We start from the raw sequence: 56,638 nt of genomic DNA on the forward strand, positions 1-56,638 counted from the left end.
GACGGCGACCGCGTCGGCGTGGTGACCAACGAAGGCACCATCATCTATCCCGACCGCCTGCTGATGCTGTTCGCCAAGGACGTGGTCTCGCGCAACCCGGGCGCCGACATCATCTTCGACGTGAAATGCACCCGTCGCCTGATCTCGCTGATCAGCGGCTACGGCGGTCGTCCAGTGATGTGGAAGACCGGCCACTCGCTGATCAAGAAGAAAATGAAGGAAACCGGCGCCCTGCTGGCCGGCGAAATGAGCGGCCACATCTTCTTCAAGGAGCGCTGGTTCGGCTTCGACGACGGCATCTACAGCGCCGCTCGTCTGCTGGAGATCATCAGCCAGGACAAACGTGACAGCGAGCATGTGTTCTCTGCCTTCCCGCTGGACGTCTCAACTCCGGAAATCAACATCACCGTCACCGACGAGAGCAAGTTCACCCTGATCGATGCGCTGCAGCGCAACGGCCAATGGGGCGAAGCCAACCTCACGACCCTCGACGGCGTGCGTGTCGATTACCCGAAAGGCTGGGGCCTGGTCCGCGCCTCCAACACCACCCCGGTGCTGGTACTGCGCTTCGAGGCGGACTCCGAAGCCGAACTGGAACGCATCAAGGACGTGTTCCGCAGCCAACTCAAGGCGGTCGATCCCGCCCTGACCATTCCCTTCTGATTCTTCTCGGAGCCTTGCACCATGTCCCAAAGCCGCGATGACGCCGCCCAGGTCGCCCGCGTCCTTGCCGAAGCCCTGCCGTACATCCGCCGCTTCGTCGGCAAGACGCTGGTCATCAAGTACGGCGGCAACGCCATGGAAACCGACGAGCTGAAGAACAGCTTCGCCCGCGACGTGGTGCTGATGAAGGCGGTCGGCATCAACCCGGTGGTGGTGCATGGTGGCGGCCCGCAGATCGGCGACCTGCTCAATCGCCTGTCGATCGAGAGCCACTTCATCGATGGCATGCGCGTCACCGACGCGCAGACCATGGACGTGGTGGAGATGGTCCTCGGCGGCCAGGTGAACAAGGACATCGTCAACCTGATCAACCGCCATGGCGGCAGCGCCATCGGCCTGACCGGCAAGGACGCCGAGCTGATTCGCGCGAAGAAGCTCACCGTGACCCGCCAGACGCCGGAGATGACCAAGCCGGAAATCATCGACATCGGCCACGTGGGCGAAGTCACCGGGGTCAATACCGACCTGCTGAACATGCTGGTCAAAGGCGACTTCATTCCGGTGATCGCGCCCATCGGCGTCGGTGCCAATGGCGAGTCCTACAACATCAACGCCGACCTGGTGGCCGGCAAGGTGGCCGAGGCGCTGAAAGCCGAGAAGCTGATGCTGCTGACCAACATCGCCGGCCTGATGGACAAACAGGGCCAGGTTCTCACGGGCCTGACCACCGAACAGGTCGACAGCCTGATCGCCGACGGCACCATCTACGGCGGCATGCTGCCGAAGATCCGCTGCGCCCTGGAAGCGGTGCAGGGTGGCGTGACCAGCGCACACATCATCGACGGCCGCGTACCCAATGCGGTGCTGCTGGAGATCTTCACCGACATCGGCGTCGGCACTCTGATCACCAACCGCAAGCACAGTTGACCCTTTGCCGCCATGGCCCCGGCCATGGCGGCTTCCTCCCCGCCCCGGAGGCCATCATGCCTTCAGTCTTCCCCTCTCGCGGTGACTTCAGTTTCTTCCATGGCCTGCGCGTGCGCTGGGCGGAAGTCGACCCGCAAGGCATCGTCTTCAACGGCAACTACCTGATCTACACCGACGTCGCCACCACCGAGTACTACCGCAACCTGGACGTGAGCTACCCAGCGGATCTGCTGCGTGGCGGCGGCGACCTGTTCGCGGTGAAGAACACGCTCGAGTACTTCGCACCGGCGCGTTACGACGACTGGCTGGAGATGGGTGTACGCGTGCTGCGCCTGGGCCGTAGCAGCCTGACTTTCCAGGTCGCCATCTGGCGCGAGGAGCAGCCGCTTACCCTGGGTGAACTGATCTACGTCTATGCCGACGAGGAACGGCAGAGCCAGCCGGTTCCGGACTGGCTACGCGAACGGATCAGGGCCTTTGAGCGTACGCCGCCAGCGGAGTGACGGCAGCTCGTCAGCGCGAGGCGCCGAGCAATTGCGCGAGGCGTGCGCGGTCGGCTTCGAAGGAGGCTTTGGCCTGGGCACGCAGCTGCTGGTAGCGGGCGATTTCACCTTCCAGACGCTGCTCTTCGTCCTTCAGGTTGTTCAATTGATCGACCAGAGGTGCAGCAACCTGGCGGCCGGCGCGCTCCTGATCGGCCGCCTGGGACTGCAGGTTCGCCTGCTGAGTCTTGAGTGACATCAAGTTGGCCTTGGTCACGCTACTCAAGCCATCGAGTTCGGCCAGCTTGCGATCGCGGGCGCTATCGACATCCTGCACGCTGGTGTACATCCGCAGCAGCTGGGCGTCGGAACTTGCCTGGGCCGCTTCGGCCTTGCGTGCCTTGAGCTCTTCCGGCGTCGGTGCCGGCGGCACCTCGCGGATTACCCGGCCTTGCTCATTGAGCACCTGGTAGCCCTTGCCGATGTACTGCGGCGGAACGCCCAACCGATCGATCACGGTAACGCCCTTGTCGTCGACGTAGCGGTACATCTCAATGCCACCGCTGGAAGACGGCTTACCTGTGGAGTTTGCCGCCTGCACCCCACCGGCCAGCCCAATGACCAGCAGTCCCAACAACACTCCTCTAAGGAAAGTTCTCTGCTTGGCCATGTGCGATTTTCCCGATCAGATTCCGTACTGTGCGCGATAAGCTTCGACGGCAGGCAGGTGACGCTTCAGTTCGGCGTCGCCGGCGAGGAACTCCAGTACCTGCTCCAACGACACGATGCTGACCACCGGAATACCGAAGTCGCGCTCCACTTCCTGGATCGCCGACAGTTCACCCTTGCCGCGCTCCTGGCGGTTCAGCGCGATCAGTACGCCTGCAGCCTTGGCGCCCTGGGCGTCGATGATCTGCATGACCTCCCGGATCGCGGTGCCAGCAGTGATCACGTCATCGATGATCAGCGCGCGACCCTGCAGCGGGGCGCCCACCAGGGTGCCGCCTTCGCCGTGATCCTTGGCTTCCTTGCGGTTGAAGCACCAGGGCAGGTCGCGGCCATGCTGCTCGGCCAGCGCTACCGCTGTAGCGGCGGCGAGCGGAATTCCTTTATAGGCGGGGCCGAACAGCACGTCGAAGTCGATACCGCCATCGACGATGGCCGAGGCATAGAAGCGCCCCAGCTTGGCCAGTGCCACTCCCGTATTGAACAGACCGGCATTGAAGAAATACGGACTGGTGCGCCCGGACTTGAGGGTGAACTCGCCGAAGCGCAGTACACCGCGCTCGATGGCGAATTGAATGAAATCGCGTTGATATGCCTGCATGGGAATAGAACCGGCGGGTATGAATTTAGCTAAACCGTTTGAGCTCGGGTATCATACACACACGTGATTTTGGGGGCCATTTATGCGGATCATCAGTGTGAACGTGAATGGTATTCAGGCTGCCGCCGAGCGAGGACTCCTCAGCTGGCTGCAAGCCCAGAATGCCGACGTGATCTGCTTGCAGGATACCCGCGCCTCCGCTTTCGATCTGGATGACCCGTCCTACCAACTGGATGGCTACTTCCTGTACGCCTGCGATGCCGAAGTGCCCAACCAGGGCGGCGTCGCACTCTATAGCCGTCTGCAACCCAAGGCCGTCATAAGCGGGCTGGGTTTCGAGACGGCCGATCGTTACGGGCGCTACCTGCAAGCCGATTTCGATAAGGTGAGTATCGCCAGCCTCTTACTGCCGAGCGGGCAAGAAGGGGATGAGAACCTGAACCAGAAGTTCAAGTTCATGGACGATTTCGCCCAGTACCTGAACAAGCAGCGTCGCAAGCGCCGCGAATACATCTATTGCGGGTCGCTGTACCTCGCCCACAACAAGCTGGACGTGAAGAACTGGCGCGAATGCCAGCAGATGCCCGGCTTCCTCGCGCCCGAGCGCGGCTGGATGGACGAGGTCTTCGGCAACATGGGCTACGTCGACGCCCTGCGCGAGGTCAACCGCGAAGGCGACCAGTACAGCTGGTGGCCCGACAGCGAGCAGGCCGAGATGCTCAACCTCGGCTGGCGCTTCGACTACCAGATCCTCACGCCGGGCCTGCGTCGATTCGTGCGCAGCGCCAAGCTGCCCCGGCAGCCGCGCTTCTCGCACCATGCGCCGTTGATCATCGACTACGACTGGTCGCTCAGCATCTGAGCCCCAGGCGCGAAAAAGCCGGCTGATAGCCGGCTTTTTTCATTGCGCTGCGTACTACTTGAGCGGCCGCCAGGTGAAGGGATAGCGGTAGTCACGCCCCTCGTTGGCTTTGATCCCGGCGATGACCGTCAGTACCAGCGCACCGACACTGACCAGCGCCAGCAGCAGAAAGCCGATCACTACCAGGCAAAGGAAAAAACTCACCAGCAGCGCCAGGCTGACGGTGATCTGGAAGTTCAGCGCTTCCTTGCCCTGACGGTCGACGAAAGGATCGGACTCGCGCTTGATCTGCCAGACGATCAGCGGCCCGAGCAGATTGCCGAAGGGAAACACCAGGCCGAGGAAGGCGGCGAAATGGCAGAACATCGCCCATTGCCGGGCGTCCTGGCTCGGCCGAGCCTGCAGTTCGTCTTCCATTGCGCTTCCTCCTTGGCTACTCGTGCCTTCAATCGGCCAGCGCAGCGCGCTGCAGTTCGAAGATTTCCTGCATGCCCTGCTGCGCCAGCTCCAGCATTGCACTCAGTTCGGCCGGCTGGAACGGCTCACCTTCGGCGGTGCCCTGGACCTCGATGAAGCCACCGGCATCGGTCATCACTACGTTGAGGTCGGTCTCGGCAGCGGAGTCTTCCAGGTAGTCCAGGTCCAGCACCGGAACGCCCTGATAGATACCCACGGAAACCGCGGCGACCATCTGCTTCAACGGGTTGCCCTTGAGCGCGCCACGCTTCTTGAGCACGGCGAGCGCATCGATCAGCGCAACGGTGGCGCCAGTGATGGAAGCGGTGCGGGTACCGCCGTCCGCCTGGATCACGTCGCAGTCGATGTACAGGGTGTTCTCGCCGAGCTTGGTGAGGTCCAGCGCAGCACGCAGCGAACGGCCGATCAGGCGCTGGATCTCCAGGGTACGGCCACCCTGCTTGCCACGGCTCGCCTCACGCGCGTCCCGCTCGCCGGTAGAGCGCGGCAGCATGCCGTACTCGGCGGTCAGCCAGCCCTGGCCCTGTCCCTTGAGGAAGCGCGGTACGCCAGTTTCGGCGCTGACGGTGCAGATCACCTTGGTATCGCCGAACTCCACCAGCACCGAACCCTCGGCGTGCTTGGTGTAGTGGCGGGTGATGCGGATCGGGCGCAACTGGCTGGCTGCGCGGCCACTGGGACGGTTCATGGAGACTTCCTGTAAGCAGTGTGAATCGGGGATTGGCGGCCATTATAGAGGCCCGGCGGGCCCTGCAACCACCATCGGCGTGCGGCTGCCGACGCCGCTGGGGTACAATTGCCGGTTCAGGATGACAATTCGTCGTCTGCGCTGGAATCACAGAGAGGTAGCCCCATGGTGCACAGCATGACCGCCTTCGCCCGCATCGAACGGGCCGGGACCAATGGCACCCTGAGCTGGGAGCTGCGCTCGGTGAACCACCGCTACCTGGAGCCCAACCTGCGCCTGCCGGAAAGCTTCCGCGATCTCGAAGGCGCGGTACGCGAAGCCCTGCGCCAGGGCCTGTCGCGCGGCAAGGTGGAGTGCACCCTGCGCTATGTCGAGGACACCGCCGGCAAGCCGCTGCAGGTCGATCTCGAACGTGCCGCGCAGTTGGTCACCGCCGCCGAAGGCGTCGCCGCGCTGATCCGCCAGCCGGCGCCGATCGACCCGCTGGCCGTACTGGCCTGGCCCGGCGTACTGGTGGGCGACGCCGCCGATCCTCAAGCGCTCAACGCCGACGCCCTCGCCGCGTTCAACCAGGCCCTGGACGAGCTCAAGGCCGGCCGCGCCCGCGAAGGCGCCGAACTGGCGCGGATCATCGACGAACGCCTGGGCAGCATGCAGGAAGAAGTCGCCAATCTGCGCGAGCTGGTCCCGCAGATGCTGGGCCTGCAACGGCAGAAGATCCTCGACCGCTTCGCCGAGCTGAAGCTGGAAGCCGACCCGCAGCGCCTGGAGCAGGAAATGGTCCTGCTGGCGCAGAAGAGCGACGTCGCCGAAGAGCTCGACCGCCTCAGCACGCACATCGCCGAAGTGCGCCGCGTGCTCAAGGCCGGTGGCGCCGCCGGCCGACGCCTGGACTTCCTCATGCAGGAGCTCAACCGCGAAGCCAACACCCTCGGTTCCAAGGCGTTCGACCCGCGCTCGACGCAGGCTGCCGTGAACCTCAAAGTCCTGATCGAGCAGATGCGCGAACAGGTCCAGAACATCGAATAACCCCCGAATACCCAGGAATTGCGCCATGTCCGGCACCCTCTACATCGTTTCCGCTCCCTCCGGCGCCGGCAAGACCAGCCTGGTGAAGTCCCTGCTCGAAGCCATGCCCAGCGTGCGCGTCTCGGTCTCCCACACCACCCGCGGCATGCGTCCGGGCGAGGTGGACGGGGTGAACTACCACTTCGTCGGCCGCGACACCTTCGCCGCCATGCTCGAGCGCGACGAGTTCCTCGAGCACGCCGAAGTGTTCGGCAATCTCTACGGCACCTCCCAGCGCTGGATCGAGAAGACCCTCGCCGAAGGCCTGGACCTGATCCTCGAGATCGACTGGCAAGGCGCCCAGCAGGTCCGCCGGTTGATGCCGCACGCGCAGTCGATCTTCATACTGCCGCCCAGCCAGCAGGCCCTGCGCCAGCGCCTGACCAACCGAGGCCAGGACAGCGACGAGGTGATCGAGCGACGAATGCGCGAAGCTGTCAGCGAAATGAGCCATTACGTCGAATACGATCACCTGGTGATCAACGACGACTTCGCCCATGCTCTGGAAGACCTCAAGGCGATCTTCCGCGCCCGCCAGCTGCGCCAGGACGCCCAGCAGAAGCGCCACGCGGAGCTGCTGAGCGAATTGCTGGCGCCGTCGGCATAACAAACGGCTCTTCCATAAAGATTGGCGATTTTTTAGACTATCCAGTCCGCCCGGGCATCCGGGTTCAATTTTCCGCAACGAGGAACACCATGGCCCGCGTCACCGTCGAAGACTGCCTGGACAACGTCGATAACCGTTTCGAGCTGGTCATGCTCGCCACCAAGCGCGCTCGCCAACTGGCCACCGGCGGCAAAGAGCCGAAGGTAGCCTGGGAAAACGACAAGCCCACCGTGGTCGCCCTGCGCGAGATCGCTTCGGGCCTGGTCGATGCTGAAATCGTTCAGCAGGAGGACGTGGTTGAAGAAGAGCCGCTGTTCGCTGCCTTCGAAGACGAGGCCAACAACGAGGCCCTGTAAGTCGATGTCCGGCCGACGACCGCAGCCGTCCACTCGGCAGGGGGTGCTCCCTTGCCGAGCATAGATGCCTTCGCCGACCGGCTTTCGAGCTACCTCGGCCCGGAGGACCAGGTCAACCTGGTCCGCCGCGCCTACTACTACGCCGAGCAGGCCCACGACGGCCAGCGCCGCCGCAGCGGCGAGCCGTACGTCACCCATCCGCTCGCCGTAGCCAACATCCTCGCCGATATGCACATGGACCATCAGAGCCTGATGGCCGCGATGCTGCATGACGTGATCGAGGACACCGGCATCGCCAAGGAAGCGCTCACCGCGCAGTTCGGCGAAACCGTCTCCGAGCTGGTGGACGGGGTCAGCAAGCTGACCCAGATGAACTTCGAGTCCAAGGCCGAGGCGCAAGCCGAGAACTTCCAGAAGATGGCCATGGCCATGGCGCGCGACATCCGCGTGATCCTGGTCAAGCTGGCCGACCGCCTGCACAACATGCGCACCCTGGAAGTGCTGTCCGGCGAGAAGCGCCGGCGCATCGCCAAGGAAACCCTGGAAATCTACGCGCCCATCGCCAACCGGCTGGGCATGCACAGCATGCGCGTTGAGTTCGAGGACCTGGGATTCAAGGCCATGCACCCGATGCGCTCCGAGCGCATCCGCCAGGCGGTGAAGAAGGCTCGCGGCAACCGTCGCGAGATCGTCGGCAAGATCCAGGAGTCGCTGGTCAACTGCCTCGCCCGCGAGGGCATGGAAGGCCAGGTCCTGGGCCGCGAGAAGCACCTGTTCAGCATCTACAAGAAGATGCGCGGCAAGCGCCGGGCGTTCAACGAAATCATGGACGTCTATGCCTTCCGCATCATCGTCGACAAGGTAGACACCTGCTACCGCGTGCTCGGCGCCGTACACAACCTGTACAAGCCGTTCCCCGGGCGCTTCAAGGACTACATCGCGATTCCCAAGGCCAACGGCTACCAGTCGCTGCACACCACGCTGTTCGGCATGCACGGCGTGCCCATCGAGATCCAGATCCGCACCCGCGAGATGGAAGAGATGGCCAACCACGGCATCGCCGCGCACTGGCTGTACAAGTCCAGCGAGGAAGAGGCGCAGAAAGGCACCCACGCCCGCGCCCGCCAGTGGGTCAAAGGCATCCTCGAGTTGCAGCAACGCGCGGGCAACTCCCTCGAATTCATCGAGAACGTGAAGATCGACCTGTTCCCGGACGAGGTCTACGTCTTCACGCCCAAGGGCCGCATCATGGAGCTGCCCAAGGGCTCCACGGCCGTCGACTTCGCCTACGCGGTGCATACCGACGTCGGCAACAGCTGCATCGCCTGCCGCATCAACCGCCGCCTGGCGCCACTGTCCGAACCGCTGCAGAGCGGCCAGACGGTGGAGATCGTCACTGCGCCGGGCACCCGGCCGAACCCGGTCTGGCTCAGCTTCGTGGTCACCGGCAAGGCACGTACGCACATCCGCCATGCGCTCAAGCTGCAACGCCGCTCGGAGTCCATCAGCCTGGGCGAACGCCTGCTGAACAAGACCCTGGCCGGCTTCGACAGCCACCTGGATAAGATTCCGCAGGAGCGCATCCAGGCGGTACTCGCCGAGTACCGCATGGAAGTCTTCGAGGACCTGCTCGAAGAGATCGGCCTGGGCAACCGCATGGCGTACGTGGTCGCGCGCCGCCTGCTCTCCAGCGAGGGCGAAGGCGTCAGCAGCGCGCCGAGCGCCGAAGGGCCGCTGGCGATCCGCGGTACCGAGGGCCTGGTGCTGAGCTACGCCAAGTGCTGCACGCCGATCCCGGGAGATCCCATCGTCGGCCACCTGTCCGCCGGCAAGGGCATGGTGGTGCACCTGGAAAGCTGCAAGAACATCCTCGATATCCGCCACAACCCGGAAAAATGCATCCAGCTCAGCTGGGCCAAGGATGTCACCGGCGAATTCAACGTCGAGTTGCGCGTCGAGCTGGAACACCAGCGCGGCCTGATCGCCCTGCTGGCGACCAGCGTCACCGCCGCCGACGGCAATATCGAGAAGATCAGCATGGACGAGCGCGACGGTCGCATCAGCGTTGTCCAGTTGGTCGTCAGCGTGCATGACCGTGTGCACCTGGCCCGCGTCATCAAGAAGCTGCGCGCCCTCAAGGGTGTCGTACGCATCACCCGCGTGCGCAGCTGATCCCACCCCTCGAAGGAGTCGACATGACCAAGACCGTAATCCACACCGACAAGGCCCCGGCGGCCATCGGCACCTACTCCCAGGCGATCAAGGCTGGCAACACCGTCTACGTCTCCGGCCAGATCCCGCTGAACCCGCAGACCATGGAACTGGTCGAGGGCTTCGAGGAGCAGGTCGTCCAGGTGTTCGAGAACCTCAAGGCTGTGATCGAGGCTTCCGGCGGCTACCTGCACGACGTCGCCAAGCTGAACATCTTCCTCACCGACCTGTCGCACTTCGCCAAGGTCAACGAGATCATGGGCAAGTACTTCACCCAGCCCTACCCGGCGCGCGCCGCCATCGGCGTGGCCGCCCTGCCCAAGGGCGCCCAGGTCGAGATGGACGCCATCGTCGTCCTCGAATAATCCTGACCTGTCGAACGGGGCCCTCTCGCGGCCCCGTTCGCTTTTCCCGTGTTAGTCCGCAAGGAGCACTCCCGCATGCGTCGCGCCCTCGTCCTGAGCGCCCTGCTAGGCCTGCTGACCGGCTGCGCCGGCACCCCATCCGACCCGTCCGGCACCTGGATCAACCAGACCGCCATCGACGCCGCCAGCAAGAGCGGCAAGCTGCGCGAAGCGCTGCTGGCGTACGGACCGAATCTGGAATGGCAGCTCGACAGCAAGAACCACCAGGCCAGCTACAGCAACGGTTTCGAGAAGGGCGACGGCCAACTGAGCCAGGACCCGTCCGACAAGAAGCGCTGGCAGGTAGCCTTCTACGGCAGCAAACAGGAAGCCCTGCAGCTGGACGGCAAGCAGCTGATCCAGGTCGGCGGCGACAACTGGCCGGAGCAGCGCTTCGTCCGCCCCGAGCAACAGCCCACGGCACAGACACCCCTCGGAGCGACCTTCGAACGCGCGCTCTACGGCAGCTTCCTCAAGGGTACCTGGGTGATCGCCGAAGGCCAGGGCCAGGGCAGCAAGGTCAGCTTCCAGCCCGACGGCCGCATCGAAGGCATGCCCAACGCCGATCGCTACGCGCTGTGCCTGGCCGGCGACTGCGCGGCCATGACCGGCAACAACGACAGCATCTGGCTGCAACAAGGCCGCCAGGGCCGCGAATACCTGTTCCAGCGCGAAGACGACCAGATCGAACTCTTCGAGGCGGTGAACCGCGCCCAGGCCGACGAGATGCCCGAGTACCAGCCCGGCCAGCGCGTCTGGCTGCTCAAGCGCGACTGATCGAGCAGGCGCCGCCCACGTCCGGCGGCGCCTTCAGCGCAAGCCCAGCAGCAACAACCAGCCCCCCAGCCCCAGCAACAGCCCGCCACACAGGCGATCCAGCGCCCTCACCCGCCGCTGCAGCCAGCCGCGCCAGCGTTGTTGGTCGAGGAGGCGCACCAGCGCCAGGTCCCAGAACAGCACCACCGCGCCCATCCACAGCACGCACAGCGCCAGCGCCCAGCCCGGCAGATGGAATGGCCCGAGCAAGCCGAACAGCCCGCTGTAGAAGATCGGCAGCTTGGGATTGAGGCTGCTGGCCAGAAAGCCTTCACGCAGCCCCAGGAAGAATCCGCCGCGCATCGGCGCACCCGACTCAACGGGAATCTCCAGCTCGCGTCGCGCCAGCACGGCCTGAACACCCAACCAGACGAAGTAAGCCCCGCCCAGCAGTTGCACCAGGCGCAAGCTTTGCTGCGCCACATCCGGCAGCAAGCCAAGGATGAACAGCACCAGCCCCATGCTCGCCAGATTGGCCACGGCGATGCCGCTGGCACAACCGTCGGCGTGGCGCCGGCCGCGAACCAGCGCGGCACGGATCAGCAGGAAGAAATCCGGCCCCGGCGACAGCAGGGCGGCGAAGTGAGTGCTGGCAACCAGCGCGAAGGCGGCGAACATGGCGATCTTCCCGGAACAAGGGAGGCCAGTCTGGAAGGCAGGGTGCGCAGCGGTCTTGGAAGAAACTCAGGTGCGCGTGGCGCTGCGGAAGCGGCCGGGCGTGACGCCGGTAAAGCGGCGGAAGGTCGTCGAGAAGTGCGCCTGGTCGTAGAAACCCAATTCCAAGGCAACGTCGATGGGCATAGCACCTTCCACCAGGCGCCGCTTCGCCTCGCGCACCCGACGCTGCAGCAGATAGGTATGCGGTGGCACGCCGTAGGCGCGACGGAAGGTCTCGATCAGGTGGCGTGGATGACGGTCCACCAGCGCGGCCAACTGCTCCAGGCTCACCGCTTCACTGAAGTGCGTTTCCAGGTAGTCGCGCAGCAATGCCGTGGCACCACCGTCGCGGCTCGCCGCAGCCGCTTCGCGCATTCCGCCATGACGGACGAAGACCAGCTCCAGCAGCGCCAGCAACTCACTCTCCAGCGCCAGCGCGTCGTTGCGCTCGAACTCACCGGCCACCCGCGCCAATGCCTGGGCGACCTGGCCGTCATCGGCTGGATTGAGTGCCTGGAAACCACGCGGCAGCTGCTTGCGGCCAAGCAGCGGCAGCAGCCGCGACTCCTCGATGTACAGCATCCGATAGACCAGCCGCTCGCTCTCGGCATTGCCGGTGTGCGGCTCCTCGGGATTCATCAACGACAGCGTGCCGGCAGGCAGCACATGGCGCGCGCCCCTGCACTGGTAGCCGCCGGCTCCGTGGAGAATCGCGCCGATGGCGAAAGCATCGTGACTGTGACGGCCGAACGGCTGCCCGGAGAAGTCCGCGTGGAACAGCTCCACGCCCGGCAGCCAGGAACGCGCCAGCAGCCGGTTGGCGTCCATCAGTCGTCGCGCCCGGCGAGAATGGCCGCATAGCCCTCGCGATAGCTCGGGTAGCGCGGGATCCAGCCCAACGCGCGGGCGCGGGCGTTGCTGCAGCGCTTGCTGCCGGCGCGGCGCACGCTCTGTTCCGCCGCCCAGTGTTCGACGCCCATGAGCCCGCGCAGGTAGTCCACCACTTCGGCGAGCGGCGCCGGAGCGTCATCGACGCCGAGGTAGCAGTTATCCAGCACCTTGCCGTCCGCATCGGCGCGCAACAGGCAGGCCAGCAGCCCGGCGGCGTCCTCGGCGTGGATGCGGTTTGCATAAAGCGGCGGCTCGACGGCCACGCGATAACCCTCGCGCACCTGGCGCAAAAGGTACTCGCGGCCCGGGCCGTAGATGCCGGTAAGGCGTACCACGCTCGCCGGAATACCGCTCGCGAGGGCGACCTGCTCAGCCTCGCGGATGACGCGCCCGGAATAGGATTCGGCTTCGGCGGGCGAATCCTCGTCCACCCACTCGCCGTCCTTCTGCGCATAGACGCCGCTGCTGGAGACGAACAGCAGGCGTTTCGGCCGCTGCCCACGCTGTTCGAGCCAGCCCAGGCAATGCCGCAGGCCCTCGATATAGGTGGCGCGATAGCCGGCTTCGTCGTGCTGGCTGGCGGCGGCGCTGAACACCACATAGTCCAGCTCACCCTGCGGCCACGCCGGCGGGCAGGCGCTCGCGCCCAGGTCGCCGGGCACCGGCAGGATGCCGGCGGGCAACGCTGAGGTATTGCGGCGCAGGCCATGCACCTCCCAGCCACCGGCGACCAGTTGGCGGCCCAGACGGCTGCCGACATCGCCGCAGCCCACGATCATCACCTTCCTCGACATGCCGACCTCCACTGCACAAGGGCTGCGAGTGTAGCGCGGTTGGTTCGCAACGGCGCAGCCGCTATGCTTGGCCCCAACTCAACGGATTAGCCGATATGACCCTCACCGAACTGCGCTACATCGTCACGCTTGCCCAGGAGCAGCACTTCGGCCGCGCTGCCGAGCGCTGCCACGTCAGCCAGCCGACCCTGTCGGTCGGCGTGAAGAAGCTCGAGGACGAGCTTGGCGTGCTGATCTTCGAGCGCAGCAAGAGCGCGGTGCGCCTGACCCCGGTCGGCGAGGGCATAGTCGCGCAGGCGCAGAAGGTGCTGGAGCAGGCCCAGGGCATCCGTGAACTGGCCCAGGCCGGCAAGAACCAGCTGACCTCGCCGCTGAAAGTCGGCGCCATCTACACCATCGGCCCGTACCTGTTCCCGCACCTGATCCCGCAGCTGCACCGGGTCGCGCCGCAGATGCCGCTGTACATCGAGGAGAACTTCACCCACATCCTCCGCGACAAGCTGCGCACCGGCGAGCTGGACGCCATCATCATCGCCCTGCCGTTCCAGGAGGCCGACGTCCTCACCCTGCCGCTGTTCGACGAGCCCTTCTACGTGCTGATGCCGGCCAAGCACCCGTGGACCGAGCGCAAGACCATCGACGCCGAGATGCTCAACGACAAGAGCCTGCTGCTGCTCGGCGAGGGTCACTGCTTCCGCGACCAGGTGCTGGAAGCCTGCCCAACCACCCGCAAGGGCGACGAGAACCGCCACACCACGGTCGAATCCAGCTCGCTGGAGACCATCCGCCACATGGTCGCCTCGGGGCTGGGCGTTTCGGTGCTGCCGTTCTCCGCGGTGGACAGCCACCACTACGCGCCGGGCGTGATCGAGATTCGTCCGTTCACCGCCCCCGTGCCCTTCCGCACCGTGGCCATCGCCTGGCGCGCCAGCTTCCCGCGGCCCCGCGCCATCGAGGTGCTGGCCGACTCGATTCGCCTCTGCTCGGTCGCCCAGCCGGTCGCCAAGGGCGAAGCCCAGCCGGCATGACCGAGCTGGCGAACGTCCCGGTTACGGCGCTCAAGGGCGTCGGCGCCGCGCTGGAAGAAAAACTGGCGAAGGTTGGCCTGGAGAACCTGCAGGACATCCTCTTCCACCTGCCGCTGCGCTACCAGGACCGCACCCGCGTCACGCCGATTGGCGCGCTGCGCCCGGGGCAGGACGCAGTGGTCGAGGGCGTGGTGTCCGGCGCCGACGTGGTCATGGGCAAGCGCCGCAGCCTGCTGGTGCGCCTGCAGGACGGCACCGGCACCCTCAGCCTGCGCTTCTACCACTTCAGCCAGGCGCAGAAGGAAGGCCTCAAGCGTGGCACGCACCTGCGCTGCTACGGCGAGGCCCGTCCCGGCGCCTCGGGCCTGGAGATCTACCACCCGGAATACCGCGCGCTGAATGGCGACGAACCTATTCCGGTGGAACAGACGCTGACGCCGATCTACCCGACTACCGAAGGCCTCACCCAGCAGCGCCTGCGCCAGCTCAGCGAGCAGACCCTGGCGCGCCTGGGGCCGAACAGCCTGCCTGACTGGCTGCCGGCCGAGCTGGCCCGCGACTATCGCCTGGGTCCGCTCGACGAGGCGATCCGCTACCTGCACCGACCGCCGCCGGACGCCGATCTCGAAGAACTCGCCGAAGGCCGCCACTGGGCGCAGCACCGCCTCGCATTCGAGGAACTGCTGACCCACCAACTGTCGCTGCAGCGCCTGCGCGAGCAGGTTCGTTCGCAGGCTGCCCCCGCGCTGCCGCCAGCCACCCGGCTGCCGCGGCAGTACCTGAAGAACCTGGGCTTCGCCCCCACCGGCGCGCAACAGCGTGTGGGCGCGGAGATCGCCTACGACCTGGCGCAGTCCGAGCCCATGCTGCGCCTGGTGCAGGGTGACGTCGGCGCCGGCAAGACGGTAGTCGCAGCCCTCGCCGCGCTGCAGGCCATCGAGGCTGGCTACCAGGTGGCGCTGATGGCGCCCACGGAAATCCTCGCCGAGCAGCACTTCCTCAACTTCAGCAAGTGGCTGCAGCCATTGGGCATCGAGGTCGCCTGGCTGGCCGGCAAGCTCAAGGGCAAGGCGCGCGCCGCCGCCCTGGAGCGCATCGCCGCCGGCGCGCCCATGGTGGTCGGCACCCACGCGCTGTTCCAGGACGAGGTGAAGTTCGCCCGCCTGGCCCTGGCGATCATCGACGAACAGCACCGCTTCGGCGTGCAGCAGCGCCTGGCGCTGCGCCAGAAGGGGGTCGACGGCCGCCTCTGCCCGCACCAGCTGATCATGACCGCCACGCCCATTCCGCGGACGCTGGCGATGAGCGCCTATGCCGACCTGGACACCTCGATCCTCGACGAGCTGCCGCCCGGCCGCACGCCGGTGAACACCGTGCTGGTGGCCGACAGCCGCCGCTTCGAGGTGATCGAACGGGTCCGCGCCGCTTGCCGCGAAGGCCGCCAGGCCTATTGGGTCTGCACCCTGATCGAGGAATCCGAAGAGCTCACCTGCCAGGCGGCGGAGACCACCTACGAGGAACTAGCCTCCGCCCTGGGCGAATTGCGTGTCGGGCTGATCCACGGCCGCATGAAGCCGGCGGACAAGGCCACGATCATGGAGGCCTTCAAGGAGGGCATGCTGCAACTGCTGGTGGCGACCACCGTGATCGAGGTCGGCGTCGACGTGCCCAACGCCAGCCTGATGATCATCGAGAACCCCGAGCGCCTGGGCCTGGCCCAGCTGCACCAGCTACGCGGCCGGGTCGGCCGTGGCAGCGCCGCGAGCCATTGCGTGCTGCTCTACCATCCGCCGCTGTCGCAGATCGGTCGCGAACGCCTGGCGATCATGCGCGAGACCTGCGACGGCTTCGTCATCGCCGAGCGCGATCTGGAGTTGCGCGGCCCCGGCGAGATGCTCGGGACACGGCAAACCGGCCTGCTACAGTTCAAGGTCGCCGACCTGATGCGCGACGCCGACCTGCTGCCGGCAGTGCGCGACGCCGCCCAGGCACTGCTGGAACACTGGCCGGAGCACGTCAGCCCGCTATTGTCGCGCTGGTTACGACATGGGCAGCAATACGGCCAAGTGTGAAGTATTTCGCCTTCATCGGTCGGGTATCTGCTCTGTTACGAATAACCGCTGGGTATACTCCAGCCAGCAGTTGATAACCGGATCACAACGAAAATGAGCGAAGCCGCACTCGCCGAAGCACTCCCCGCACCCTCGGTCATCCTCCAGTTGCTCTCGCGCCTGGGCGTGCCCTGCCGGGAGCGTCCCGACACGGCCAACCTGACGGCCTCGCGGAGAGTCCAGGCGAGCCTGCTGGAAGACGCCGTGGGCTCGCTGCTCGTGCTCTTCCCGCAGAGCCAGCTGCTGGACCTCAACCGCCTCACCGAACTGACCGGCCGCAAGCTGCTGGCGATCAAGCCGGAGCGCCTGGAGCGCATGCTCGGCAAGCACCAGCTCAGCCGCCTGCCGGCGCTGCCGCCGCTGACCAGCTCGCCCTGCCTGTATGACGAGCGCCTGCTGCAGGAGCCGCACCTGCTGATCGAGTCGGGCAACCCCGGCACCCTGCTGGAAATCGCTACCGGAGACTTCCGCCAGCTGCTGGAAAAGGCCAGCGCCGCGCGCTTCGGCGTACCACTGGAACAGATCCGGCCGAACCTCGACCGTCCCGACGACGACCGCGCGGAAATCACCCAGGCGGTGCAAGCCTTCACCGCCCGACGCATCCAGCAGCGCCTGGAAGAGACCATCGAGATCCCGCCGCTGCCGGAAACCGCGCAGAAGATCATCAAGCTGCGCGTCGACCCCAACGCCACCGTCGACGACATCACCGGCGTGGTCGAGACCGACCCGGCGCTGGCCGCCCAGGTGGTCAGCTGGGCCGCTTCGCCCTACTACGCCGCGCCGGGCAAGATTCGCTCGGTGGAAGACGCCATCGTCCGCGTGCTGGGCTTCGACCTGGTGATCAACCTCGCCCTGGGCCTCGCCCTGGGCAAGACCCTTAGCCTGCCGAAGGACCATCCGCAGCACGCCACGCCCTATTGGCAACAGGCGATCTACACCGCCGCGGTGATCGAGGGCCTGACCCGCGCCATTCCTCGCGCCGAGCGCCCGGAAGCCGGCCTGACCTACCTCGGCGGCCTGCTGCATAGCATGGGCTACCTGGTCCTGGCGCATATCTTCCCGCCGCACTTCTCGCTGCTCTGCCGGCACCTGGAGGTCAACCCGCACGTGCAGCACGACCTCATCGAGCAGCACCTGCTGGGCATCACCCGCGAGCAGATCGGCGCCTGGCTGATGCGCACCTGGGACATGCCGGAAGAGATCTACACCGCGCTGCGCTTCCAGCACGACCCCGAATACGCCGGGCCCAATGCGTCCTACGCCAACCTGATCTGCCTGGCCACCCGCCTGCTGCGCCAGAACGGCATCGGCGCCGGCCCCCAGGGGCCGATCCCGCAGAGCCTGCTGGACCGCCTGGACATTCCCCGCGAGAAAGCCGTGGACGCCGTGCGCAAGGTGCTCGACGCCGAGGCCGTGCTGCGTGAGCTGGCCTCGCAGATGAACCCCCAGCACTGATCGCGCCGACAAACAAAAACGCCGTGCCCCGAATCGAGGCACGGCGTTTTTGTTTCTAGCGCGAAAGCGTCAGGCCGCTTCCTTCTCCGGCTTCTTCGCCTTCTTCGGCTTCAGGTACTTCACCAGGCCCTGGAACCAGATCACCAGCGCCGGGTTGCCCTGGATCTGGATCGACTTGTCCTGGATGCCCTGCATGAAGGCCAGCTGCGGATTCTTCGAGGTGAGGGTGGCGTAGCCGTAGGCGCTGTCGCGGAAGCCAATGGCGAATGCCGGCGCCGGGTGGGTGCCACGGCGGGCGCTGACACGCTGGTCACGGACCAGGAAGTGACGTGCGACCTTGCCGTCCAGGCTATGCAGCTGGAACACCAGGTCCTTGCCTTCGAGTTGCTTCTGGAATGCCGGATTATCGCGCCCGGCCTTCGCCATGAGACGCCCGAGCAGCCAGAGAAGAAGACGGAATTTCATGCACAGACCTCGGAGTTCGAGACATAAGGCTGCACATTGTAGCGACTTCGAAGAAGGACTACATCCGCACTTTTGACGGGAAAATGTAACTGCGGAGGGTGGTCCGGAGCCGGTGCGGCTCCGGACCGGGAACATCAGTTGACTGCGTCCTTCAGGGCCTTGCCCGGCTTGAAGGCGACGGTGTTGCTGGCCTTGATCTTGACCGGCTGGCCAGTCTGCGGGTTCTTGCCAGTGCGGGCGCCACGATGGCGCTGGATGAAGGTACCGAAACCAACGAGGGTGACGCTGTCCTTGCGGTTGAGCGCACCGGTGATCTCATCCAGCAATGCGTTCAGCACCTTGTTGGCTTGTTCTTTGGTGAGGTCGGCCTTTTCGGCGATCGCCGCGGCGAGTTCTGGTTTACGCATAAATGCCTCTTTGACGGTTTATTGTTTTTTTGTCCGTGCTGTCTTCCCAACAGCGCCAAAGGCACCGCGACCCAGGCCCTACAGGCTCTAGGCTGCGGCAGACCGGGGGGAGGATGGCACGCCGCAAGCTGGTACGCCAGTATCGTCCGACAATTTTCGGGCTCTTTCCCACGAGGAAATCGCCATAGCTGAAGACTTTTACGCCATCAGCGCCGGCAACTCCTTGTTCAGCGAGAGCTTTTCGTTGACCGCCGCGCCCGTCAGGGCATAACCGAGCAAGCGACCGGCGGCATCCCGGCAAAGTACCTTGAGGTCCGCGCCAGAGCCTTCCACCTGCCATTCGCCGTCGCTGCCGCGCGGCGGCGGCGAGACCACCAGCGGGCATACCGGGGTCTTCACGGTGACCGGCATGGGGCCGTAGGAAACTGCTGTCGGCTTGCCCGCCAGGGTCTGCGCCAGTGCGCGAGCGCAAGCCATCAGCGGCATCACGTAAAGCAGGTTGAGGCCATCCACTTCGGCGCAGTCGCCGAGCGCGTAGATGTTGGCGTGCGAAGTACGCAGCTCGCGGTTCACCACCACGCCGCGATTGACCTCCAGCCCGGCGCCGGCGGCCAGGTCGATGCGCGGGCGCAGGCCCACGGCGGAGACCACCAGGTCGCAAGGAATTTCGCTGCCATCGGACAGGTGCGCCAGCAACGCATCGCCGGCCTGCTCCAGGCGGTTCAGCACCGGGCCGAGGTGGAACTTCACGCCCAGGCCTTCCAGGCCGGCCTGCACAGCAGCAGCGGCGGCCGGATGCAGCAAGCCCGGCATCACCTGCTCGCAAGGCGCCACCACGTCGATCTGGTAGCCGCCGCTGGACAGGTCGTTGGCGAACTCGCAGCCGATCAGCCCGGCGCCCAGCAGCAGCACGCGGCTCTTGCCGGCGGCGGCGGCACGGAAGCGCGCGTAATCCTCCAGGTCGTTGATCGGGAAGATGCGCTCCAGGGCATCGCCCTGCACCGGCACGCGGATGGTCTCGGCGCCCCAGGCCAGCACCAGGTCGCGGTACTCGACCTGCTCTTCGCCGATCCAGATGCGCTTGTGCCCCGGATCGATGCCGGTCACGCGGGTGTGAGTGAGGATGCGCGCCTTGAGTTGCTCGGCCATGGCGCCTGGCTCGGCCATCGCCAGGCCGTCGGCGTCCTTGTCCTTGGAGAAGCCGGTGGAGAGCATCGGCTTGGAGTAGGAGCGGCCGTCGTCCGCGGTGATCAGCAGCAGCGGCGTTTCGCCGTCCAGCTTGCGCCACTCGCGCGCCAGGTTGTAGCCGGCCAGGCCGGTGCCGATGATCACCAGCGGTGCGTTCTCGCTCATTGGGTTCTCCAGATCGAACGGGGACCGCTCCGGCGACCCTGCGCCGGTGCGGAAGAATTCAGGGATGGGCGCGACTCAGGCGATTTCGATCATCTCGAAGTCGATCTTGCTCGCACCGCAATCGGGGCAGATCCAGTCGGCGGGAATGTCTTCCCAGCGCGTACCGGGGGCGATGCCCTCCTCGGGCAGGCCGAGGGCCTCGTCGTAGATGAAGCCACAGATCACGCATTGCCACTTGCGCATCGCCACTCCTCCTGCGGATCGGCCCGGGCGAACCTAACGTAGATTGGCGCAGCCCGCCAAGGGCAGGGATGCCGCCGGGCAGCGGCAATGCAGCCAACTCGCCCAGCATAGCCAGCGCCGGGCCCGCGCGCAGAAACAACAACGGCGGCCACGGCCGCCGTCGTCACCGAACATCGACTGAGGGATCAGCCGATCTCGATCATAACATCGACTGAGGGATCAGCCGATCTCGATCATCTCGAAGTCCATCTTGCCGACGCCGCAGTCGGGGCACAGCCAGTCTTCCGGCACGTCTTCCCAACGGGTGCCCGCGGCGATGCCTTCTTCCGGCCAGCCTTTGGTTTCGTCATAGATGAGTCCGCAGACTACGCATTGCCACTTTTTCATTGTCGACCCCTCGGGCGGGTTACCACGGTTTGCGGTCCGCACGCTAACGCAATTCCCGATGCGCGCCAAGACGCCACCGGGCAGTTGGCCACCCGTTGGGGGCCAACCAAAGATGGGTGTGGATAACCCTCCCCCAACCGCGCGCGCCCACTCCGAGAGATCGAGGGATCAGCCTCCACCGGCGAGCGCCTGGTCGACCAGCTCGATCCAGTGCCGGACAGGCGTGCGGCCCGCACTGTCGAGGTGGATCTGGCAGCCGATGTTGGCGGTGGCGATCAGGTCGGGGCGGCCGCTTTCCAGCGCATCCAGCCGGTTGGCGCGCAGGCGCTTCGACAGCTCCGGCTGCGTCAGCGAATAGGTACCGGCCGAGCCGCAGCAGAGATGACCATCGGGCACCGCGGTGAGGTTGAAGCCCAGGCGCTTGAGCACCGCCTCGACAGCGCCGCCGAGCTTTTGCGCGTGCTGCAGCGTGCAGGGGCAGTGGAAGGCGAGCGTCTGGTCGCAGCGCAGGCCGAGGCTTTCCAGCGGCTCGGCGCGGACGATTTCGATCAGGTCCTTCGCCAACTCACTCACGCGAACCGCCTTGGCGGCGTACTGCGGATCGTCGCGCAGCAGGTAACCGTATTCCTTGACGAAGGCGCCGCAGCCGCTGGCGGTCTGCACGATGGCCTCGGCGCCCTCTTCGATGGCCGACCACCAGGCGTCGATATTGCGTCGTGCGCGCTGCAGCCCGGACGCCTGGGCATTCAGGTGGTATTCCGCGGCACCGCAACAGGCGGCCTGAGGCGCAGGCGTCACGCTGATGCCAAGGCGGTCGAGCACACGCGCGGCGGCCGCGTTGGTGTTCGGCGACAGCGCCTGCTGCACGCAGCCTTCGAGCATCAGCACACGACGCGCATGCCGCTCCGGCGGCCGCTCGCCGGGCGCTGCGATGGCGCGCGGCAAGTGCTGGCTCAGGGACGCCGGGAGAATCGGCCGTAGCGCCTGGCCGGCCCCAAACAGCGCCTTGAACAGCGCCGGTCGCGGCACCACAGCGAGCAGCCCGGTGCGCAGCAGGCGCTCGCCCAACGGACGCGGCACGCGCGCCTCGATGGCCGCGCGGCCGATGTCCAGCAGCTTGTGGTACTCCACCCCGGACGGACAGGTGGTTTCGCAATTGCGGCAGGTCAGGCAGCGGTCCAGGTGCATCTGGGTCTTCGCGCTCACCTCGTCCTGTTCGAGGAACTGCTTGATCAGGTAGATGCGCCCGCGCGGGCCATCCAACTCGTCGCCAAGTTCCTGATAGGTCGGGCAGGTGGCGTTGCAAAAGCCGCAGTGCACGCAGCTACGCAGGACACGCTCGGCTTCGTCGGCATGCTCCAGGCGCTTGGCTACTTCGCTCAGGTTGGTCTGCATAGAACCGTCCAAGTCAGAGGTCGGCGTACATGCGCCCGGGGTTGAAGATGCCCTGCGGATCGAGCTGGCGCTTCAGCGACCGATGCAACTTGAGCAGGGACTCGGGCAGCGGATGCAGCGGATCGTCGACGTGGCTCGGGGTGAAGCAGGTCGCGTGGCCGCCGACTGCACTCACGGCCTGGCGAATCCGCTCGGCGGAAGCGTCGGACTTGAGCCAACGCTGTGCGCCACCCCAGTCCAGCAGCTGTGCGCCAGGCAGCGCCAGCGGTGCGGTCGTGGCCGGCAGCGACAAGCGCCAGAGCGGGCGCGAATCGCGGAAGAAGGCCAGGCGCTGTTCGCGCAGCTCCTCCCACCAGCCGTCACCCAGGGGATCGCCACCGATGCGGTCGCAGGCTGCGCGCACCGAGCCCTCGTTACCCTCGAAACGCAGGTATAGCTGCTCGCCATCGAGCGCGGCTGCGCTCAGCGGCAGCGGTTGCTGGCCCCACTCGGCGAGGCGCTGGAGCGCGCGCTCGAGCGGAATGCTCTGGCGCAGGCTGATGTGGCAGCGCGGCTTGGGCAGCACCTTGAACGAGGCCTCGGTGATCACTCCCAGGCAACCGAAGCTGCCGGCCAGCAGACGCGACAGGTCGTAGCCGGCAACGTTCTTCATCACTTGGCCGCCGAAGCGCAGGTGGGTGCCCAGGCCGCTGATCATCCGCGTGCCAAGAACGAAGTCGCGCACTGCGCCCGCCCAGGGCCGGCGCGGGCCGGACAGCCCGGCGGCGAGCATTCCGCCAACCGTGGCCTTGTCGCTGAAGCTTGGCGGCTCGCAAGCAAGCATCTGCCCGGCGCCATCCAGCACGGCATTCAGCTCGCGCAACGGAGTGCCGGCTCGGGCGGTGATGACCAACTCGGTCGGGTCGTAGGAAACGATGCCCGTGTGGCCGGCAACATCCAGCGGACGGGCGTCCACCCAGCGACCGAGAAAGGTCTTGCTGGAGCCGCCGCGAATCGACAGGGCGGTCCGTTCCGCCAGGGCCTGGCGCACCTGTTCGAGCAGCTCCGCACTGCGGTCGGCGCCAGCCTGGGAATCGAAATTCGGGGGCATCAGAAGCGCTCCAGGTCCGGAAACGGCAACTGCCCACGGTGGATGTGCATGGCGCCGAACTCGGCGCAGCGGTGCAGCGTGGGAATGTTCTTGCCAGGGTTGAGCAAACCCTGCGGATCGAAGGCAGCCTTTACCGCATGGAACAGGGTCAGCTCATCAGCGTTGAACTGCGCGCACATCTGGTTGATCTTCTCGCGCCCCACGCCATGTTCGCCGGTGATGCTGCCGCCCACCGCCACGCAGAGTTCGAGGATCCTCCCACCCAGCGCCTCGGCGCGCTCCAGCTCGCCAGGCAGGTTGGCGTCGAAGAGAATCAGCGGGTGCATGTTGCCATCGCCGGCGTGGAACACATTGGCCACGCGCAGGCCGTATTCGGCGGACAGCTCGGCAATGCCGCGCAGCACGCGAGGCAGTTCGCGGCGCGGGATGGTGCCATCCATGCAGTAGTAGTCCGGCGAGATGCGCCCTACCGCCGGGAAGGCGTTCTTGCGACCAGCCCAGAACCTCGCCCGCTCTTCTTCGTCCCGCGCCAGCCGCACGTCTGTAGCGCCGGCCTTGCGCAGCACGCCTTCGACGCAGAGGCAATCCTCGTGGACGTCGGACTCCACGCCATCCAGCTCGCACAGAAGGATGGCCGCGGCGTCCACCGGGTAACCGGCGTGGATGAAGTCCTCGGCGGCGCGGATCGACAGGTTGTCCATCATCTCCAGGCCGCCGGGGATGATGCCGGCGGCGATGATGTCGGCCACCGCGCGGCCAGCCTTCTCGACGTCATCGAAGCTTGCCATCAACACCTTGGCCATCTGCGGCTTGGGCAGCAGCTTCACGGTTACCTCGACCACCACGCCGAGCAGGCCTTCGGAACCGGTGAACAGCGCCAGCAAATCGAAGCCAGGGCTGTCGAGAGCGTCGGAGCCGAGCGTCAGGCGCTCGCCGTCCATGGTGACGATCTCGACCTTGAGCAGGTTGTGCACCGTCAGCCCGTACTTCAGGCAATGCACGCCGCCGGCGTTCTCGGCGACATTGCCGCCAATCGAACAGGCGATCTGCGAGGACGGATCGGGCGCGTAGTACAGGCCGTAAGGCGCGGCAGCCTGGGAAATGGCCAGGTTGCGCACGCCGGGCTGCACGCGGGCGTAGCGCCCGGCCGGGTTCACTTCGAGGATGCGCTTGAAGCGCGCCATCACCAGCAGCACGCCCTGCTCCAGCGGCAGCGCACCACCGGACAGGCCGGTACCGGCGCCGCGCGCGATCACAGGCACGCGCATCCGGTGGCACAGGCGCAGCAGGGTCTGCACCTGCTCGACGTGTTCGGGCAGCACCACCAGCAACGGCGTGCAGCGGTAGGCGGAGAGGCCATCGCATTCGTAGGGGCGCAGGTCCTCCGGCTCGTGGAGGATTTCCAGATCCGGCAGCGCGGCGCGCAGCTCGACGAGTAGCGCGGGCTTGTCCACCTTGGGCAGTGCGCCATCGAGGCGCTCATCGTAAAGGATGTTCATCGGGCCTCACCGGGCGGGTTCTTCTTGTGGCTTCGTCGACCAGTCTAGAAGCCGTGGCAACCTGTCACAGTTCCCCGCTCGGCGATCCGACACCTAGAAGGCTGGACCCGATGAAGACGACGCCATTGGTCACGGTCTGGCCAATGCGCTTCGTGCTACCCTGCCGCCGTCCTACACAAACGTCTCGCTCCCGTGTCCGATTTTTCCTCCCCCCTGCCCCGCTGGCTCGCTGAAGACCAACTGCCCGCCAACGTCGACCCCGCCGTACACGACTGGCTGTTCGACCAGGGCTCGCTGACTCGCCGCCTCACCGCCCTCGCCGAAGGCGCCTTCAGCGTCGAGCCGCTGTGCGAGGAGTGGCAAGTGCTGCGCGACGACGAGTGCGCCGCGCTGGGCGTGCCCAACGGCAGCCAGGGCTGGGTGCGCGAGGTCTACCTGCACGGCCACGGCCAGCCCTGGGTGTTTGCCCGCAGCGTCGCCGCGCGCGCCGCACTGGAAGCATCGGGCTTCGACCTGGCGCTGCTTGGCACACGCTCGCTGGGCGAGCTGCTGTTCAGCGACAGCGCGTTCCGCCGCGATGTGATCGAAATCTGCCTGTACCCCGCGCCCTTCCTCCCGCTGGAAGTGCGCCGCACGCTGCTTTGGGGCCGCCGTTCGTGCTTCCGCCGCGGCGCGCTGGGCGTGCTGGTCGCCGAAGTGTTCCTGCCGCGCCTGTGGCGCGCCGCCGGGGTCGACGCCTTATAATCCTCCGTTCCTGTCCGGAGGTAGCCATGTTCGTCGCCCTGATCAAACCTCTCGCCCGCCTGCACCCTCGCGCCTGGGACTTCATCCAGTTGACGCGCATGGACAAGCCGATCGGCATCTACCTGCTGCTGTGGCCGACGCTGTGGGCGCTGTGGATGGCCAGCGGCGGCGTTCCCAGCCTGAAGAACCTGGTTATCTTCATCCTCGGCACGGTGGCGATGCGCGCTGCAGGTTGCGTGATCAACGACTTCGCCGACCGCAACTTCGACGGCCACGTTGCGCGCACCAAGGCGCGTCCGCTGGCCACCGGCAAGATCACCGTGAGCGAGGCCTGGATCACCTTCTTCGCGTTGCTGGCGACCAGCTTCGTGCTGGTGTTGTGCACCAACGAGAAGACCATCTTCCTGTCGTTCGGCGGCGCCGCCATCGCCGCGCTCTACCCCTTCATGAAGCGCTACACCTACTACCCGCAGGTGGTGCTGGGCGCGGCCTTCTCCTGGGGCATTCCGATGGCATTCACCGCGGCCAGCGGCAAGCTGCCGGCAGCGGCCTGGCTACTGTTCTTCGCCAACGTGCTGTGGACCGTGGCTTACGACACCTACTACGCGATGACCGACCGCGAGGACGACCTAAAGATCGGCGTGAAATCCACCGCCATCCTCTTCGGCGACGCCGACCGGGTGATCATCCTGACCCTGCAGGGCCTGACGCTCCTGCTGACGGTGCTGGCCGCCAACCAGCTGCACCTGGGCTGGAGCTTCTATGCCGGCCTGGTAGTAGCTGCAGGCTGCTTCGCCTGGGAATTCCACTCGACCCGCGACCGCGACCCGCAGGCCTGCTTCAAGGCCTTCCTGCACAACCATTGGGCGGGGCTGGCGATCTTCCTCGGCACCGTCGCCGACTACGCGCTGCGCTGAGCGACGCCGACGACGGTTGGCCACTGGGCGAACGGTTTACTGCGGCTTGGCCACGTGCCAGGCGCCGTCCATCTTGCCCTCGCCGGTGGCGTCGCCGGGCTTCTGGTCCTTCACGAAGCGGTACAACGGCTTGCCGTAGTAGGCCCACTGCTGACCGCCGTCACGGTTGATCAGGGTCCAGTCTTCGCCAGCCTTGGCGCCGCTTTCGGCCATCAGCGGCGGCCAGAACTGCTCGCACTGGCCCGTGCACATCGACTTGCCGCCACTGTCCTTGTCGAAGGTGTAGAGCGTCATGCCCTTGGCATCGACCAGCATGCCGTTCTTGACCGTGGCCGGGTCGGCCGCGTGCGCGGCCAAGGCCGGCAGCGCCAGGCCGAGGGCCAGCACCAGGTGTTTGCAATTCATCGTCGATCTCCTCAGAAGCGGTGGGAACCGCAAGGGAGCGCAGCGGGACGGCGGCAGGTCAGGCAGGCCGCCAAGACGGTCCCGGCGATACGCGTCGAACCACCCTCAAGGGCGGTCTGATCAGCATAGTAGAGCGCCCGCCAACCGCCGGGCCTGGCGCTCGGCTAACATGCTGGTGTCACATCCTTGAAATAATTCCGTTATCTAATGCGGCGCAGTAGAGAACTCCAGAGACGAGACCATGGTTGGCAAGACAATCCTCATCGTTGACGACGAAGCACCGATCCGCGAGATGATCGCAGTGGCCCTGGAAATGGCCGGATACGAGTGCCAGGAAGCGGAAAGCACCCAGCAGGCCCACGCTGCCATCGTCGACCGCAAGCCGGACCTGATCCTGCTCGACTGGATGCTGCCGGGCACCTCCGGCATCGAACTGGCGCGCCGCCTGAAGCGTGACGAGATGACCGAGGACATCCCGATCATCATGCTCACCGCCAAGGGCGAAGAGGACAACAAGATCCAGGGCCTGGAAGTCGGCGCCGACGACTACATCACCAAGCCGTTCTCGCCGCGCGAACTGGTCGCCCGCCTGAAGGCCGTGCTGCGCCGCACCGGCGCCGGCGACAGCGAGGCGCCGATCGAGGTCGGCGGCCTGATGCTCGATCCGGTCAGCCACCGCGTGACCATCGACGGCAAGCCCGCCGAAATGGGTCCGACGGAATACCGCCTGCTGCAGTTCTTCATGACCCACCAGGAACGCGCCTACACTCGCGGCCAACTGCTCGACCAGGTCTGGGGCGGCAACGTCTATGTGGAAGAGCGCACCGTCGACGTGCACATCCGCCGTCTGCGCAAGGCCCTGGGCGAGGTCTACGAGAATCTGGTACAGACCGTGCGCGGGACCGGGTATCGTTTCTCCACCAAGACCTGACGCGCACCGCGCCTCGGGAACGGCTCGCACTGTCGCGGGCCGTTCCTGCATTGCTCACAAGGACTGGACCTGGTGAACCAAGACTGGCGTGGCGCCCTCATTCGCCATCTGCTGTTACTGATTCTCGCCGCCGCGCTGCTCGGCGCGGTGACCGGCCAATACGGCTGGGCCCTGGCCGCGTGCCTGGGCTTCTACCTGGGCTGGACCCTCTGGCAGGTGCTGCGCCTGCACAAGTGGCTGAAGAACCATCGCGACGACGAACCGCCACCGGACGGCTATGGCCTCTGGGGCGAAGTGTTCGACAGCATCTATCACCTGCAACGCCGTAACGAACGCGCCCGCGGCCGCCTGCAGGCAGTGATCGACCGTATGCAGGAATCCACCGCCGCACTGCGCGACGCCGTGGTCATGCTCGACGCCGACGGCAACCTGGAGTGGTGGAACATCGCCGCCGAACGCCTGCTCGGCCTGCGCAGCCCGCAGGACGGCGGCCAACCGGTGACCAACCTGATCCGCCATCCGCGCTTCAAGGAATACTTCGCCCACGGCAACTACCAAGAGCCGCTGGACCTGCCCTCGCCAGTGAACGACAAGCAGCTGCTGCAGTTCCAGATCACCCTCTACGGCAACGGCGAGCACCTGATGCTGGCGCGCGACGTGACCCGCGTGCACCTGCTGGAGCAGATGCGCAAGGACTTCGTCGCCAACGTTTCCCACGAGCTGCGCACGCCGTTGACGGTGATCGCCGGCTACCTGGAGACGCTGCTGGACAACGTGGAGAACATCAACCCGCGCTGGAACCGCGCCCTGCAGCAGATGCAGCAACAGGCTTCGCGCATGAAGACGCTGCTCAACGACCTGCTGCTCTTGGCCAAGCTGGAAGCGACCGACTACCCGGCGGACAACAAGCCAGTGGCGGTGGACCTGATGCTGCTGGCGATCCGCAACGACGCCCAGGCGCTGTCCGGCACCAACGAGCACCGCATCAGCCTGGAGGCCGACCCCAAGGTGCGCCTCAAGGGCAGCGAAGCAGAGCTGCGCAGCGCCTTCTCCAACCTGGTGTTCAACGCGGTCAAGTACACCCCCGCGGGCGGCGAGATCCGCATCCGCTGGTGGGGGGACGAGCAGGGCGCGCATCTGTCCGTGCAGGACAGCGGCATCGGCATCGATCCCAAGCACCTGCCACGCCTGACTGAGCGTTTCTATCGCGTCGACTCCAGCCGCAATGCCAGCACCGGCGGCACCGGCCTGGGCCTGGCGATCGTCAAGCACGTGCTGATCCGCCACCGCGGCACCCTGGACATCAGCAGCGTGCTGGGCAAGGGCAGCAGCTTCGTCTGCCACTTCCCGCCGCAGCAAATGGCTTGAAACAGCGCCGTCTTGCCATGGCGGCGGCATGCCGCCATCCTTACCCGTTCATTCCTCAGCCAACAGAACCATGGACCCTTCCCCTAGTAGCACCCTGCTGACCTATTTCGCCGATTTCGGCCTCGTTCTCTTCGCCCTCTTCCTCGTCGTGCTCAACGGTTTCTTCGTGGCCGCCGAGTTCGCCATGGTCAAGCTGCGCTCCACGCGCGTGGAGACCATCGCCAAGCAGCACGGCTGGCGCGGCAACATCCTGCGCAAGGTGCACCACCAGCTCGACGCCTACCTCTCCGCCTGCCAGCTCGGCATCACCCTCGCCTCCCTCGGCCTGGGCTGGGTCGGCGAGCCGGCCTTCGCGGAACTGCTGGAGCCCCTGCTGGGCGCGGTGGGCGTACACAACGAAGAGATCATCCGCGGGGTGTCGTTCTTCAGCGCCTTCTTCATCATTTCCTACCTGCACATCGTGGTCGGCGAACTGGCGCCCAAGAGCTGGGCAATCCGCAAGCCGGAGCTGCTGTCGCTGTGGACCGCGGTGCCGCTGTACCTGTTCTACTGGCTGATGTATCCCGCCATCTATCTGCTCAACGCCAGCGCCAACACCATCCTCAAGATTGCCGGCCAGGGCGAGCCGGGGCCGCATCACGAGCACCACTACAGCCGTGAAGAGCTCAAGCTGATCCTCCACTCCAGCCGCGGCCAGGACCCGAGCGATCAGGGCATGCGCGTACTGGCCTCGGCAGTGGAGCTGGGCGAGCTGGAAGTGGTGGACTGGGCCAATTCCCGCGAAGACCTGGTCTATCTCGAGCGCAACGCGCCGCTGGCCGACGTGCTGGCGACCATTCGCCGCCACAAGTACAGCCGCTATCCGGTCTACGACGCCGAGAAGGGCGAGTTCACCGGCGTGCTGCATATCAAGGACCTGCTGCTTGAGCTGTCCGCCCGCGAAAACCAGCCTGAGCGCATCGATCTCGACGAACTGACCCACCCGCTGGAGCTGGTCACCAAGCACATGCCGCTGTCGCGCCTGCTCGAGCAGTTCCGCCAGGGTGGCGCGCACTTCGCCCTGGTCGAGGAGGCCGACCACAAGGTGGTCGGCTACCTGACCATGGAAGACGTGCTGGAAGTGCTGGTCGGCGATATCCAGGACGAACACCGCAAGGCCGAGCGCGGCATCCTCGCCTACCAGCCGGGCAAGCTGCTGGTACGCGGCGACACCCCGCTGTTCAAGCTGGAGCGCCTGCTCGGCGTCGACCTCGACCACGTCGAAGCGGAGACCCTGGCCGGCCTGGTCTACGACAGTCTCAAGCGCGTGCCGGAAGAGGAAGAAGTGCTGGAAACCGAAGGCCTGCGGATCATCGTGAAGAAGATGAAAGGACCGAAGATCGTCCTTGCCAAGGTGATCAAGCTGGACTGATCTGCCCGCGCACTGCGAAAAAGGCCGCTCGATGTGTCCCGTCCTGAATAAGGTTTACACCTTCGCCCTTATTTCAGGAGAGCCCCGATGGCAGAAGGTGTTCGTCGCAGCCAGCGTGATTACACGCTGGCTTTTAAACTGGCGGTGGTCGACCAGGTCGAAAAAGGGGAAATGAGCTACAAGGAGGCTCAGGCCCGCTATGGCATCCAGGGCCGCTCGACGGTGCTGGTGTGGTTACGCAAGCATGGCCGGCAGGACTGGAACCAGGGCGCCTCCCTTCGAAAGGCTCGGAGCCCGGATATGAATACCCCGATATTGCCGTTGACCCCGGAACAACGCATCAAGGAACTCGAGCAGCAGCTTGAGGTGATGAGCCAGAAGGCGCAGTTCTTCGAGGCCGTGGTGAATGTGCTGGAGAATGACTACGGCGTTTCGATCGTAAAAAAGCGTCCCGGCAAGTCCTCACGCAAAGGCAAGTCCAAGCGCTGAGTGTTAGCAGGGCTTGCCAGTTCATGGGCATCAGCCGCCAGGCGTACTACCAGCGCAACCGGGCGGCGGATCAGCGCAGCCAGCAGGATCGACAGATCGCCCAGTTCGTGCGGCAGGTGCGGATGCGTCAGCCGCGCCTGGGAGCACGCAAGCTGCATTATCTGTTGCAGCAGCAAGCGGAAGCCGCGTTGCGAGTTGGGCGCGATCGCCTGTTCCGGGTGCTGGCCGAGCACCGCCTGCTGGTTCGACCCAAGCGGGCGTACCACAAGACCACCCACAGTTTTCACCGGTTCCATCGCCATCCCAATCTGCTCAAGCCAGGGCCGCAACAGGTCTTGCCCGATGCGCCGGAGCGCGTCTGGGTTGCCGACATCACCTATCTGCCCAGCCAGAGCGGCCCGCTGTACCTGAGCCTGGTCACCGACGCCTATTCGCGCAAGATCGTCGGCCATCACGTCCACGACAGCCTGCACGCCGAGTCGGTGGCCCATGCCTACAGCCAGGCCCTGCGGCGCCGCACGACGCAGGAACCCCTGGTGCATCACTCCGACCGAGGAATTCAGTACTGCTCGGGGCTTTACCAACGCCTGCACGCGCAGCACGGAGCAATCTGCTCGATGACCGACGGCTACGACTGTTACCAGAATGCGCTGGCTGAGCGCGTCAACGGCATCCTGAAGAACGAGTTGCTGGAGCATCCTCCCGCCGACCTCGCGCAGGCGCGCCGCATGGTGCGTGAAGCCGTCGACATCTATAACCGCGAGCGCCCTCACCTGGCCCTGAAATACAAAACGCCCGATGCGGTGCATCGGGCGTTTTGAGGTCTGGAGCATGGCCTGAGAGGTGTAAACCTATTTCAGGACTAGACATGCATGTCCGCAGCGGATCATTCCTTGACCACCGCGAAGTTCGGCAGCGTGCCCACTGGCTGGGCGAAGTCGTAGGGAATGGATTCCAGCGCCAGCCCGACGTTGCGCTGCACCACGAAGTGAAGGTGCGGCCCGCTGCTATTACCGGTGTTGCCCGAACGCCCGAGCGGCGTCCCCTCGCCTACGCGCTGGCCCTCGCTGACCAGCACCGAGCCGCGCATCAGGTGCAGATACACGCCCATGGTGCCGTCGTCATGCAGGATGCGCACGAAGTTGCCGGACGGGTTGTTGCCGCGCCCGCTCTGCCCGTTCTCCACCTTGACCACCATGCCACCGCGCGCCGCGACTATGGGCGTGCCTTCGGGCATGGCGATGTCCAGCGCGTAGCGGCTCTTGGGCGTGAAGTGGCTGTACTTGCCGTTGGCCCCCTGGCTCAGGCGGAACGGGCCGCCACGCCAAGGCAACGGGTAGCGGAACGGCACCGGTTGCAGCCGCGGATCGCCAAGCGCGTAGCGCAGCTTGGGCTTGTACTGCATGGGCCGCCCAGGGTCGCGCGGGCTCAGGGTAGCGAGACGCATGGAGGTGCGCGGCGCCAGCACCCAGTGGATCGGCTGCTCGGGCACGCCCACGGTGTTCTGCGCGGCGTTGACGCTCAGCTCGATCTCCACTGGCGCGTAGAGGTCATTGCGCACCTGCAGGGTGTCGAAGCCTTCGCCCTTGAGGGTCTGCAGCTTCACCTGCTCTTCGAGGTGCTCGACCATGCGGTCGCGGAAGACGAACACCGATGCGCCCGACACGGCCTTGTCCGTATAGGTGACCACGCCATTGGCGTCGGTGTACTTGTAGATGGTCACGGCCGCAGCCGGCCCCGTGGCGGCCAATAGACCGCAGAGGAAAATCAAGCGCCCCAGCATGTCGACTCTGGTTATAGGTATGCGACGCCAGCAAGACTAGCAGCGCGCTCGGGCAGCGACGAGCAGCCGAGCGTCAGGCTGTGAAGCAATACGGATTGCAGCCGACCGACGGTTCAGGCGCCCGGCACGTAATGCCGCTGCGTGCTGCCTCGAGCGATCAGGCGCGAGAGGTAATCGAGCTTCTGCGGGTCCTGGTCGACGAAGCGCAGCAGCAGCAGGAGCCACTCGCTGTCCGGCTTGGGCTCAAGCGCCGCTACCGAATGCAGGTAGCCGTTCAAGCGCGCCACTTCGTTCTCTTCGTCCAGGTCCAGCACGGCGCTTTCCAGCACCTGCGGCAGCGCCTGACCGCGCTTCACCACCAGTTGTGCTTCCTTCAGGCTAAGCGCCCGAATCACGCAAGGCAGGCTCACGTTGGGCAAGCGCAGCTGCCCCTGACCTTTGCCCTGGGTCGGCGCGGCGGAACGTGGTGCAGGAGCGGCGGCAGGAGCTGCTGCCGGGCGAGCCGGCGCGGCAGGCGCAGCCGGGCGCACCACTTCAGCCTTGCCACCGGTGAGTGCAGCGAGGGAATCGTTCGGTGGGCCGCTGGCGAGGCTACGCTGCGGCGCGGAAGCCAGCAGGGCTTCCAGCTTGCCGCTGCGGCTCAGGGCCTTGCGTACCTTGGTGACGAGCTGGTCGTTGGAGAAGGGCTTGCCGATGAAGTCGGAGACGCCGGCCTGGATGGCCTGGACCACGTTCTCCTTGTCGCCGCGGCTGGTGACCATGATGAAGGGCACTTCCTTCAGCGGTTCCTGCGCACGGCACCAGCCGAGCAGCTCGATACCGGACATCTCCGGCATCTCCCAATCGCACAGGATCAGGTCGACCGCTTGCCGCGCGAGGTGCTGCTGGGCCTTGCGCCCATTCACCGCTTCCTCGATGCGCAGACCGGGAAAATGGTCGCGCAGGCCCTTCTTCACCAGGTCGCGGATGAAAGGCGCATCATCCACGACCAGAACACTCACCTTGCTCATTGTCGACTCCCTGAAACGTCAAGGCGAAGGATAGCCTTGGCCGCTGGCAGGATGCCATGCCGACGTGACTGCCCAGCCACAATTCCGGCCGGGCGCAAGGGAATTATTCCGAAGGACCCTGTACCTCTTCCTTCATCCGGGCCAGGCCCAGGTGACGGACGTCGGTGCCACGCACCAGGTAGATCACCAGTTCGGCGATGTTGCGCGCGTGGTCGCCGATGCGCTCCAGAGAACGCAGCGCCCAGATGACGTTGAGCACGCGGGAGATCGCCCGCGGGTCTTCCATCATGTAGGTGACCAGTTCGCGCAGCGCGGTCTTGTACTCGCGGTCGACGGTCTTGTCGTACTGCGCAACCGACAGGGCCAGATCGGCGTCGAAGCGGGCAAAGGCATCCAGCGCCTCCTGCACCATCTTGCGTACCTGGCCGCCGATGTGGCGCACCTCGACATAACCGCGCGGCGCTTCGCCTTCCTCGCACAGCTGGATGGCGCGGCGGGCGATCTTCGAGGCTTCGTCGCCGATACGCTCGAGGTCGATCACCGACTTGGAAATGCTGATGATCAGGCGCAGGTCGGAGGCAGCCGGCTGGCGGCGGGCGAGGATGCGCATGCATTCCTCGTCGATGTTGCGCTCCATCTGGTTGATCTGGTCGTCGATGTCGCGGACCTGCTGGGCGAGGCCGGAGTCGGCGTCGATCAGCGCGTTCACCGCGTCGTTGACCTGCTTCTCCACCAGCCCGCCCATGGCCAGCAGATGGCTGCGCACGTCTTCCAGCTCGGTGTTGAACTGCTGGGAGATGTGATGACTGAGACTTTCTTTGTTGATCATGGGATTCGCTCCGCGAAAGCTACAGGCTATGAAACAAAGGTTGCAGTTTTATGATGCGACCGCCGCCGACGCTCGGCGGCATGGCGGCGCTAGCCGTAGCGACCGGTGATGTAGTCCTCGGTCTGACGCTTCAAAGGGTTGGTGAACAGCGTGTCGGTGTCGCCGAACTCCACCAGGCTGCCCAGGTGCATGAACGCCGTGTAGTCGGAAACCCGCGCGGCCTGCTGCATGTTGTGGGTGACTATGACGATGGTGAACTTGGATTTCAGTTCGTAGATCAGCTCTTCGATCTTCAGCGTGGAGATCGGATCGAGCGCCGAGCAGGGTTCGTCGAGCAGCAGCACTTCAGGCTCCACCGCAATGGTGCGGGCGATCACCAGACGCTGCTGCTGGCCGCCGGAAAGCCCCAGCGCCGATTCGTGCAGGCGGTCCTTCACCTCTTCCCACAGCGCGGCGCCCTTGAGCGCCCACTCCACCGCCTCATCGAGCGTGCGCTTCTTGTTCACGCCCTGCAGGCGCAGGCCATAGACCACGTTCTCGTAGATGGTCTTGGGGAAGGGGTTGGGCTTCTGGAACACCATGCCGACACGGCGGCGCAGCTCGGCGACGTCCACGCCCTTGGTGAAAATGTTGTGGCCGTCGAGGCGGATCTCGCCTTCCACGCGGCAATCCTCGACCAGGTCGTTCATCCGGTTGAAGCAGCGCAGCAGGGTCGACTTGCCGCAGCCGGAAGGGCCGATGAAGGCGGTCACGCGCTGCCGCGGAACCTGCATCTGGATGTCGAACAGCGCCTGCTTCTTGCCGTAGAAGAGATTCAGGCCGGGGACTTCCAGGGCCACGGACTCGTCCTCCAGACGTGTTGTCTGGCGCTTCGACCGGCCGAGGGCAGCGAGGTCGATACCGTGACGGTGGGAATCGTGTTGCATTTCAGGTCTCCCGTTGGAGGCTCCAGGCCGCCGGCAAGCACTGCCGGCGGCGGCTATCAGTTTTCCAGCGCCTTGTACTTCTCGCGCAGGCGGTTGCGGATGGCGATGGCCGAGACGTTGAGCAGGGCGATCACCAGCACCAGCAGCAGCGCGGTGGCATACACCAGCGGCCGCGCGGCCTCGACGTTGGGGCTCTGGAAGCCGACGTCGTAGATGTGGAAGCCCAGGTGCATGATCTTCTGGTCGAGGTGCACGTAGGGGTAGTTGCCGTCCACCGGCAGCGACGGGGCCAGCTTCACCACGCCCACCAGCATCAGCGGCGCCACTTCACCCGCGGCACGCGCCACGGCGAGGATCAGGCCGGTCATCATCGCCGGGCTGGCCATCGGCAGGACGATCTTCCACAGCGTCTCGGCCTTGGTCGCGCCCAGGGCCAGCGAGCCCTCGCGGATCGAACGCGGAATCCGCGACAGACCTTCCTCGGTGGCCACGATCACCACCGGCACGGCGAGGATCGCCAGGGTCAGCGAGGCCCAGAACAGCCCGGGCGTGCCGAATGTCGGCGCCGGGAGCGCCTCGGCGAAGAACAGCCGGTCGATGGAGCCGCCCAGCACGTAGACGAAGAAGCCCAGGCCGAACACGCCGTAGACGATTGCCGGAACGCCGGCGAGGTTGTTCACGGCGATGCGGATGGTCCGGGTCAGCGGTCCCTGGCGCGCGTACTCGCGCAGGTATACGGCGGCAATGACACCGAAAGGCGTGACGATCAGGGCCATCACCAGGGTCATCATCACGGTGCCGAAAATCGCCGGGAAGATGCCGCCCTCGGTGTTGGCCTCACGCGGGTCTTCGCTGAGGAACTCCCAGAGCTTCTGGAAATAGAACTTCAGCTTGGCGCCCACGCCCATGGCGTTGGGCTGGTAGGCGTGGACCAGCTTGCCGACGCTGATCTCGGTCTCGCGGCCGCTGGAATCGCGCATCACCACGCTGTCACGGTTGAACTGCTGGCGCAGCTCGCCGAGCTTCGCTTCGTACTCTTGATAGCGCGCCTGCAGCTCCGCACGCGCGGTAGCCAGGTCAGCCTGAGCGGTAGCGTCGAGCTGCCCGTCGAGCTGCAGCTTGCGCTCCTTCAGGCGCAGACGTTCAAGCTCGTGGTTGATGCCACCGATGTCGGATTTCTCCAGGCCGCTGAGTTCGTCGTAGAGCGCATTCACCCGCTGCAGGCGTTGCTGCAGCTCAGGCATGGCGGCCGAACCTTCGGCAACCACCTTGCCGGCTTCCTTCACGCTCAGCAGGTAGCCATAGAAGTTGCCCCACTCGCGGCGCTCGAGAGTCATCAGCTCCTTCGGCCAATGGCGCTCGCCGAGCCACTCGCCGACCACCCAGGAGAAGTCGCTGCCATAGAGATCGCGATTGCCCAGCTTGAGCAGCCCGCGGGTCATGAACTCAGGACCGGTGGCCGGCACCGGCATACCGGCACTGTGCAGCCGCTCGCGCGGGACCTGCTCGACCTGCACCTCCTCGCCGATCAGCGTCTGCACCGGGGAACCGGGCACGCTGTAGGTTGCCTCCAGCACATTGGCCGGCCAGAAGTGGCCCAGGCCGCGCACGGCGATCACAGCCAGCAGGCCGATGGTCATGATCACGGCGATCGACACAGCGCCGGCGTTCATCCACACCCAGGGCGTGCCGCTGGCGAACCAGGCTTTCACCGATTCCTGTTTCTGTTTCACAGAGGAGCCTCGTTGGCGCCGCTCAGAGCGACGCGTATTTCTTCCGCAGCCGCTGACGGATCAGCTCGGCCAGGGTGTTCATCACGAAGGTGAAGGTCAGCAGCACGAGCGCCGAGAGGAACAGCACGCGGTAATGGGTACCGCCTACCTCCGACTCGGGCATCTCCACCGCGACGTTCGCTGCCAGGGTGCGCATGCCCTGGAAGATATTCAGGTCCATCACCGGGGTATTGCCGGTCGCCATGAGCACGATCATGGTCTCGCCCACCGCGCGGCCGAGGCCGATCATCAGCGCCGAGAAGATGCCCGGGCTGGCGGTGAGGATCACCACCCGCGCCAGGGTCTGCCAGGGCGTCGCACCCAGGGCCAGGGAGCCGTAGGTGAGGCTCCGGGGCACGCTGAAGATGGCGTCCTCGGCAATCGAGAAGATGTTCGGAATCACCGCGAAGCCCATCGCCAGGCCGACGATCAGGGCATTGCGCTGGTCGTAGGTGATGCCCAGGTCATGGCTGAGCCACAGGCGCATGTCGCCGCCGAAGAACGCCGACTCCAGGTGCGGACTCAGCCACAGGGCGAAGGTGCCGACGGCGAGCACCACCGGAACCAGGATGGCCGCTTCCCAACCGTCCGGGATCGACAGGCGGATGCGCTCCGGCAGGCGGCTCCAGGCCAGGCCGGCGAGCAGGATACCCAGCGGCGTGAGCAGCAGCAGACTGAAGATGCCCGGCAGGTGGCCCTCGACATAGGGGGCGAGGAACAGCCCGGCGAAGAAGCCGAGGATTACCGTGGGCAGCGCCTCCATCAGTTCGATGACCGGCTTCACCTTGCGGCGCAGGGCCGGGGCCATGAAATAACCGGTATAGACCGCCGCGGCGACGGCCAGCGGAGCGGCCAGGATCATCGCGTAGAAGGCCGCCTTGAGGGTGCCGAAGGTCAGTGGTGCGAGGCTCAGCTTGGGCTCGAAATCGGTGTTCGCTGCAGTGGATTGCCAGACGTACTGCGGCTTGTCGTAGCTCTCGTACCAGACCTTGCCCCAGAGCGCGCTCCAGGAAATCTCCGGGTGCGGGTTGCTCAGCGCGAAGCTGTGCAGCTTGCCGCCCTCTTCCAGCAGTACAAGGTTGGCTCGCGGCGAAAGGGCGAGGACTCCCGCCTCTGGGGCGACCTGCTCGGTCAGCAGGGTGCGGTGGGCCGTGCTGTGGAACACGCCAAGGCGACCGCTGCTGTCCAGGGCGATGAAGCCCTTGCGGCGTTGCTCCGCAACAATCGCCGTCACCGGCTTGTCGCCCAGGCGGAAGTCGCGCACGTGGGAAAGACGCGGTTCGCCATCCGTGTCGCGAGCCATGAACCATTGGCTGATGCTGCCGCGGGAGCTGCCGATCATCAGCGAAATGCCACCGAGCAACTGGGCGCTCGCGGTGACTTCGCTGTCGGCGTGGTCGAGCAGCTTGTAGCGCCCGTTGAGTTGGTGGGTGCGCAGGTCGAAGACGTCGGCTTGCGCACGGCCGTTGACCACGTACAGCCACTGCTTGCGCGGGTCCATGTAGATCGCCTTCACCGGGTCGGCGATCTGCGGCAGCTCGATGCGCTCCTGCTGCAGCGTGGTCTCGCCGGTCAGCATGTTCTCCTGGTTGCTGAGGTTGAGCAGCATCAGTTGGCTGCCGGCGGAACCGGCGAGCATGGCGCCGTCTTCGCCGGAAGCGATGGCGACGTGCTCCAGCGGCCGGCCGGACTCATCCAGGGCAACCGGGGTATCGCCATAGGGATACTCCAGCACTGGCGCGATGACCCGCTTGCCGTCCGGGTAGCTGGCCCGGTAGCTGTGCTTGAACACCAGCACCTGTCCGTTGGACAGGCCTAGGGCAACCAGCGGCCGATCGGGCTGATCCTGGCCGATGGAGACCACCTGAGTACCAGCCGGCAGCTTCAGCGCCTGGCGAGACAGCTCGTTGCCACTGTCGAGATCGAAGAACAGCACCTGACCATCGGCGGCGACGCGCATCGCCACCTGGTTCTGCTCTTCGACACTTAGCAGCAGCGGCTTCTGCACGCTGCCCAGCCAGGCCGGCGTCAGCGGCTCCCCGGCGTCCCGCCCCGCGCCCCAGCCAGGCCGGCGTCAGCGGCTCGCGGGCATCCAGCTCGGCGCCACGGAACAGCGGCAGCACCACGTAAGCCAGGTAGAAGAAAATCAGGGTGATGGCACCCAGCACCGCCAGGCCACCGATCAGTACGTACCAGCGGGTCAGGCGATCCTTGAGCGCTCGGATGCGGCGCTTGCGGCGGAAGGCCGGGGCATTGAAATCGATCCGCTCGGGACTGGTATCGCTCATGGAGGAAGTGGCCAGGTCGTTCATCGGGGCTGGTGGCTTAATGGCGCTCTACAAAAGTGACATCACTATGACGTGGCAAGGCCCGCCCCCGACAGATACCTGTCGACGGGCCCTTCGCCACTGCGCGTCAGACGCTTCGGCGATCGGAGGCCTGCTCAGAGGCCCAGGTCCTTGATCGCCTTTTCCGCGACCTTTGACGGCAGAGGAATGTAACCGTCCTTGACGACGATTTCCTGCCCTGTCTTCGACAGCACCATTTTCAGGAACTGCGCTTCCAGCGGATCCAGCGGCTTGTTTGGCGCCTTGTTCACGTAGACATAAAGGAAGCGCGAGAGCGGATAGGTGCCGTTCAGTGCGTTCTGCTCGTTGTCTTCGATGTAGGCGCTGCCTTCCTTCTTCGCCAGGGCGACGGTCTTTACGCTCGCAGTCTTGTAGCCAATGCCGGAGTACCCAACACCATTCAGCGACTGGCTGATCGACTGCACCACGGAAGCCGAACCCGGCTGCTCGTTGACGTTGGGCTTGAAGTCACCCTTGCACAAGGCCTGTTCCTTGAAATAGCCGTAGGTGCCGGACACCGAATTGCGTCCGAACAGCTGCACAGGCTTGTTCGCCCAGTCCCCGGTCAGGCCAAGGTCACCCCAGGTCTTCACTTCCTGCTTGGCGCCGCACAGTCGGGTGGACGAGAAGATGGCGTCGACCTGCTGCATGGTCAGGCCTTTGATGGGGTTGTCCTTGTGCACGAAGATCGCCAGCGCATCGACGGCAACCGGCACGGCAGTGGGCTTGTAGCCGTACTTCTGCTCGAAGGCCTGCAGCTCGACATCCTTCATCTTCCGGCTCATCGGGCCGAGGTTGGCAGTGCCCTCGGTGAGGGCCGGCGGCGCGGTGGAAGAGCCGGCAGCCTGGATCTGCACGTTCACGCTCGGATAGAGACGCTTGTACTCCTCGGCCCACATGGTCATGACGTTGGCCAGGGTGTCCGAACCCACGCTGGAGAGATTGCCCGACACGCCGCTGGCTTTCTGGTACTCCGGCAGGGCCGGGTCAATCGCGGCGAGGGCAGCCGTAGCGCCCATGCCGGCAGCAGCGAAGGTCAGTGCCGCCATCAAACGTTTGAGTTTCATGACTTGCTCCTAGGAAAGGCCGAGGTTTCGGTAATTCGTGCCCTTTTGGCGGGCGAGGAGACTCTATGAAAGCAATGTGACAGACAGATGACCAATGACGGTTCAAAGTAATAAATATGACAGAAATTATTACTAGACATGTCAGAGCAAGAATTCAGCTCGGTGACCCTCACGCTTCTTAGGGGCGAATTCGCTCGCTGGGATCGCAAACGATGCCCATGCGGCTCGAAATTGGACCCTTCCAGGTCGATCCAATGGCCGGCGCCACTAGATTCGTCATCAGCCTGTGGGCGTCTATCGGCACCAGAGCTTTTTCCGCGCGCAAAAGCAAAACCCCCGACCAGCTTTCGCTGATCAGGGGCTTTGGGATAGGTGCTTGACGATGACCTACTCTCACATGGAGAAACTCCACACTACCATCGGCGATGCATCGTTTCACTTCTGAGTTCGGGATGGGATCAGGTGGTTCCAACGCTCTATGGTCGTCAAGCAATTCTTTCGGATGCTCGTGGCTTGCGCACACGCTCATCCCGATTCGGGTATGTGACAGGTAATTTGCGGTTCTCACGAACTTTCGGTTCGTCGACTTCACCGTCTAACACACAAATTGTTTGGGTGTTATATGGTCAAGCCTCACGGGCAATTAGTATTGGTTAGCTCAACGCCTCACAGCGCTTACACACCCAACCTATCAACGTCGTAGTCTTCGACGGCCCTTTAGGGGAATCAAGTTCCCAGTGAGATCTCATCTTGAGGCTAGTTTCCCGCTTAGATGCTTTCAGCGGTTATCTATTCCGAACATAGCTACCCGGCAATGCCACTGGCGTGACAACCGGAACACCAGAGGTTCGTCCACTCCGGTCCTCTCGTACTAGGAGCAGCCCCTCTCAAATCTCAAACGTCCACGGCAGATAGGGACCGAACTGTCTCACGACGTTCTAAACCCAGCTCGCGTACCACTTTAAATGGCGAACAGCCATACCCTTGGGACCGGCTTCAGCCCCAGGATGTGATGAGCCGACATCGAGGTGCCAAACACCGCCGTCGATATGAACTCTTGGGCGGTATCAGCCTGTTATCCCCGGAGTACCTTTTATCCGTTGAGCGATGGCCCTTCCATACAGAACCACCGGATCACTAAGACCTACTTTCGTACCTGCTCGACGTGTCTGTCTCGCAGTCAAGCGCGCTTTTGCCTTTATACTCTACGACCGATTTCCGACCGGTCTGAGCGCACCTTCGTACTCCTCCGTTACTCTTTAGGAGGAGACCGCCCCAGTCAAACTGCCCACCATACACTGTCCTCGATCCGGATAACGGACCAGAGTTAGAACCTCAAGCATGCCAGGGTGGTATTTCAAGGATGGCTCCACGCGAACTGGCGTCCACGCTTCAAAGCCTCCCACCTATCCTACACAAGCAGGCTCAAAGTCCAGTGCAAAGCTACAGTAAAGGTTCACGGGGTCTTTCCGTCTAGCCGCGGATACACTGCATCTTCACAGCGATTTCAATTTCACTGAGTCTCGGGTGGAGACAGCGCCGCCATCGTTACGCCATTCGTGCAGGTCGGAACTTACCCGACAAGGAATTTCGCTACCTTAGGACCGTTATAGTTACGGCCGCCGTTTACCGGGGCTTCGATCAAGAGCTTCGCTTTCGCTAACCCCATCAATTAACCTTCCGGCACCGGGCAGGCGTCACACCCTATACGTCCACTTTCGTGTTTGCAGAGTGCTGTGTTTTTAATAAACAGTCGCAGCGGCCTGGTATCTTCGACCGGCATGGGCTTACGTAGTAAATACTTCACCCTCACCGGCGCACCTTCTCCCGAAGTTACGGTGCCATTTTGCCTAGTTCCTTCACCCGAGTTCTCTCAAGCGCCTTGGTATTCTCTACCCAACCACCTGTGTCGGTTTGGGGTACGGTTCCTAGTTACCTGAAGCTTAGAAGCTTTTCCTGGAAGCATGGCATCAACCACTTCACGTTCTAAAAGAACGCTCGTCATCAGCTCTCGGCATTAAGACCCCGGATTTACCTAAGATCTCTGCCTACCACCTTAAACTTGGACAACCAACGCCAAGCTGGCCTAGCCTTCTCCGTCCCTCCATCGCAGTAACTAGAAGTACAGGAATATTAACCTGTTTCCCATCGACTACGCTCTTCAGCCTCGCCTTAGGGACCGACTAACCCTGCGTCGATTAACGTTGCGCAGGAACCCTTGGTCTTTCGGCGTGGGAGTTTTTCACTCCCATTGTCGTTACTCATGTCAGCATTCGCACTTCTGATACCTCCAGCAAGCTTCTCAACTCACCTTCACAGGCTTACAGAACGCTCCTCTACCGCACATCTTGCGATGCACCCGTAGCTTCGGTGTATGGTTTGAGCCCCGTTACATCTTCCGCGCAGGCCGACTCGACTAGTGAGCTATTACGCTTTCTTTAAAGGGTGGCTGCTTCTAAGCCAACCTCCTAGCTGTCTAAGCCTTCCCACATCGTTTACCACTTAACCATAACTTTGGGACCTTAGCTGACGGTCTGGGTTGTTTCCCTTTTCACGACGGACGTTAGCACCCGCCGTGTGTCTCCCACGCTGACACTTCCAGGTATTCGGAGTTTGCATCGGTTTGGTAAGTCGGGATGACCCCCTAGCCGAAACAGTGCTCTACCCCCTGGAGTGATACGTGAGGCGCTACCTAAATAGCTTTCGAGGAGAACCAGCTATCTCCGAGCTTGATTAGCCTTTCACTCCGATCCACAAGTCATCCCCTACCTTTTCAACGGGAGTGGGTTCGGTCCTCCAGTCAGTGTTACCTAACCTTCAACCTGCTCATGGATAGATCGCCCGGTTTCGGGTCTATACCCAGCGACTAAACGCCCTATTAAGACTCGCTTTCGCTACGCCTTCCCTATTCGGTTAAGCTCGCCACTGAATATAAGTCGCTGACCCATTATACAAAAGGTACGCAGTCACCTAACAAAGTAGGCTCCCACTGCTTGTACGCATACGGTTTCAGGTTCTATTTCACTCCCCTCTCCGGGGTTCTTTTCGCCTTTCCCTCACGGTACTGGTTCACTATCGGTCAGTCAGTAGTATTTAGCCTTGGAGGATGGTCCCCCCATATTCAGACAAAGTTTCTCGTGCTCCGTCCTACTCGATTTCACTTCCAAGAACCTTTCACATACGGGGCTATCACCCACTATGGCCGCACTTTCCAGAGCGTTCTGTTAGATTCAAAGAAGCTTAAGGGCTAGTCCCCGTTCGCTCGCCACTACTAAGGGAATCTCGGTTGATTTCTTTTCCTCAGGGTACTTAGATGTTTCAGTTCCCCTGGTTCGCCTCTTACACCTATGTATTCAGTGCAAGATACCCAGCTTATGCTGGGTGGGTTCCCCCATTCAGAGATCTCCGGATCAAAGTCTGTTTGCCGACTCCCCGAAGCTTATCGCAGGCTACCACGTCTTTCATCGCCTCTGACTGCCAAGGCATCCACCGTATGCGCTTCTTCACTTGACCATATAACCCCAAGCAATCTGGTTATACGTCTCGAACGTGAAGACGACATTCGCCGAAAATTCGCGCTTGAACTCGCAAATTTTACCTTGACTTGAATAATCACCAGTGAAAGAGATTATTCAGTCTACTTCTATCACATACCCAAATTTTTAAAGAACGGTTCCGGTACAAAGACCAGACATCAATGTTCCATTACCCTGAACATTCATGTCTGAACTTTCGCGACGTGGATGGTGGAGCCAAGGAGGATCGAACTCCTGACCTCCTGCGTGCAAAGCAGGCGCTCTCCCAGCTGAGCTATGGCCCCCTCTTTTCCAACGATTGGTGGGTCTGGGCAGATTCGAACTGCCGACCTCACCCTTATCAGGGGTGCGCTCTAACCGACTGAGCTACAGACCCATATAGGGTTGCCTAACCGTCGCTTTACCAGTGAATCAAGCAATTCGTGTGGGAGCTTATGAGAAAGCCGGGATCTTCGATTAAGGAGGTGATCCAGCCGCAGGTTCCCCTACGGCTACCTTGTTACGACTTCACCCCAGTCATGAATCACTCCGTGGTAACCGTCCCCCTTGCGGTTAGACTAGCTACTTCTGGAGCAACCCACTCCCATGGTGTGACGGGCGGTGTGTACAAGGCCCGGGAACGTATTCACCGTGACATTCTGATTCACGATTACTAGCGATTCCGACTTCACGCAGTCGAGTTGCAGACTGCGATCCGGACTACGATCGGTTTTATGGGATTAGCTCCACCTCGCGGCTTGGCAACCCTCTGTACCGACCATTGTAGCACGTGTGTAGCCCTGGCCGTAAGGGCCATGATGACTTGACGTCATCCCCACCTTCCTCCGGTTTGTCACCGGCAGTCTCCTTAGAGTGCCCACCATAACGTGCTGGTAACTAAGGACAAGGGTTGCGCTCGTTACGGGACTTAACCCAACATCTCACGACACGAGCTGACGACAGCCATGCAGCACCTGTGTTCCGATTCCCGAAGGCACTCTCGCATCTCTGCAAGATTCCGGACATGTCAAGGCCAGGTAAGGTTCTTCGCGTTGCTTCGAATTAAACCACATGCTCCACCGCTTGTGCGGGCCCCCGTCAATTCATTTGAGTTTTAACCTTGCGGCCGTACTCCCCAGGCGGTCGACTTATCGCGTTAGCTGCGCCACTAAAATCTCAAGGATTCCAACGGCTAGTCGACATCGTTTACGGCGTGGACTACCAGGGTATCTAATCCTGTTTGCTCCCCACGCTTTCGCACCTCAGTGTCAGTATCAGTCCAGGTGGTCGCCTTCGCCACTGGTGTTCCTTCCTATATCTACGCATTTCACCGCTACACAGGAAATTCCACCACCCTCTACCGTACTCTAGTCAGGCAGTTATGGATGCAGTTCCCAGGTTGAGCCCGGGGATTTCACATCCATCTTACCAAACCACCTACGCGCGCTTTACGCCCAGTAATTCCGATTAACGCTTGCACCCTTCGTATTACCGCGGCTGCTGGCACGAAGTTAGCCGGTGCTTATTCTGTTGGTAACGTCAAAACAGCAAGGTATTAACTTACTGCCCTTCCTCCCAACTTAAAGTGCTTTACAATCCGAAGACCTTCTTCACACACGCGGCATGGCTGGATCAGGCTTTCGCCCATTGTCCAATATTCCCCACTGCTGCCTCCCGTAGGAGTCTGGACCGTGTCTCAGTTCCAGTGTGACTGATCATCCTCTCAGACCAGTTACGGATCGTCGCCTAGGTGAGCCATTACCTCACCTACTAGCTAATCCGACCTAGGCTCATCTGATAGCGTGAGGTCCGAAGATCCCCCACTTTCTCCCGTAGGACGTATGCGGTATTAGCGTTCCTTTCGAAACGTTGTCCCCCACTACCAGGCAGATTCCTAGGCATTACTCACCCGTCCGCCGCTGAATCAGAGAGCAAGCTCCCTTCATCCGCTCGACTTGCATGTGTTAGGCCTGCCGCCAGCGTTCAATCTGAGCCATGATCAAACTCTTCAGTTCAATACTGATTGGGTTTTGAGAAAACCCTAAACTTGGCTCAGCAATCGCAAAAAACTCTCGAATTCACGAGTGTTACTTGTGATGCTGATAATCTTGCGATCACCAGTCTTAACTCACAAGCACCCACACGAATTGCTTGATTCAACTTGTTAAAGAGCGTTTCGATCAAGTCTTTCGTCTCAACCGAGGCCGCGCATTCTACAGCAGCCTTTCTTTCTGTCAAGCTGTTTTTCGAAAATCTCTTTTCTACTCAACCGCTTGCGCTTTCGAGCAGCAGCGCTTCTCGTCAGCGGGAGGCGCATATTACAGCGTTGATTTTCGCTGTCAAGCACCTCGATGATCTTCTTTCGACTCGCTCGCCAGTGGCGAACAGCGAAAGTGGCAAGCGAATCACCTGCCGGACCACCACTCTCAACTTCGAATCTTTGTAAGTGCTTGATTTTCAAGCTCTTTCAGCGCTTCGTCGCTGGGAGTGGTGCGCATTATAGGGACTTAAAAATGCCCGTCAACGACTTTCTGACACTTTTCTGAAAAACCTGTCCGATCGATCAATTGGTAGCGACAGAAGCGCCTTCGATTTGTCGCTCCTGGCGCAACAGATAGATGCCGACGAGAAGCCCGACCAGGCTCAGTGCGCCTACGTAATAAGCTGGCCCCATCGGGTCCTGCTTCATCAGCAGGGCGACCACCATGGGCGTCAGCCCGCCGAAGATCGCGTAGGCCAGGTTGTAGGAGAAGGACAGGCCGCTGAAGCGGACTACCGGCGGGAATGCCTTGACCATGACATATGGCACGGCGCCGACGATGCCAACGGCCAGGCCGGCGAATGCATATAAAGGGAAGAGCAGGTCGGGATGCTCGTGCAGGCTGCTATAGAAGAGCCACGACGCGCCGCCCAGCAGCAGGCTGCCGCCGATGAAAATGCGCCCCGCACCCAGCCGATCGACCAGGCGGCCGGCAAGGATGCAGCCGCCGGTGAGGAAGACGATGGCCAGGCTATTGGCTTTCAGCGAAGTCGCCGGGCTGATGCCGTAGAGGTTCTGCAGCAGCGACGGGGTCATCAGGATCACCACCACGATGGCCGCCGACAGCAGCCAGGTCAGCAGCATGGAGACCACCACCGCCGGGCGATGCTCGCGCACCACCTTGCCCAGCGGAATCTCGTCGGCCAGCTGCTTGCGTTTCTGCATCTCGGCGAACACCGGCGTTTCGTGCAGCCAGCGGCGCAAGTAGACGGAGAACAGGCCGAAGATGCCACCGAGCAGGAACGGGATGCGCCAGGCGTAGTCCAGCAGCTCGGCCTGGCTGTACAGGCTGTTGATCAGAGTCGCCACCAGCGAACCGATGAGGATGCCCGCGGTCAGACCCGCCGTCAGCGTTCCGCAGGCCAGGCCGATGCTGCGCGCCGGCACATGCTCGGCGACGAACACCCAGGCCCCGGGCACTTCACCGCCAATGGCCGCGCCCTGGACAACGCGCAGCAGCAGCAACGCCAAGGGCGCCCAGATGCCGATCTGCACGTACGTCGGCAGCAACCCCATGAGCAGCGTCGGTACCGACATTAAGAAGATGCTCAAGGTGAACATCTTCTTGCGTCCGAGCAGGTCACCGAAGTGCGCCATGACGATCCCGCCCAGCGGACGCGCGAGGTAACCAGCGGCGAACAGGCCGAATGTCTGCAGCTGGCGCAGCCAGTCGGGCATGTCGGCGGGGAAGAACAGCTTGCCGACCACGGTGGCGAAGAACACGAAGATGATGAAGTCGTAGAACTCCAGCGCACCGCCCAGGGCGGAAAGGGACAGGGTCTTGTAGTCGCTTCGATTGAGCGCTCGAGCTGCAGGCAGGCTGGGGGATGACATGTAGTTGTTCTCGACGGAATGACAGAGTGCGGCGCCGCGCCGCGCGTGCCGCACCATAGCAAATTGCGCAAACCCGACACAGATGGGCCAAACGCGGCATTGCCGGTCGTCGGCAGGGTTGCGCCTCTATATAATGGCCGGCCGGTCCGGAGCCGATCAGAAAGCTGTCCCAAGGTCTTGCGCCGACAGGAATCTTGGGAGAGTTTTTCCCTTATCTACCTCCAGAAACGAGACATCCGGGGCAAGAGGCCCTTCGCCATGATCGAGCTCGAACAAGACGACCCCATCCCCCAGGGCGACCTGGCCCTGCAAATCACCGCGCTGCCGCGCGAGGCCAACGGCTTCGGCGATATCTTCGGCGGCTGGCTGGTGTCGCAGATGGATCTGGCAGGCACCGCAATGGCCAGCCGCATCGCTGCCGGCCGCGTGGCCACGGTGGCGATCGATCGCATGGCGTTCCTGGTGCCGGTAGCGGTTGGCGCGCAGCTGTCGTTCTACACCCAGAGCCTGGAAGTCGGGCGCAGCTCGATCCGCATGCTGGTCGAAGTGTGGAGCGACGATCCGCTGTCCAGCGAATGGCGCAAGGTCACCGAGGCGGTGTTCGTGTTCGTCGCCATCGACGGCAGTGGACGCACCCGTCCGGTTCCGCCGCGTCGCGGCTAAGCCGTCCGCTTCCCAGCCCTCTTCCAGAAAGGAGAGCCTTTGCCGGGCTCTTCTCCTCTATATAAAGAAAGGCGCCTGATGTGGCGCCTTTCTTGTTTCCAACCCTCGACTCAGGCGCGCATCGGCTTGCCGCGCACCGGCGCACCGTTGGCCTTGTAGTAGTCCGCCTTGCTGCGCGGCAGCGGCTGGCGACCGCGGATTCGGTCGGCGATCTTCTCGGCCATCATGATGGTGGTGGCGTTGAGGTTGCCGGTGATGATCAGCGGCATGATCGACGCATCCACCACTCGCAGGCCTTCCATGCCGTGTACGCGGCCCTGGCCGTCGACCACCGCCATGTCGTCCTCGCCCATCTTGCACGAGCAGGAGGGGTGGAAAGCCGTCTCGGCATGCTCGCGGATGAACGCATCCAGCTCGGCATCGGACTTCTTGTCCACGCCCGGGCTCAGCTCACGGCCGCGATAGGGATCCAGCGCCGGCTGATTCATGATCTCGCGGGTGATGCGGATGCCGTCGCGGAACTCCTGCCAGTCCTGCTCGGTGGACATGTAGTTGAAGAGGATGCTCGGGTGCTTGCGCGGGTCGCGCGAGGTCACCTGGATGCGACCGCGGCTCGGCGAGCGCATGGAGCCTACGTGCGCCTGGAAGCCGTGCTCCTTCACCGCGTTGCTGCCGTTGTAGTTAATCGCCACCGGCAGGAAATGGTACTGGATGTTCGGCCACTCGAATTCCGGACGGGTGCGGATGAAGCCGCCGGCCTCGAACTGGTTGCTCGCGCCCAGGCCGGTGCCGAGGAACATCCACTGCGCGCCGATCTGCGGCTGGTTCCACCATTGCAGCGCGGGGTACAGCGAGACCGGCTCCTTGCAGGCGTACTGCAGGTACATTTCCAGGTGGTCCTGGAGGTTCTGGCCGACACCGGGCAGGTCATGCACGACGTCGATGCCCAGATCGCGCAGCACGGCAGCCGGGCCAACGCCCGAGCGCTGCAGCAGCTGCGGAGAAGCGATGGCGCCGGAACAAACCAGCACTTCGCGGCGAGCGCGGACCTGTTTGGGCGTGTTGTCGTTGCCATGCAGGTAGGTCGCACCCACTGCGCGCTTGCCGTTGAACAGGATGCGGTCGGTCAGCGCGTGGGTGACGATGGTCAGGTTCGGGCGGTTGCGCGCCTGGTCCAGGTAGCCGCGTGCGGTGCTGGAGCGGCGACCCTGCGGGGTGACGGTGCGGTCCATCGGGCCGAAGCCTTCCTGCTGGTAGCCGTTGAGGTCCTCGGTGCGCGGATAGCCCGCTTGAACACCGGCCTCGACCATTGCGTGGAACAGCGGATTGTTGCCGGCCTTGGGCGTGGTCACGCTAACCGGGCCGTCGCCGCCGTGGTAGTCGTTGGGGCCGATGTCGCGGGTCTCGGCCTTGCGGAAGTACGGCAGGCAGTCGAGGTAGGTCCAGTCTTCCAGGCCCTTCTCTTTCGCCCAGCCGTCGAAGTCCATGGCGTTGCCGCGGATGTAGCACATGCCGTTGATCAGCGAGGAACCGCCCAGGCCCTTGCCGCGGCCGCACTCCATGCGGCGGTTGTTCATGTAGGGCTCGGGATCGGTGAGATACGCCCAGTTGTAGCGCCGACCTTGCAGCGGGTAGGCCAGCGCCGCGGGCATCTGGGTGCGGAAGTCGGCACGGTAGTCCGGGCCGCCGGCTTCGAGCAGCAGCACGCTGACGTCCGCGTCCTCGGTCAGGCGCGTGGCGAGGACGTTACCGGCCGAGCCGGCACCGATGATGATGTAGTCGAATTCCTGGGTCATGCAGGCCAACCTCTTTTTCTGGGCGCGACACCGCCCGCGACGCATGCGCGCCGGTGTCGGAATCTTGGAAAGGCCGGTCGCTCTGCGACCGGCCGCTCAGGGCTCGATCGCGGCGGTCAGAACACCGAGGCGTAGTCGCCCAGTTCTACCTGCACGGATTTGATCCGAGTGTAATGAGCCAGGGTGGTCAGGCCGTTCTCGCGACCGACGCCGGATTGCTTGTAGCCGCCAACCGGCATTTCCGCGGGCGACTCGCCCCAGGTGTTGATCCAGCAGATGCCGGCTTCCAGGCGGTGGATCACACGGTGGGCGCGGGCCAGGTCCTGGGTCACCACGCCGGCGGCGAGGCCGTACTCGGTGTCGTTGGCGCGGCGGATGGCTTCTTCCTCGGTGTCGTAGACGAGGATGCTCATCACCGGGCCGAAGATCTCTTCGCGGACGATGGTCATGTCGTCAGTGCAGTCGGTGAACACTGTCGGCGCGACGTAGGCGCCCTTGCCGAACTCGCCGTGGGTGACGCGCTCGCCGCCGCAGAGCAGGCGGGCTTTCTGTTCCTTGCCGGCTTCGATGTAGCTGAGCACGCTTTCCATATGCGGGAAGCTGACCAGCGGGCCGAAGTTGGTGTTCTCGTCCTGCGGGCTGCCCAGGCGGATGCGTTTCACGCGCTCGACCACTTTCTCTTCGAAGCGCGCCTGCAGGGCACGCGGGATGAATACGCGGGTGCCGTTGGTGCAGACCTGGCCGGAGCTGAAGAAGTTGGCCATGACCGCGATGTCGGCGGCGCGGTCGAGGTTGGCGTCGTCGAAGATGATCAGCGGCGACTTGCCGCCCAGTTCCATGGTCACTTCCTTGAGCGAGGAGCTGGAGGCGCTGGCCATGACCTTCTTGCCGGTGGAGGTGCCGCCGGTGAAGGAGATCTTCTCGATCAGCGGGTGCTCGGTCAGCCACTGGCCGACTTCGCGGCCGCTGCCGGTGAGGACGTTGAACACGCCATCGGGCAGGCCGGCCTCGGTGTAGATTTCAGCGAGCTTCAGCACGGACAGCGGGGTGACTTCGCTGGGCTTGAAGATCATCGCGTTGCCGGCGGCCAGGGCCGGTGCGGATTTCCACAGGGCGATCTGGATCGGGTAGTTCCAGGCGCCGATGCCTGCGACCACGCCCAGCGGTTCGCGGCGGGTGTAGACGAAGCTGGTTTCGCGCAGCGGGATCTGCTCGCCTTCGATGGCCGGGACCAGGCCGGCGTAGTACTCGAGCACGTCGGCGCCGGTGACGATGTCGACGTTGCGGGTTTCGGCCAGCGGCTTGCCGGTGTCGAGGGTTTCCAGCTCGGCGAGTTCGTCATTGCGCTGGCGGAGGATTTCCACGGCGCGGCGCAGGATGCGCGAGCGCTGCATGGCGGTCATTGCCGCCCAGACTTTCTGGCCCTCGACGGCGCTCTGCACGGCGCGCTCGACGTCTTCCTTCGAGGCGCGCTGGACCTGCGCGAGGACTTCCCCATTGGCCGGGTTGATGGTCTCGAAAGTGGCGCCGCTGGTGGCCTCCACGTAGCGACCACCGATGTAGAGCTTCTGTACGTCGAATCGAGCCATGGGGTTGTTGTCCTCTCTTATAGGTCGTTGCAGCACGTAAGGCCGCGCCCGCTATCCGGTGCGCTTGGCCAGTTGTTGGTCGAGATACTCGTAGGCGATAGCCAGGGCCTGGTCGGTGTCGAACGCGTCGCCGGAAAGCGCGCCACGCAGCCACAAGCCGTCGATCAGCGCGGCCAGCCCGCGAGCGGCGGTGCGCGCCTGCTTCAGTGGCAGCTCGCGACGCAGCTCGCAACACAGGTTGGAATACAGCCTGTGGTCGTTGATCCGTTGCAGCCGGCGCAACGCCGGCTGGTGCATGCTGCTGGCCCAGAACGCCAGCCAGGTCTTCATGGCCGGGCCGTTGACCTGGCTGTTGTCGAAGTTGCCAGCGACTATCGCCCGCAGGTGGGCACGCGCATCGTCGGTTCGCAGGCTAGCGCGACGTTCGCGCACAGCCTTGCTCAAAGCCGACATCAGATGCCGCATCGTCGCCTCCAGGAGTCCGTTCTTGTCCTGGAAGTAGTGGCTGATGATGCCGTTGGAGACCCCCGCCAGGCGGGCGATCAGGGCGATGCTGGCGTCGCTCATGCCAACCTGGTCCACCGCCTCTAGCGTGGCGTGGATCAGTTGGGAACGGCGAATCGGCTGCATACCGACCTTGGGCATTGGTTTCTCTCCTCACGCGGGGCGCGACTGTGCCGCCCGGCGTCGATGATGTGGGTCAGTCTATTTTGTTTTTATTGAACGTTCAATCAACTAAGAATAAGCTGCGCTCCGTGAACTGCTCCGTGCCTTGCGTGCAACCGGGCCCGAGCCGTTCAGCTGCGCGCCGCGCAAAGGCACAAGGATCGCAGAATCCGGCCTCCAAGTGGCGCGACGGCAATGCTGTGTCTGTGGTTCGCGGCTCGACGTCCAGCCAAAAGCACCGGTCGCCGGCCGCCATGCGTTCACTGCCATGGGGTCTCCCGAAAAATGAGTTCTGCTTCGCCAACAAAAACAAACGAGCAGGTCCGTCTGAATCCAACCGTGTTCTTCGGCTCCACCGCCCTGATCCTGGTTCTGACCGCCGCCCTTATCCTCTTCCCCGACAGCGCCGGCGCCGCGCTGGCCCGCACCCAGGCCTGGCTGTCGCACAGCTTTGGCTGGTACTACATGCTGGCCATTGGTTCCTATCTGTTCTTCGTGGTCTGGATCGCCTTCTCGCGCTTCGGCACGCTGAAGCTCGGCGCCGACCATGACAAACCCGATTTCAGCTACGGCGCCTGGGCCGGCATGCTGTTTTCCTCGGGCATCGGCATCTCGCTGCTGTACTTCGCAGCATCCGAGCCGCTCGACCATCTGTACAACCCGCCCGAAGGCACACCCGGCACCGCCCAGGCGGCACGCCAGGCGCTGCAGCTGACCTTCCTCCACTGGGGCGTGCACGGCTGGGCGATCTACGCCCTGGTCGGCCTGGCCGTCGGCTACTTCGCCTACCGCCACCGCCAGCCGCTGGCGCTGCGCTCGGCGCTCTACCCGATCCTCGGCGAACGCTGGGTGAAGGGTGCGGCGGGCCACGCGGTGGATATCTTCGGCATCTTCGTCACCCTGCTCGGCCTGGTCACCAACCTGGGGATCGGCGCGCTGCAGGTGTCGTCCGGACTGGAATACCTGACCGGCATGGAGCACTCCAAGACCACCCTGCTGATCGTGCTGCTGGTGATGAGCCTGGTAGCCACCCTGGCGGCGGTCTCGGGTATCGAGAAGGGCATCCGCCGGCTGTCCAACCTGAACATCATCCTGTTCAGCTCGCTGCTGGTGTTCGTGCTGGCCTGCGGCTCGACCCTGGAGCTGCTCAACGGCTTCGTGCAGAACCTCGGCGACTACCTCAACGGCCTGGTGCTGAAGACCTTCGACCTCTACGTCTACACCGGTGGCGGCGCCGCCAAGAGCGAAGAGTGGCTGGGCCTGTGGACCCTCTTCTACTGGGCCTGGTGGATCTCCTGGGCGCCCTTCGTCGGCATGTTCGTCGCGCGCATCTCGCGTGGCCGCACCGTCCGCGAGCTGGTCTGCGGGGTGATGCTGATCCCGCTGGGCTTCACCCTCGCCTGGCTCTCGGTGTTCGGCAACAGCGCGCTGGACCTGGTGATGAACCACGGCGCCGCCGACATCGGCAAGGCCGCGCTGGAGCAGCCGTCGATGTCCATCTACCTGCTGCTGGAGCATTACCCGCTGGCCAAGATCGTGATCGGCGTGTCGATCTTCGTCGGCTTCGTGCTCTTCCTCACCCCGGCCGATTCCGGTTCGGTGATGCTGGCCAACCTGTCGCGCCAGGGCGGCGACCTCGACGAGGACGCGCCCAACTGGCTGCGCATCCTCTGGTCGGTGATCGTCACGCTGGTGACCATCGGGCTGCTGTTCGCCGGCAACTTCACCGCCATGCAGACCGTGGTGGTGCTGGCCGGCCTGCCCTTCTCGGCGGTGCTGATCCTCTTCATGTTCGGCCTCTACAAGGCCATGAGCGCCGACTACGAGCGCCTGTACGGCCACGCCCGGCCGGTCGCGCGCCCTGCCGAGCTGAACGCCGTCGGCTGACCAACTGCTCCCCGGTGGCGTCCCGCCCGACGCCACCCGCCTGCCCCCAGGGGCAGGCCCCTTTGCCCGGCCCAGCGCCGGGCTTTCTTTTTCTGGCGCAGACTGAGGTGAACTTCCCTTCCGTGGAGAAGCCATGCTCTCGCCCCCACCCAACTGGTGCCTGGTGCGCCTGGACGACAACGGCAACCGCTTCGTCATGCGCCGCGGCCTGACCCGCGAGGAAGCCGAGGCCCTGGCGCGCGACTACCAGGCGCGCGGGCACAAGCAGACGTATTGGGCGGAGCCGGAGGAGATCTCCCCTCCCCCGTAGGAGCGGGCCATGCCCGCGATCGCGCGCATGGCGCGCTCCTACAACGAGCTCAAGCCCCAGGTCTTGCGCAGGGCCTTAAGCGCCTCGGCGATTTGCGCCTCCGGAACAGCGGCGAAGCCCAGGACCAGGCCGGCGCGCTCGTCCGGATGCTCCGCCGATTCCGGCAGCCAGTAGTCGCTCAGCGCGTTGACCTCGACGCCAGCCTGCAGCGCACGCTCCACCAGCCAGCGTTCGCGCTCGCGACTCTCCACGCGCACACAGAGATGCAGGCCCGCCTCCACCGTCGGCATAGGCGCGCAGCCGGGTACCTCGGGCCAGCCGCGTAGAAGGGCATCGCGCCGGGCACGGGCAGCCCGGCGCATGCGCCGTACGTGGCGCTGGAAATGCCCTTCGGCGATGAAGTCGGCCATCACCCGCTGGGTGCCGACCTCGGAATGCCGGACATCGAGCGCGCGACGGCGGGCGAAGGCTTCAGCCAGGGCCGGCGGCACGACCAGGTAGCCCAGGCGCATGGCGGGGAAGGCGATCTTGCAGAAGGTGCCGACGTAGAGCACGCGGTCCTGGCGATCCAGCGCGGCCAGCGGCATCAGCGGGGTGCCGCTGTAGCGGTACTCGCCGTCGTAGTCGTCCTCGACTATCCAGCCGCCGCTGCGCTCGGCCCATTCCAGCAGTTCCAGGCGCCGCGCCAGGGACAGGGTGACGCCCGTGGGGTACTGGTGCGAAGGCGTGACGTAGACCAACCGGCAATCCGGCAGCTGCTGCAGGCGTTCGGTCTGGAAGCCGTCGGCATCCACCGGCACGCCATGCAAGCGCGCGCCTGCAGTGGCGAAGGCATGACCCGCCGCGCGATAGCCGGGATTCTCGATGGCCACGCCATCTCCCTCGCCCAGCAGCACCTGGGCGCAGAGCGCGATGCCCTGCTGCGCACCGCTGGTGATGATCACCTGCCCGGCCTCGCAATGCAGGCCACGCGAGCCGCGCAGGTAGGCGGCGACCAGCTCACGCAGGCGCCACTCTCCGGCGGCGTCGCCATAACCCAGGCAATCGGCCGGCGGGTTGCGCCAGAAGCGCGCCTGCAAGCGCGCCCAGGTCTCGAAGGGGAACAGGTCGAAGGCCGGCACGCCGACGCGGAAGGCCCGAGGCGCCCCGCTCGGCGGCTTCGGCAGATGGTGCTTCTGCAAGCGCTCCAGCGAGGCCACTTCCGGCACCCGACGGACCTGCGGCACCGGCACGCTCGGCGGTTGCACGCGCTCGGCAACGTAGGTCCCGTCGCCGGTGCGCCCCTCGATGTAGCCTTCGGCGTAGAGCTGCTCATAGGCGCGTACCACGGTATTGCGCGAGACACCGAGCGCGGCGGCCAGGTCGCGGCTGGCCGGCAGGCGCGAGCGGGCGCCGAGGCGGCCGTCGAGGATGCGCTCGCGCAGGGCCTGGAACAGCTGCACGCCCAGGCCTTGGGCGGGGTCGAGGCGGATACCGGAGGGGTCGAAGGGCAGCGGGACGCTCATGGCAGGCTCCAAAAATGGCTCCATGAATTGGACCATGAATGGATCTTTAGCGGAACCAATTACCCCTCTAGTCTGAAATGGACTTCAGACCACAAGGCCGCACCCCATGACCGCTCCTCTCGAAATCCGCGCCGTCAGCGCCGACGACCACGCCGCCTGGCTGCCGCTCT

Annotated in this window: 51 protein-coding genes, 2 tRNA genes and 3 rRNA genes (2 of these 56 only partly in view); 23 read left to right on the top strand and 33 right to left on the bottom strand. The window is 64.2% G+C overall.

Annotation, left to right across the window (positions count from 1 at the left end; all coding sequences use genetic code 11):
- The 3 genes in view from PKB_RS27865 to PKB_RS27875 are tightly spaced (at most 56 nt apart) and all read left to right on the top strand, a layout consistent with a single transcriptional unit that may run on beyond the window.
- On the top strand, positions 1-663 hold the 3' portion of the coding sequence (locus PKB_RS27865; RefSeq protein ID WP_043256462.1) for a phosphomannomutase/phosphoglucomutase. The gene continues 1,962 nt to the left of window position 1, outside the view; the window shows 663 of its 2,625 coding nt (coding positions 1,963-2,625); its start codon lies beyond the left edge, outside the window; it ends in the stop codon at positions 661-663.
- Between the two features lie 21 nt (positions 664-684).
- Positions 685-1,590 (top strand): acetylglutamate kinase, encoded by a 906-nt coding sequence (gene argB, locus PKB_RS27870; protein WP_043256464.1) that lies wholly within the window; start codon positions 685-687, stop codon positions 1,588-1,590.
- A 56-nt stretch (positions 1,591-1,646) separates the two neighbouring features.
- The gene (locus PKB_RS27875; protein ID WP_043256466.1) at positions 1,647-2,093 is read left to right on the top strand and encodes an acyl-CoA thioesterase; all 447 of its coding nucleotides are present in this window, start codon (positions 1,647-1,649) and stop codon (positions 2,091-2,093) included.
- A gap of 10 nt (positions 2,094-2,103) precedes the next feature.
- Here the strand turns inward: PKB_RS27875 and PKB_RS27880 are convergent, their stop codons facing one another.
- Both PKB_RS27880 and pyrE read right to left on the bottom strand, forming a co-directional pair.
- Positions 2,104-2,742: a hypothetical protein gene (locus PKB_RS27880; protein WP_043256468.1), complete on the bottom strand. Its 639-nt coding sequence runs from the start codon at positions 2,740-2,742 to the stop codon at positions 2,104-2,106.
- 15 nt (positions 2,743-2,757) lie between these two features.
- Positions 2,758-3,399: an orotate phosphoribosyltransferase gene (gene pyrE, locus PKB_RS27885; RefSeq protein WP_043256469.1), complete on the bottom strand. Its 642-nt coding sequence runs from the start codon at positions 3,397-3,399 to the stop codon at positions 2,758-2,760.
- Between the two features lie 82 nt (positions 3,400-3,481).
- Between pyrE and PKB_RS27890 the strand changes: the two genes are divergently transcribed.
- Positions 3,482-4,261 (top strand): exodeoxyribonuclease III, encoded by a 780-nt coding sequence (locus PKB_RS27890; protein WP_043256470.1) that lies wholly within the window; start codon positions 3,482-3,484, stop codon positions 4,259-4,261.
- Positions 4,262-4,315: 54 nt separating this feature from the next.
- Here the strand turns inward: PKB_RS27890 and PKB_RS27895 are convergent, their stop codons facing one another.
- Positions 4,316-4,678 (bottom strand): DUF4870 domain-containing protein, encoded by a 363-nt coding sequence (locus PKB_RS27895; protein WP_043256473.1) that lies wholly within the window; start codon positions 4,676-4,678, stop codon positions 4,316-4,318.
- 28 nt (positions 4,679-4,706) lie between these two features.
- On the bottom strand, positions 4,707-5,426 hold the full coding sequence (gene rph / locus PKB_RS27900; RefSeq protein ID WP_043256475.1) for a ribonuclease PH: 720 nt from the start codon (positions 5,424-5,426) through the stop codon (positions 4,707-4,709).
- Positions 5,427-5,591: 165 nt separating this feature from the next.
- Here rph and PKB_RS27905 point away from each other — a divergent pair, with 165 nt between their 5' ends.
- The 6 genes from PKB_RS27905 to PKB_RS27930 all read left to right on the top strand — a co-directional run bounded on the left by PKB_RS27905 (position 5,592) and on the right by PKB_RS27930 (position 10,849).
- Positions 5,592-6,455, top strand: a complete 864-nt coding sequence (locus PKB_RS27905) for a YicC/YloC family endoribonuclease (protein WP_043256477.1) — start codon at positions 5,592-5,594, stop codon at positions 6,453-6,455.
- Positions 6,456-6,480: 25 nt separating this feature from the next.
- Positions 6,481-7,101, top strand: coding sequence for a guanylate kinase (gene gmk / locus PKB_RS27910; protein WP_043256479.1), 621 nt, complete (start codon positions 6,481-6,483; stop codon positions 7,099-7,101).
- A gap of 89 nt (positions 7,102-7,190) precedes the next feature.
- Complete coding sequence (gene rpoZ, locus PKB_RS27915) at positions 7,191-7,457, top strand: DNA-directed RNA polymerase subunit omega (protein ID WP_043256481.1); 267 nt, start codon at positions 7,191-7,193, stop codon at positions 7,455-7,457.
- Between the two features lie 51 nt (positions 7,458-7,508).
- Positions 7,509-9,629 carry a bifunctional GTP diphosphokinase/guanosine-3',5'-bis pyrophosphate 3'-pyrophosphohydrolase gene (spoT, locus tag PKB_RS27920; protein ID WP_043256484.1) on the top strand — a complete coding sequence of 707 codons (2,121 nt, stop codon included), beginning with the start codon at positions 7,509-7,511 and terminating at the stop codon, positions 9,627-9,629.
- Positions 9,630-9,652: 23 nt separating this feature from the next.
- Entirely contained in the window at positions 9,653-10,033 is a 381-nt protein-coding gene (locus tag PKB_RS27925; RefSeq protein ID WP_043256486.1) for a RidA family protein, read from the top strand.
- Positions 10,034-10,108: 75 nt separating this feature from the next.
- The gene (locus PKB_RS27930) at positions 10,109-10,849 is read left to right on the top strand and encodes a hypothetical protein (protein WP_043256492.1); all 741 of its coding nucleotides are present in this window, start codon (positions 10,109-10,111) and stop codon (positions 10,847-10,849) included.
- Between the two features lie 33 nt (positions 10,850-10,882).
- Here PKB_RS27930 and PKB_RS27935 read toward each other — a convergent pair whose 3' ends face one another.
- The 3 genes from PKB_RS27935 to PKB_RS27945 form a co-directional block, all read right to left on the bottom strand.
- Complete coding sequence (locus PKB_RS27935) at positions 10,883-11,506, bottom strand: LysE family translocator (RefSeq protein ID WP_043256493.1); 624 nt, start codon at positions 11,504-11,506, stop codon at positions 10,883-10,885.
- Positions 11,507-11,572: 66 nt separating this feature from the next.
- Entirely contained in the window at positions 11,573-12,373 is an 801-nt protein-coding gene (locus PKB_RS27940) for a helix-turn-helix transcriptional regulator (RefSeq protein ID WP_043256496.1), read from the bottom strand.
- Entirely contained in the window at positions 12,373-13,230 is an 858-nt protein-coding gene (locus tag PKB_RS27945; RefSeq protein ID WP_043256497.1) for an NAD-dependent epimerase/dehydratase family protein, read from the bottom strand. Before PKB_RS27945 ends, PKB_RS27940 begins: the two co-directional genes overlap by 1 nt.
- A 95-nt stretch (positions 13,231-13,325) precedes the next feature.
- On the opposite strand from PKB_RS27945, the gene PKB_RS27950 reads away from it, so the two are divergent.
- The 3 genes from PKB_RS27950 to PKB_RS27960 all read left to right on the top strand — a co-directional run bounded on the left by PKB_RS27950 (position 13,326) and on the right by PKB_RS27960 (position 17,824).
- Positions 13,326-14,258, top strand: a complete 933-nt coding sequence (locus PKB_RS27950) for a hydrogen peroxide-inducible genes activator (protein WP_043256498.1) — start codon at positions 13,326-13,328, stop codon at positions 14,256-14,258.
- Positions 14,255-16,330, top strand: a complete 2,076-nt coding sequence (gene recG, locus PKB_RS27955; RefSeq protein ID WP_043256500.1) for an ATP-dependent DNA helicase RecG — start codon at positions 14,255-14,257, stop codon at positions 16,328-16,330. Before PKB_RS27950 ends, recG begins: the two co-directional genes overlap by 4 nt.
- Before the next feature lie 93 nt (positions 16,331-16,423).
- Positions 16,424-17,824, top strand: coding sequence for an aminoacyl-tRNA deacylase and HDOD domain-containing protein (locus PKB_RS27960; RefSeq protein ID WP_043256501.1), 1,401 nt, complete (start codon positions 16,424-16,426; stop codon positions 17,822-17,824).
- 69 nt (positions 17,825-17,893) lie between these two features.
- Here PKB_RS27960 and PKB_RS27965 read toward each other — a convergent pair whose 3' ends face one another.
- The 8 genes from PKB_RS27965 to glcD form a co-directional block, all read right to left on the bottom strand.
- Complete coding sequence (locus PKB_RS27965) at positions 17,894-18,289, bottom strand: hypothetical protein (RefSeq protein ID WP_043256502.1); 396 nt, start codon at positions 18,287-18,289, stop codon at positions 17,894-17,896.
- 134 nt (positions 18,290-18,423) lie between these two features.
- On the bottom strand, positions 18,424-18,696 hold the full coding sequence (locus PKB_RS27970) for an HU family DNA-binding protein (protein WP_009614168.1): 273 nt from the start codon (positions 18,694-18,696) through the stop codon (positions 18,424-18,426).
- A 198-nt stretch (positions 18,697-18,894) separates the two neighbouring features.
- A complete protein-coding gene (locus PKB_RS27975; protein WP_043256503.1) occupies positions 18,895-20,049 on the bottom strand; it encodes an NAD(P)/FAD-dependent oxidoreductase in 1,155 nt (384 codons plus the stop codon).
- 75 nt (positions 20,050-20,124) lie between these two features.
- Positions 20,125-20,292, bottom strand: a complete 168-nt coding sequence (locus PKB_RS27980) for a rubredoxin (RefSeq protein WP_043256505.1) — start codon at positions 20,290-20,292, stop codon at positions 20,125-20,127.
- A 219-nt stretch (positions 20,293-20,511) separates the two neighbouring features.
- A complete protein-coding gene (locus PKB_RS27985) occupies positions 20,512-20,679 on the bottom strand; it encodes a rubredoxin (protein ID WP_043256507.1) in 168 nt (55 codons plus the stop codon).
- 168 nt (positions 20,680-20,847) lie between these two features.
- Positions 20,848-22,074, bottom strand: coding sequence for a glycolate oxidase subunit GlcF (gene glcF / locus PKB_RS27990; protein WP_043256510.1), 1,227 nt, complete (start codon positions 22,072-22,074; stop codon positions 20,848-20,850).
- A 13-nt stretch (positions 22,075-22,087) separates the two neighbouring features.
- Positions 22,088-23,164 (bottom strand): glycolate oxidase subunit GlcE, encoded by a 1,077-nt coding sequence (gene glcE, locus PKB_RS27995; protein ID WP_043256512.1) that lies wholly within the window; start codon positions 23,162-23,164, stop codon positions 22,088-22,090.
- A complete protein-coding gene (gene glcD / locus PKB_RS28000) occupies positions 23,164-24,663 on the bottom strand; it encodes a glycolate oxidase subunit GlcD (RefSeq protein ID WP_043256514.1) in 1,500 nt (499 codons plus the stop codon). The genes glcE and glcD overlap by 1 nt, the downstream gene beginning before the upstream one ends.
- A 213-nt stretch (positions 24,664-24,876) precedes the next feature.
- On the opposite strand from glcD, the gene PKB_RS28005 reads away from it, so the two are divergent.
- A complete protein-coding gene (locus tag PKB_RS28005) occupies positions 24,877-25,407 on the top strand; it encodes a chorismate lyase (protein WP_156958159.1) in 531 nt (176 codons plus the stop codon).
- A 26-nt stretch (positions 25,408-25,433) separates the two neighbouring features.
- The gene (gene ubiA / locus PKB_RS28010; RefSeq protein ID WP_043256518.1) at positions 25,434-26,324 is read left to right on the top strand and encodes a 4-hydroxybenzoate octaprenyltransferase; all 891 of its coding nucleotides are present in this window, start codon (positions 25,434-25,436) and stop codon (positions 26,322-26,324) included.
- Between the two features lie 36 nt (positions 26,325-26,360).
- On the opposite strand, the gene PKB_RS28015 is transcribed toward ubiA, so the two are convergent.
- On the bottom strand, positions 26,361-26,729 hold the full coding sequence (locus PKB_RS28015; protein WP_197539240.1) for a COG4315 family predicted lipoprotein: 369 nt from the start codon (positions 26,727-26,729) through the stop codon (positions 26,361-26,363).
- Positions 26,730-26,970: 241 nt separating this feature from the next.
- Here PKB_RS28015 and phoB point away from each other — a divergent pair, with 241 nt between their 5' ends.
- From phoB to PKB_RS29465, 4 genes are all read left to right on the top strand, one after another.
- On the top strand, positions 26,971-27,660 hold the full coding sequence (phoB, locus tag PKB_RS28020) for a phosphate regulon transcriptional regulator PhoB (protein WP_043256519.1): 690 nt from the start codon (positions 26,971-26,973) through the stop codon (positions 27,658-27,660).
- A gap of 63 nt (positions 27,661-27,723) precedes the next feature.
- Positions 27,724-29,028, top strand: coding sequence for a phosphate regulon sensor histidine kinase PhoR (phoR, locus tag PKB_RS28025; RefSeq protein ID WP_156958099.1), 1,305 nt, complete (start codon positions 27,724-27,726; stop codon positions 29,026-29,028).
- Positions 29,029-29,098: 70 nt separating this feature from the next.
- Positions 29,099-30,439, top strand: a complete 1,341-nt coding sequence (locus tag PKB_RS28030; RefSeq protein ID WP_043256524.1) for a hemolysin family protein — start codon at positions 29,099-29,101, stop codon at positions 30,437-30,439.
- An 87-nt stretch (positions 30,440-30,526) separates the two neighbouring features.
- Positions 30,527-31,749 (top strand): IS3 family transposase gene (locus PKB_RS29465; protein ID WP_156958100.1). Its coding sequence is split into 2 segments (ribosomal slippage): positions 30,527-30,878 and positions 30,878-31,749, totalling 1,224 coding nucleotides; the frame shifts between segments, so codons are not numbered across the junction.
- Positions 31,750-31,814: 65 nt separating this feature from the next.
- Here the strand turns inward: PKB_RS29465 and PKB_RS28045 are convergent.
- The 13 genes from PKB_RS28045 to PKB_RS28105 all read right to left on the bottom strand — a co-directional run bounded on the left by PKB_RS28045 (position 31,815) and on the right by PKB_RS28105 (position 48,052).
- Positions 31,815-32,711, bottom strand: coding sequence for a peptidoglycan DD-metalloendopeptidase family protein (locus tag PKB_RS28045; RefSeq protein WP_043256526.1), 897 nt, complete (start codon positions 32,709-32,711; stop codon positions 31,815-31,817).
- Positions 32,712-32,824: 113 nt separating this feature from the next.
- Positions 32,825-33,721, bottom strand: a complete 897-nt coding sequence (locus PKB_RS28050; RefSeq protein ID WP_043256528.1) for a response regulator — start codon at positions 33,719-33,721, stop codon at positions 32,825-32,827.
- Between the two features lie 103 nt (positions 33,722-33,824).
- Positions 33,825-34,550, bottom strand: a complete 726-nt coding sequence (gene phoU / locus PKB_RS28055) for a phosphate signaling complex protein PhoU (RefSeq protein WP_043256530.1) — start codon at positions 34,548-34,550, stop codon at positions 33,825-33,827.
- A gap of 89 nt (positions 34,551-34,639) precedes the next feature.
- Complete coding sequence (gene pstB, locus PKB_RS28060; RefSeq protein ID WP_043256532.1) at positions 34,640-35,476, bottom strand: phosphate ABC transporter ATP-binding protein PstB; 837 nt, start codon at positions 35,474-35,476, stop codon at positions 34,640-34,642.
- A gap of 56 nt (positions 35,477-35,532) precedes the next feature.
- Positions 35,533-37,209, bottom strand: a complete 1,677-nt coding sequence (gene pstA, locus PKB_RS28065; RefSeq protein ID WP_043256535.1) for a phosphate ABC transporter permease PstA — start codon at positions 37,207-37,209, stop codon at positions 35,533-35,535.
- Positions 37,210-37,231: 22 nt separating this feature from the next.
- Positions 37,232-39,208 carry an ABC transporter permease subunit gene (locus PKB_RS28070; protein ID WP_052355471.1) on the bottom strand — a complete coding sequence of 659 codons (1,977 nt, stop codon included), beginning with the start codon at positions 39,206-39,208 and terminating at the stop codon, positions 37,232-37,234.
- Positions 39,209-39,691: 483 nt separating this feature from the next.
- The gene (locus tag PKB_RS28075) at positions 39,692-40,663 is read right to left on the bottom strand and encodes a phosphate ABC transporter substrate-binding protein PstS family protein (protein ID WP_043256539.1); all 972 of its coding nucleotides are present in this window, start codon (positions 40,661-40,663) and stop codon (positions 39,692-39,694) included.
- 374 nt (positions 40,664-41,037) lie between these two features.
- A 5S ribosomal RNA gene (gene rrf / locus PKB_RS28080) occupies positions 41,038-41,153 on the bottom strand.
- 132 nt (positions 41,154-41,285) lie between these two features.
- A 23S ribosomal RNA gene (locus PKB_RS28085) occupies positions 41,286-44,176 on the bottom strand.
- 231 nt (positions 44,177-44,407) lie between these two features.
- A tRNA-Ala gene (locus tag PKB_RS28090) sits at positions 44,408-44,483 on the bottom strand.
- Positions 44,484-44,498: 15 nt separating this feature from the next.
- A tRNA-Ile gene (locus PKB_RS28095) sits at positions 44,499-44,575 on the bottom strand.
- 81 nt (positions 44,576-44,656) lie between these two features.
- Positions 44,657-46,193, bottom strand: a 16S ribosomal RNA gene (locus PKB_RS28100).
- The 16S, 23S and 5S rRNA genes sit together here with 2 tRNA genes alongside, the layout of an rRNA operon.
- 548 nt (positions 46,194-46,741) lie before the next feature.
- Positions 46,742-48,052 (bottom strand): MFS transporter, encoded by a 1,311-nt coding sequence (locus PKB_RS28105; protein ID WP_043256540.1) that lies wholly within the window; start codon positions 48,050-48,052, stop codon positions 46,742-46,744.
- A 258-nt stretch (positions 48,053-48,310) separates the two neighbouring features.
- Here PKB_RS28105 and PKB_RS28110 point away from each other — a divergent pair, with 258 nt between their 5' ends.
- Positions 48,311-48,715 (top strand): acyl-CoA thioesterase, encoded by a 405-nt coding sequence (locus tag PKB_RS28110; RefSeq protein ID WP_043256541.1) that lies wholly within the window; start codon positions 48,311-48,313, stop codon positions 48,713-48,715.
- 110 nt (positions 48,716-48,825) lie between these two features.
- Here the strand turns inward: PKB_RS28110 and betA are convergent, their stop codons facing one another.
- The 3 genes from betA to betI form a co-directional block, all read right to left on the bottom strand.
- Positions 48,826-50,511, bottom strand: a complete 1,686-nt coding sequence (betA, locus tag PKB_RS28115) for a choline dehydrogenase (protein ID WP_043256543.1) — start codon at positions 50,509-50,511, stop codon at positions 48,826-48,828.
- Positions 50,512-50,627: 116 nt separating this feature from the next.
- Positions 50,628-52,100, bottom strand: a complete 1,473-nt coding sequence (betB, locus tag PKB_RS28120) for a betaine-aldehyde dehydrogenase (protein WP_043256544.1) — start codon at positions 52,098-52,100, stop codon at positions 50,628-50,630.
- Between the two features lie 51 nt (positions 52,101-52,151).
- The gene (betI, locus tag PKB_RS28125; protein WP_043256546.1) at positions 52,152-52,745 is read right to left on the bottom strand and encodes a transcriptional regulator BetI; all 594 of its coding nucleotides are present in this window, start codon (positions 52,743-52,745) and stop codon (positions 52,152-52,154) included.
- Between the two features lie 360 nt (positions 52,746-53,105).
- Between betI and PKB_RS28130 the strand changes: the two genes are divergently transcribed.
- Both PKB_RS28130 and PKB_RS29940 read left to right on the top strand, forming a co-directional pair.
- Entirely contained in the window at positions 53,106-54,653 is a 1,548-nt protein-coding gene (locus PKB_RS28130) for a BCCT family transporter (RefSeq protein ID WP_043256548.1), read from the top strand.
- A 133-nt stretch (positions 54,654-54,786) separates the two neighbouring features.
- Positions 54,787-54,963 carry a hypothetical protein gene (locus PKB_RS29940; protein ID WP_167333381.1) on the top strand — a complete coding sequence of 59 codons (177 nt, stop codon included), beginning with the start codon at positions 54,787-54,789 and terminating at the stop codon, positions 54,961-54,963.
- A 38-nt stretch (positions 54,964-55,001) separates the two neighbouring features.
- Here PKB_RS29940 and pdxR read toward each other — a convergent pair whose 3' ends face one another.
- Positions 55,002-56,468, bottom strand: coding sequence for a MocR-like pyridoxine biosynthesis transcription factor PdxR (gene pdxR, locus PKB_RS28135; protein WP_043256550.1), 1,467 nt, complete (start codon positions 56,466-56,468; stop codon positions 55,002-55,004).
- Positions 56,469-56,574: 106 nt separating this feature from the next.
- Between pdxR and PKB_RS28140 the strand changes: the two genes are divergently transcribed.
- Positions 56,575-56,638, top strand: the beginning of a protein-coding gene (locus PKB_RS28140; protein ID WP_043256551.1) for a GNAT family N-acetyltransferase. Its footprint extends 386 nt past the window's final position; 64 of the gene's 450 nt are visible here — the first part of the coding sequence; it begins with the start codon at positions 56,575-56,577; its stop codon lies off the right edge, out of view.

Source organism: Pseudomonas knackmussii B13 (assembly GCF_000689415.1).
GTDB lineage: Bacteria > Pseudomonadota > Gammaproteobacteria > Pseudomonadales > Pseudomonadaceae > Pseudomonas > Pseudomonas knackmussii.

Bases quoted from the DNA above. Each gene is read 5' to 3' on its own strand.
- gmk (WP_043256479.1), top strand. From the start codon at position 6,481: ATGTCCGGCACCCTCTACATCGTTTCCGCTCCCTCCGGCGCCGGCAAG.
- PKB_RS27895 (WP_043256473.1), bottom strand. From the start codon at position 4,678: ATGGAAGACGAACTGCAGGCTCGGCCGAGCCAGGACGCCCGGCAATGG.
- recG (WP_043256500.1), top strand. From the start codon at position 14,255: ATGACCGAGCTGGCGAACGTCCCGGTTACGGCGCTCAAGGGCGTCGGC.
- pdxR (WP_043256550.1), bottom strand. From the start codon at position 56,468: ATGAGCGTCCCGCTGCCCTTCGACCCCTCCGGTATCCGCCTCGACCCC.
- PKB_RS27940 (WP_043256496.1), bottom strand. From the start codon at position 12,373: ATGGACGCCAACCGGCTGCTGGCGCGTTCCTGGCTGCCGGGCGTGGAG.
- phoB (WP_043256519.1), top strand. From the start codon at position 26,971: ATGGTTGGCAAGACAATCCTCATCGTTGACGACGAAGCACCGATCCGC.
- PKB_RS28015 (WP_197539240.1), bottom strand. From the start codon at position 26,729: ATGAATTGCAAACACCTGGTGCTGGCCCTCGGCCTGGCGCTGCCGGCC.
- PKB_RS27880 (WP_043256468.1), bottom strand. From the start codon at position 2,742: ATGGCCAAGCAGAGAACTTTCCTTAGAGGAGTGTTGTTGGGACTGCTG.
- glcD (WP_043256514.1), bottom strand. From the start codon at position 24,663: ATGAACATCCTTTACGATGAGCGCCTCGATGGCGCACTGCCCAAGGTG.
- PKB_RS29940 (WP_167333381.1), top strand. From the start codon at position 54,787: ATGCTCTCGCCCCCACCCAACTGGTGCCTGGTGCGCCTGGACGACAAC.
- ubiA (WP_043256518.1), top strand. From the start codon at position 25,434: ATGTTCGTCGCCCTGATCAAACCTCTCGCCCGCCTGCACCCTCGCGCC.
- PKB_RS27905 (WP_043256477.1), top strand. From the start codon at position 5,592: ATGGTGCACAGCATGACCGCCTTCGCCCGCATCGAACGGGCCGGGACC.
- argB (WP_043256464.1), top strand. From the start codon at position 685: ATGTCCCAAAGCCGCGATGACGCCGCCCAGGTCGCCCGCGTCCTTGCC.
- glcF (WP_043256510.1), bottom strand. From the start codon at position 22,074: ATGCAGACCAACCTGAGCGAAGTAGCCAAGCGCCTGGAGCATGCCGAC.
- PKB_RS28050 (WP_043256528.1), bottom strand. From the start codon at position 33,721: ATGAGCAAGGTGAGTGTTCTGGTCGTGGATGATGCGCCTTTCATCCGC.
- pyrE (WP_043256469.1), bottom strand. From the start codon at position 3,399: ATGCAGGCATATCAACGCGATTTCATTCAATTCGCCATCGAGCGCGGT.
- betB (WP_043256544.1), bottom strand. From the start codon at position 52,100: ATGGCTCGATTCGACGTACAGAAGCTCTACATCGGTGGTCGCTACGTG.
- PKB_RS27945 (WP_043256497.1), bottom strand. From the start codon at position 13,230: ATGTCGAGGAAGGTGATGATCGTGGGCTGCGGCGATGTCGGCAGCCGT.
- PKB_RS27935 (WP_043256493.1), bottom strand. From the start codon at position 11,506: ATGTTCGCCGCCTTCGCGCTGGTTGCCAGCACTCACTTCGCCGCCCTG.
- PKB_RS28105 (WP_043256540.1), bottom strand. From the start codon at position 48,052: ATGTCATCCCCCAGCCTGCCTGCAGCTCGAGCGCTCAATCGAAGCGAC.
- betI (WP_043256546.1), bottom strand. From the start codon at position 52,745: ATGCCCAAGGTCGGTATGCAGCCGATTCGCCGTTCCCAACTGATCCAC.
- PKB_RS27950 (WP_043256498.1), top strand. From the start codon at position 13,326: ATGACCCTCACCGAACTGCGCTACATCGTCACGCTTGCCCAGGAGCAG.
- PKB_RS27890 (WP_043256470.1), top strand. From the start codon at position 3,482: ATGCGGATCATCAGTGTGAACGTGAATGGTATTCAGGCTGCCGCCGAG.
- PKB_RS28075 (WP_043256539.1), bottom strand. From the start codon at position 40,663: ATGAAACTCAAACGTTTGATGGCGGCACTGACCTTCGCTGCTGCCGGC.
- PKB_RS27875 (WP_043256466.1), top strand. From the start codon at position 1,647: ATGCCTTCAGTCTTCCCCTCTCGCGGTGACTTCAGTTTCTTCCATGGC.
- PKB_RS27930 (WP_043256492.1), top strand. From the start codon at position 10,109: ATGCGTCGCGCCCTCGTCCTGAGCGCCCTGCTAGGCCTGCTGACCGGC.
- PKB_RS27965 (WP_043256502.1), bottom strand. From the start codon at position 18,289: ATGAAATTCCGTCTTCTTCTCTGGCTGCTCGGGCGTCTCATGGCGAAG.
- rpoZ (WP_043256481.1), top strand. From the start codon at position 7,191: ATGGCCCGCGTCACCGTCGAAGACTGCCTGGACAACGTCGATAACCGT.
- PKB_RS27960 (WP_043256501.1), top strand. From the start codon at position 16,424: ATGAGCGAAGCCGCACTCGCCGAAGCACTCCCCGCACCCTCGGTCATC.
- PKB_RS27985 (WP_043256507.1), bottom strand. From the start codon at position 20,679: ATGAAAAAGTGGCAATGCGTAGTCTGCGGACTCATCTATGACGAAACC.
- PKB_RS28030 (WP_043256524.1), top strand. From the start codon at position 29,099: ATGGACCCTTCCCCTAGTAGCACCCTGCTGACCTATTTCGCCGATTTC.
- glcE (WP_043256512.1), bottom strand. From the start codon at position 23,164: ATGCCCCCGAATTTCGATTCCCAGGCTGGCGCCGACCGCAGTGCGGAG.
- PKB_RS28045 (WP_043256526.1), bottom strand. From the start codon at position 32,711: ATGCTGGGGCGCTTGATTTTCCTCTGCGGTCTATTGGCCGCCACGGGG.
- PKB_RS28110 (WP_043256541.1), top strand. From the start codon at position 48,311: ATGATCGAGCTCGAACAAGACGACCCCATCCCCCAGGGCGACCTGGCC.
- betA (WP_043256543.1), bottom strand. From the start codon at position 50,511: ATGACCCAGGAATTCGACTACATCATCATCGGTGCCGGCTCGGCCGGT.
- PKB_RS27975 (WP_043256503.1), bottom strand. From the start codon at position 20,049: ATGAGCGAGAACGCACCGCTGGTGATCATCGGCACCGGCCTGGCCGGC.
- PKB_RS27925 (WP_043256486.1), top strand. From the start codon at position 9,653: ATGACCAAGACCGTAATCCACACCGACAAGGCCCCGGCGGCCATCGGC.
- PKB_RS28070 (WP_052355471.1), bottom strand. From the start codon at position 39,208: ATGCGCGTCGCCGCCGATGGTCAGGTGCTGTTCTTCGATCTCGACAGT.
- rph (WP_043256475.1), bottom strand. From the start codon at position 5,426: ATGAACCGTCCCAGTGGCCGCGCAGCCAGCCAGTTGCGCCCGATCCGC.
- pstB (WP_043256532.1), bottom strand. From the start codon at position 35,476: ATGCAACACGATTCCCACCGTCACGGTATCGACCTCGCTGCCCTCGGC.
- PKB_RS27980 (WP_043256505.1), bottom strand. From the start codon at position 20,292: ATGCGCAAGTGGCAATGCGTGATCTGTGGCTTCATCTACGACGAGGCC.
- PKB_RS27970 (WP_009614168.1), bottom strand. From the start codon at position 18,696: ATGCGTAAACCAGAACTCGCCGCGGCGATCGCCGAAAAGGCCGACCTC.
- phoU (WP_043256530.1), bottom strand. From the start codon at position 34,550: ATGATCAACAAAGAAAGTCTCAGTCATCACATCTCCCAGCAGTTCAAC.